Origin of the sequence: Streptomyces sp. NPDC048473 (genome assembly GCF_043200155.1) — a bacterium.
Classification (GTDB): Bacteria; Actinomycetota; Actinomycetes; order Streptomycetales; family Streptomycetaceae; genus Streptomyces.
The window spans coordinates 112546-167636 of the sequence record NZ_JBICXE010000001.1; the positions used below are offsets into that span (position 1 = coordinate 112546).

The 55091-nt window shown below is 70.2% G+C and carries 55 protein-coding genes, 1 tRNA gene and 1 pseudogene (2 of these 57 only partly in view); 22 read left to right on the forward strand and 35 right to left on the reverse strand.

From position 1 onward, the window contains the following. The 6 genes from ACGFU7_RS00550 to ACGFU7_RS00575 form a co-directional block, all read left to right on the forward strand. Positions 1–538: the 3' portion of an IclR family transcriptional regulator gene (locus tag ACGFU7_RS00550; protein ID WP_393690852.1), read on the forward strand. It extends 233 nt beyond the left edge of the window; the window shows 538 of its 771 coding nt (coding positions 234–771); its start codon lies off the left edge, out of view; its stop codon occupies positions 536–538. Between the two features lie 2 nt (positions 539–540). Continuing rightward, positions 541–1014 carry a GNAT family N-acetyltransferase gene (locus tag ACGFU7_RS00555; RefSeq protein ID WP_393690854.1) on the forward strand — a complete coding sequence of 158 codons (474 nt, stop codon included), beginning with the start codon at positions 541–543 and terminating at the stop codon, positions 1012–1014. A gap of 90 nt (positions 1015–1104) precedes the next feature. Next, positions 1105–2154: a hypothetical protein gene (locus ACGFU7_RS00560; RefSeq protein WP_393690856.1), complete on the forward strand. Its 1050-nt coding sequence runs from the start codon at positions 1105–1107 to the stop codon at positions 2152–2154. After that, positions 2151–3404, forward strand: coding sequence for a sensor histidine kinase (locus ACGFU7_RS00565; RefSeq protein WP_393690858.1), 1254 nt, complete (start codon positions 2151–2153; stop codon positions 3402–3404). Before ACGFU7_RS00560 ends, ACGFU7_RS00565 begins: the two co-directional genes overlap by 4 nt. Continuing rightward, positions 3401–4066, forward strand: coding sequence for a response regulator (locus ACGFU7_RS00570; protein WP_393690860.1), 666 nt, complete (start codon positions 3401–3403; stop codon positions 4064–4066). The genes ACGFU7_RS00565 and ACGFU7_RS00570 overlap by 4 nt, the downstream gene beginning before the upstream one ends. Before the next feature lie 63 nt (positions 4067–4129). Next, entirely contained in the window at positions 4130–5581 is a 1452-nt protein-coding gene (locus ACGFU7_RS00575; protein WP_393690862.1) for a peptidoglycan D,D-transpeptidase FtsI family protein, read from the forward strand. Between the two features lie 102 nt (positions 5582–5683). Here the strand turns inward: ACGFU7_RS00575 and ACGFU7_RS00580 are convergent. Further along, a pseudogene (locus ACGFU7_RS00580) lies at positions 5684–5941 on the reverse strand (NCS2 family permease); the annotation flags it as partial. Between the two features lie 131 nt (positions 5942–6072). On the opposite strand from ACGFU7_RS00580, the gene ACGFU7_RS00585 reads away from it, so the two are divergent. The 3 genes from ACGFU7_RS00585 (at position 6073) to ACGFU7_RS00595 (ending at position 7616) form a co-directional block, all read left to right on the forward strand. Continuing rightward, positions 6073–6645, forward strand: a complete 573-nt coding sequence (locus ACGFU7_RS00585; protein WP_393690864.1) for a SigE family RNA polymerase sigma factor — start codon at positions 6073–6075, stop codon at positions 6643–6645. Beyond that, the gene (locus tag ACGFU7_RS00590; protein ID WP_393690866.1) at positions 6645–7376 is read left to right on the forward strand and encodes a hypothetical protein; all 732 of its coding nucleotides are present in this window, start codon (positions 6645–6647) and stop codon (positions 7374–7376) included. The genes ACGFU7_RS00585 and ACGFU7_RS00590 overlap by 1 nt, the downstream gene beginning before the upstream one ends. 111 nt (positions 7377–7487) lie before the next feature. Next, positions 7488–7616, forward strand: coding sequence for a hypothetical protein (locus tag ACGFU7_RS00595; protein ID WP_393690868.1), 129 nt, complete (start codon positions 7488–7490; stop codon positions 7614–7616). Between the two features lie 16 nt (positions 7617–7632). Here ACGFU7_RS00595 and ACGFU7_RS00600 read toward each other — a convergent pair whose 3' ends face one another. The 9 genes from ACGFU7_RS00600 to ACGFU7_RS00640 all read right to left on the reverse strand — a co-directional run bounded on the left by ACGFU7_RS00600 (position 7633) and on the right by ACGFU7_RS00640 (position 17932). Continuing rightward, a complete protein-coding gene (locus ACGFU7_RS00600) occupies positions 7633–8967 on the reverse strand; it encodes an ABC transporter substrate-binding protein (protein WP_393690870.1) in 1335 nt (444 codons plus the stop codon). A gap of 88 nt (positions 8968–9055) precedes the next feature. Then, on the reverse strand, positions 9056–10591 hold the full coding sequence (locus tag ACGFU7_RS00605) for a glycoside hydrolase 43 family protein (protein ID WP_393690872.1): 1536 nt from the start codon (positions 10589–10591) through the stop codon (positions 9056–9058). Continuing rightward, positions 10588–11412: a PmoA family protein gene (locus tag ACGFU7_RS00610; RefSeq protein WP_393690874.1), complete on the reverse strand. Its 825-nt coding sequence runs from the start codon at positions 11410–11412 to the stop codon at positions 10588–10590. The genes ACGFU7_RS00605 and ACGFU7_RS00610 overlap by 4 nt, the downstream gene beginning before the upstream one ends. Beyond that, positions 11409–12584, reverse strand: a complete 1176-nt coding sequence (locus tag ACGFU7_RS00615; RefSeq protein WP_393690876.1) for a Gfo/Idh/MocA family protein — start codon at positions 12582–12584, stop codon at positions 11409–11411. The genes ACGFU7_RS00610 and ACGFU7_RS00615 overlap by 4 nt, the downstream gene beginning before the upstream one ends. A 58-nt stretch (positions 12585–12642) precedes the next feature. Next, positions 12643–13554: a carbohydrate ABC transporter permease gene (locus ACGFU7_RS00620; RefSeq protein ID WP_393690877.1), complete on the reverse strand. Its 912-nt coding sequence runs from the start codon at positions 13552–13554 to the stop codon at positions 12643–12645. After that, a complete protein-coding gene (locus ACGFU7_RS00625; RefSeq protein WP_393690879.1) occupies positions 13551–14480 on the reverse strand; it encodes a carbohydrate ABC transporter permease in 930 nt (309 codons plus the stop codon). The genes ACGFU7_RS00620 and ACGFU7_RS00625 overlap by 4 nt, the downstream gene beginning before the upstream one ends. 121 nt (positions 14481–14601) lie before the next feature. Further along, entirely contained in the window at positions 14602–16347 is a 1746-nt protein-coding gene (gene araD, locus ACGFU7_RS00630; protein WP_393690880.1) for an L-arabinonate dehydratase, read from the reverse strand. Next, complete coding sequence (locus ACGFU7_RS00635; protein WP_393691800.1) at positions 16335–17237, reverse strand: dihydrodipicolinate synthase family protein; 903 nt, start codon at positions 17235–17237, stop codon at positions 16335–16337. The genes araD and ACGFU7_RS00635 overlap by 13 nt, the downstream gene beginning before the upstream one ends. 32 nt (positions 17238–17269) lie before the next feature. Next, positions 17270–17932: a GntR family transcriptional regulator gene (locus ACGFU7_RS00640; RefSeq protein WP_393690882.1), complete on the reverse strand. Its 663-nt coding sequence runs from the start codon at positions 17930–17932 to the stop codon at positions 17270–17272. A 266-nt stretch (positions 17933–18198) separates the two neighbouring features. On the opposite strand from ACGFU7_RS00640, the gene ACGFU7_RS00645 reads away from it, so the two are divergent. Further along, positions 18199–19407, forward strand: a complete 1209-nt coding sequence (locus ACGFU7_RS00645; RefSeq protein ID WP_393691802.1) for an MFS transporter — start codon at positions 18199–18201, stop codon at positions 19405–19407. A 44-nt stretch (positions 19408–19451) separates the two neighbouring features. Here the strand turns inward: ACGFU7_RS00645 and ACGFU7_RS00650 are convergent, their stop codons facing one another. Both ACGFU7_RS00650 and ACGFU7_RS00655 read right to left on the reverse strand, forming a co-directional pair. After that, positions 19452–20630: a hypothetical protein gene (locus tag ACGFU7_RS00650; RefSeq protein WP_393690884.1), complete on the reverse strand. Its 1179-nt coding sequence runs from the start codon at positions 20628–20630 to the stop codon at positions 19452–19454. Continuing rightward, on the reverse strand, positions 20627–21586 hold the full coding sequence (locus ACGFU7_RS00655; RefSeq protein WP_393690886.1) for a 5-dehydro-4-deoxyglucarate dehydratase: 960 nt from the start codon (positions 21584–21586) through the stop codon (positions 20627–20629). Before ACGFU7_RS00655 ends, ACGFU7_RS00650 begins: the two co-directional genes overlap by 4 nt. Positions 21587–21927: 341 nt before the next feature. Between ACGFU7_RS00655 and ACGFU7_RS00660 the strand changes: the two genes are divergently transcribed. After that, entirely contained in the window at positions 21928–22737 is an 810-nt protein-coding gene (locus ACGFU7_RS00660; RefSeq protein WP_393690888.1) for an NAD-dependent epimerase/dehydratase family protein, read from the forward strand. 107 nt (positions 22738–22844) lie between these two features. Further along, complete coding sequence (locus ACGFU7_RS00665) at positions 22845–24065, forward strand: TerD family protein (protein ID WP_393690890.1); 1221 nt, start codon at positions 22845–22847, stop codon at positions 24063–24065. A 109-nt stretch (positions 24066–24174) separates the two neighbouring features. On the opposite strand, the gene ACGFU7_RS00670 is transcribed toward ACGFU7_RS00665, so the two are convergent. The 5 genes from ACGFU7_RS00670 to ACGFU7_RS00690 form a co-directional block, all read right to left on the reverse strand. Then, a complete protein-coding gene (locus ACGFU7_RS00670; RefSeq protein WP_327275883.1) occupies positions 24175–24399 on the reverse strand; it encodes a hypothetical protein in 225 nt (74 codons plus the stop codon). A gap of 79 nt (positions 24400–24478) precedes the next feature. Next, positions 24479–26059: a TROVE domain-containing protein gene (locus ACGFU7_RS00675; RefSeq protein WP_393690892.1), complete on the reverse strand. Its 1581-nt coding sequence runs from the start codon at positions 26057–26059 to the stop codon at positions 24479–24481. 364 nt (positions 26060–26423) lie between these two features. Continuing rightward, a tRNA-Lys gene (locus ACGFU7_RS00680) sits at positions 26424–26489 on the reverse strand. Positions 26490–26579: 90 nt separating this feature from the next. Then, positions 26580–28046 (reverse strand): alkaline phosphatase PhoX, encoded by a 1467-nt coding sequence (locus tag ACGFU7_RS00685; RefSeq protein WP_393690894.1) that lies wholly within the window; start codon positions 28044–28046, stop codon positions 26580–26582. A 214-nt stretch (positions 28047–28260) separates the two neighbouring features. Further along, positions 28261–29715: a hypothetical protein gene (locus tag ACGFU7_RS00690; protein WP_393690895.1), complete on the reverse strand. Its 1455-nt coding sequence runs from the start codon at positions 29713–29715 to the stop codon at positions 28261–28263. A gap of 196 nt (positions 29716–29911) precedes the next feature. Between ACGFU7_RS00690 and ACGFU7_RS00695 the strand changes: the two genes are divergently transcribed. Next, positions 29912–31765, forward strand: a complete 1854-nt coding sequence (locus ACGFU7_RS00695) for an endonuclease/exonuclease/phosphatase family protein (protein WP_393690897.1) — start codon at positions 29912–29914, stop codon at positions 31763–31765. 39 nt (positions 31766–31804) lie between these two features. Here ACGFU7_RS00695 and ACGFU7_RS00700 read toward each other — a convergent pair whose 3' ends face one another. Then, complete coding sequence (locus ACGFU7_RS00700; protein WP_393690899.1) at positions 31805–32518, reverse strand: antibiotic biosynthesis monooxygenase; 714 nt, start codon at positions 32516–32518, stop codon at positions 31805–31807. A 137-nt stretch (positions 32519–32655) separates the two neighbouring features. Here ACGFU7_RS00700 and ACGFU7_RS00705 point away from each other — a divergent pair, with 137 nt between their 5' ends. The 3 genes from ACGFU7_RS00705 to ACGFU7_RS00715 all read left to right on the forward strand — a co-directional run bounded on the left by ACGFU7_RS00705 (position 32656) and on the right by ACGFU7_RS00715 (position 35123). After that, positions 32656–33789 carry a lipid II:glycine glycyltransferase FemX gene (locus ACGFU7_RS00705; RefSeq protein WP_393690901.1) on the forward strand — a complete coding sequence of 378 codons (1134 nt, stop codon included), beginning with the start codon at positions 32656–32658 and terminating at the stop codon, positions 33787–33789. A gap of 118 nt (positions 33790–33907) precedes the next feature. Continuing rightward, positions 33908–34648, forward strand: a complete 741-nt coding sequence (locus tag ACGFU7_RS00710) for a metallophosphoesterase (protein ID WP_393691804.1) — start codon at positions 33908–33910, stop codon at positions 34646–34648. A 31-nt stretch (positions 34649–34679) separates the two neighbouring features. Next, complete coding sequence (locus tag ACGFU7_RS00715) at positions 34680–35123, forward strand: GNAT family N-acetyltransferase (RefSeq protein WP_393690903.1); 444 nt, start codon at positions 34680–34682, stop codon at positions 35121–35123. Positions 35124–35139: 16 nt separating this feature from the next. On the opposite strand, the gene ACGFU7_RS00720 is transcribed toward ACGFU7_RS00715, so the two are convergent. After that, the gene (locus tag ACGFU7_RS00720) at positions 35140–35778 is read right to left on the reverse strand and encodes a DUF4232 domain-containing protein (RefSeq protein ID WP_393691806.1); all 639 of its coding nucleotides are present in this window, start codon (positions 35776–35778) and stop codon (positions 35140–35142) included. A gap of 211 nt (positions 35779–35989) precedes the next feature. On the opposite strand from ACGFU7_RS00720, the gene dapA reads away from it, so the two are divergent. Beyond that, the gene (gene dapA / locus ACGFU7_RS00725) at positions 35990–36874 is read left to right on the forward strand and encodes a 4-hydroxy-tetrahydrodipicolinate synthase (RefSeq protein ID WP_393690905.1); all 885 of its coding nucleotides are present in this window, start codon (positions 35990–35992) and stop codon (positions 36872–36874) included. Here the strand turns inward: dapA and dapD are convergent. Together dapD and ACGFU7_RS00735 are read right to left on the reverse strand one after the other, a co-directional pair. Continuing rightward, positions 36871–37860, reverse strand: a complete 990-nt coding sequence (gene dapD / locus ACGFU7_RS00730; protein ID WP_393690907.1) for a 2,3,4,5-tetrahydropyridine-2,6-dicarboxylate N-succinyltransferase — start codon at positions 37858–37860, stop codon at positions 36871–36873. The genes dapA and dapD overlap by 4 nt on opposite strands. Before the next feature lie 88 nt (positions 37861–37948). Next, complete coding sequence (locus ACGFU7_RS00735) at positions 37949–39196, reverse strand: MFS transporter (protein ID WP_393690909.1); 1248 nt, start codon at positions 39194–39196, stop codon at positions 37949–37951. 108 nt (positions 39197–39304) lie between these two features. Between ACGFU7_RS00735 and ACGFU7_RS00740 the strand changes: the two genes are divergently transcribed. Beyond that, entirely contained in the window at positions 39305–40192 is an 888-nt protein-coding gene (locus tag ACGFU7_RS00740; protein WP_393690911.1) for a winged helix-turn-helix transcriptional regulator, read from the forward strand. Between the two features lie 129 nt (positions 40193–40321). Here the strand turns inward: ACGFU7_RS00740 and ACGFU7_RS00745 are convergent, their stop codons facing one another. Both ACGFU7_RS00745 and ACGFU7_RS00750 read right to left on the reverse strand, forming a co-directional pair. After that, positions 40322–40858 carry a TetR/AcrR family transcriptional regulator gene (locus tag ACGFU7_RS00745; protein ID WP_393690913.1) on the reverse strand — a complete coding sequence of 179 codons (537 nt, stop codon included), beginning with the start codon at positions 40856–40858 and terminating at the stop codon, positions 40322–40324. Further along, entirely contained in the window at positions 40858–41178 is a 321-nt protein-coding gene (locus tag ACGFU7_RS00750) for a DMT family transporter (RefSeq protein WP_393691807.1), read from the reverse strand. Before ACGFU7_RS00750 ends, ACGFU7_RS00745 begins: the two co-directional genes overlap by 1 nt. A 110-nt stretch (positions 41179–41288) precedes the next feature. On the opposite strand from ACGFU7_RS00750, the gene ACGFU7_RS00755 reads away from it, so the two are divergent. Then, positions 41289–42395 (forward strand): hypothetical protein, encoded by a 1107-nt coding sequence (locus tag ACGFU7_RS00755; protein WP_393690915.1) that lies wholly within the window; start codon positions 41289–41291, stop codon positions 42393–42395. A gap of 17 nt (positions 42396–42412) precedes the next feature. Here the strand turns inward: ACGFU7_RS00755 and ACGFU7_RS00760 are convergent, their stop codons facing one another. From ACGFU7_RS00760 to ACGFU7_RS00805, 10 genes are all read right to left on the reverse strand, one after another. After that, a complete protein-coding gene (locus ACGFU7_RS00760; RefSeq protein WP_393690917.1) occupies positions 42413–42778 on the reverse strand; it encodes a VOC family protein in 366 nt (121 codons plus the stop codon). 64 nt (positions 42779–42842) lie between these two features. Beyond that, the gene (locus tag ACGFU7_RS00765; protein ID WP_393690919.1) at positions 42843–44237 is read right to left on the reverse strand and encodes a DUF3616 domain-containing protein; all 1395 of its coding nucleotides are present in this window, start codon (positions 44235–44237) and stop codon (positions 42843–42845) included. A 141-nt stretch (positions 44238–44378) separates the two neighbouring features. Continuing rightward, positions 44379–44717, reverse strand: coding sequence for a metal-sulfur cluster assembly factor (locus ACGFU7_RS00770; protein ID WP_145802444.1), 339 nt, complete (start codon positions 44715–44717; stop codon positions 44379–44381). Continuing rightward, positions 44714–45169: a Fe-S cluster assembly sulfur transfer protein SufU gene (gene sufU / locus ACGFU7_RS00775; protein WP_389285356.1), complete on the reverse strand. Its 456-nt coding sequence runs from the start codon at positions 45167–45169 to the stop codon at positions 44714–44716. Before sufU ends, ACGFU7_RS00770 begins: the two co-directional genes overlap by 4 nt. Before the next feature lie 26 nt (positions 45170–45195). Then, positions 45196–46452 carry a cysteine desulfurase gene (locus ACGFU7_RS00780; RefSeq protein ID WP_393690921.1) on the reverse strand — a complete coding sequence of 419 codons (1257 nt, stop codon included), beginning with the start codon at positions 46450–46452 and terminating at the stop codon, positions 45196–45198. Then, entirely contained in the window at positions 46449–47213 is a 765-nt protein-coding gene (gene sufC / locus ACGFU7_RS00785) for a Fe-S cluster assembly ATPase SufC (RefSeq protein ID WP_393690923.1), read from the reverse strand. Before sufC ends, ACGFU7_RS00780 begins: the two co-directional genes overlap by 4 nt. 7 nt (positions 47214–47220) lie before the next feature. Further along, a complete protein-coding gene (locus tag ACGFU7_RS00790) occupies positions 47221–47538 on the reverse strand; it encodes a bifunctional 3-phenylpropionate/cinnamic acid dioxygenase ferredoxin subunit (protein ID WP_393690925.1) in 318 nt (105 codons plus the stop codon). After that, a complete protein-coding gene (gene sufD, locus ACGFU7_RS00795) occupies positions 47538–48719 on the reverse strand; it encodes a Fe-S cluster assembly protein SufD (RefSeq protein WP_393690927.1) in 1182 nt (393 codons plus the stop codon). Before sufD ends, ACGFU7_RS00790 begins: the two co-directional genes overlap by 1 nt. 59 nt (positions 48720–48778) lie before the next feature. Beyond that, positions 48779–50200 (reverse strand): Fe-S cluster assembly protein SufB, encoded by a 1422-nt coding sequence (gene sufB, locus ACGFU7_RS00800; RefSeq protein ID WP_393690929.1) that lies wholly within the window; start codon positions 50198–50200, stop codon positions 48779–48781. Continuing rightward, positions 50197–50937, reverse strand: coding sequence for a helix-turn-helix transcriptional regulator (locus ACGFU7_RS00805; protein WP_393690931.1), 741 nt, complete (start codon positions 50935–50937; stop codon positions 50197–50199). The genes sufB and ACGFU7_RS00805 overlap by 4 nt, the downstream gene beginning before the upstream one ends. Before the next feature lie 136 nt (positions 50938–51073). Here ACGFU7_RS00805 and ACGFU7_RS00810 point away from each other — a divergent pair, with 136 nt between their 5' ends. From ACGFU7_RS00810 to ACGFU7_RS00820, 3 genes are all read left to right on the forward strand, one after another. Then, on the forward strand, positions 51074–52000 hold the full coding sequence (locus ACGFU7_RS00810) for an ABC transporter ATP-binding protein (RefSeq protein WP_393690933.1): 927 nt from the start codon (positions 51074–51076) through the stop codon (positions 51998–52000). Beyond that, a complete protein-coding gene (locus ACGFU7_RS00815) occupies positions 51997–52764 on the forward strand; it encodes an ABC transporter permease (protein ID WP_393690935.1) in 768 nt (255 codons plus the stop codon). Before ACGFU7_RS00810 ends, ACGFU7_RS00815 begins: the two co-directional genes overlap by 4 nt. An 81-nt stretch (positions 52765–52845) precedes the next feature. Further along, positions 52846–53859, forward strand: coding sequence for a heme A synthase (locus ACGFU7_RS00820; protein WP_393690937.1), 1014 nt, complete (start codon positions 52846–52848; stop codon positions 53857–53859). 106 nt (positions 53860–53965) lie between these two features. Here the strand turns inward: ACGFU7_RS00820 and ACGFU7_RS00825 are convergent, their stop codons facing one another. Both ACGFU7_RS00825 and ACGFU7_RS00830 read right to left on the reverse strand, forming a co-directional pair. After that, on the reverse strand, positions 53966–54322 hold the full coding sequence (locus ACGFU7_RS00825) for a hypothetical protein (RefSeq protein ID WP_393690939.1): 357 nt from the start codon (positions 54320–54322) through the stop codon (positions 53966–53968). A 98-nt stretch (positions 54323–54420) separates the two neighbouring features. Next, positions 54421–55091 carry the 3' portion of a heme o synthase gene (locus ACGFU7_RS00830; protein WP_393690941.1) on the reverse strand. 283 nt of this gene lie beyond the right edge of the window, so 671 of the gene's 954 nt are visible here — the last part of the coding sequence; its start codon lies beyond the right edge, outside the window — the gene reads right to left on this strand; its stop codon occupies positions 54421–54423.

Sequence of the window (55091 nt, forward strand, 5' to 3'; positions counted from 1 at the left end):
CGGCACCTCGTACATCGACGGAGACGAGGTCGTCGCGGCCGCCCGCCCGACCCTGGACCGGCTCTCCGACGACACGACGGAGACCATTCACCTGGCCCGCCTCGACGGGACGAACGTGGTGTACCTCGCCACCCGGCAGTCCCAGCACTATCTGCGCCCCTTCACCCGCGTCGGCCGCCGGCTGCCCGCCCACTCCACCTCGCTCGGCAAGGCGCTGCTCTCCACGCACAGCGACGAGCAGGTCCGCAAGATGCTCCCGGAGACGCTGCCCGCACTGACCGAGCACACCATCACCGACCGCGAGAAGCTCATCGAGGAGCTGCACCTCATCCGCGAGCAGGGGTACGCGGTGGACCGCGAGGAGAACACCCTCGGGCTGCGCTGCTTCGGCGTAGCCATCCCGTACCGCACCCCCGCCCGCGACGCCATCAGCTGCTCGGTGCCGGTCGCCAGGCTCACGCCCGCGCACGAGCAGATGGTGAAGGACGCGTTGTTCGACGCACGGGACCGGCTGACGCTGGCCACCCGGAGGCTCTGATCATGCGGGTTGCCCTGCGCGAGGTGCGCGACAGCGATCTGTCCTTGTTCTTCGCGTTCATGTCCGACCCGGAGTCGGTCAGGACGGCCGCCTTCACCAGCGAGGACCCCACCGACCGGCACGCGTTCGACGCCCACTGGCGACGGATCCTGGCCGACGGCTCCATCGTGATGCGGACGGTGGTCGTGGACGGCACGGTGGTCGGCAACGCCGGGGCGTACGGGCCGCCGGACGACCGCCAGGTCACCTACTGGATCGACAGGGCGCACTGGGGCCGCGGGCTCGCGACGGCCGCGCTGCGCGCGCTGCTCGACGTCGTACCGGAGCGCCCGCTGCACGCACGGGCCGCGGCCGACAACAACGGTTCGCGCCGGGTGCTGGAGAAGTGCGGGTTCACCGTCACCGGCAAGGACCACGGGTTCTCGCACGCCCGCGACGAGGACACCGACGAGCTGCTGTTCACGCTGCCGGGATGACCGGACGGCGGTCCGTCTCCGCCGTGCGGCGGAGACGGATCGTCGCGGGGCAGGACGTGCCGACGCGGGCCGCACGGAAGTGTGGGGGTCATGACACAGACCCCGCTCGCTCCGTCCGCCGCCACACGGCGGCCGGACACCCGCATCGCGCTCCGTACCCTCGCGATCGCCTCCACACTGCCGTACATCGCGCTCAAGGCCGCCTGGATCTTCGGCAGTCGCATCGGCATCCCGGACGGCAGCCCGCTGCTCGACCACCGCACCACGATGATCGTCGCCAACGGCATCACGATCCTGATGGACAGCGCCGTCGTGGTCATCGCCCTGCTGCTCACCCAGGCATGGGGACGGCGGGTGCCCACCTGGCTGCTCGCCCTGCCCATGTGGGTGGCGTCCGGGCTGCTGCTGCCGATCATGACCGGGTACCCGTTGCAGCTGGTGGTCGGCCTGGCCCGCGGAGACGGCACCGGCACCGGGAGCGGCGAGCCCTCCTTCCTGGACGGGTGGGTCTTCGGCGTCGTCTACGGCGGTTTCATCCTCCAGGGCCTCGCCCTCGGCGCCCTCTTCGCGCTGTACACCCGGGACCGCTGGGGCCATCTGTGGAAGGGCGCGCTGAGGGATCTTCCGCCGAGCCCGACCGGGCCCGCCCTGCGGACCACCGCGGCCATCGCCTCGCTGCTCGCACTCGCACCGGCCGTCATGCATCTGGTGTGGGCCACCGGCTCGACCGCGGGGCTCGACGAGGGCAGGATCGCGGACCGGAACAACGTCTTCTACGTCATGGAAACGCTCAACACCCTCTTCGCCGTCGCCGCCGCCACCGGTGTGCTGCTGCTCGCCTTCCGCCGCCGCTCCGCGCTCCCCCTCGCCGTGCCGCTCGCCCTGGCCTGGGGCGGCTCCGCGGCCTCGGCCTGCTGGGGAGGGTGGATGAGCCTCGCCTCACTGACCGCGGCCGGGAACCTCTCCGAACAGGCCACGCCCGCAATGATGTTGACCTACGGTGTCCAGATGTTGCTCGGAGCGCTGGTGGTCACCCTCGGCGGGTACTTCTTCTCGGAACGCGCGGCCGTCGTGCCCGTCCGGCTGCCCGGCTCCCCCGGGACGGCGTCGGCCGCACGGCTCTCCGGCGCCCGCGCGTGACGCTGCTGTTCGGGCGGCGGGCCCGGCTGCGCTGGCTGCACCTGATCATCGGCGGCGCGCTGCTGATGCCGTACTTCCTCGCGGCACTGGTGATCGTCGGTTGGTTCCACCCGGGCACCGACCTCTTCTCGTCCCTCTCCCACCAGTTCACCGCGTTCGCCTATGCCCTGCCGATGGCCGCGGTCACCGCGCTCTTCTCACCGGCCCGGCAGCTCTCGGTGGCCGCGGCCCGTGCGCTGTGCGGCATCCCCGGCGACCGGCCGCTCGCCGACGGGCCCGCCAGGACTCGGCAGGCGCGAGCGCGCACGGCCGGCTGGTACACCCTGCATCTCGCGCTCGGCGGCATCATCAGCGGCTCGACGCTGATGATGCCGCCGCTCGCGGTGACCATCATGGTGCTGCCGTTCTCCGAGGCGATGCGCGACTCCCCGACCTTCGGTCTGCCCGAGGCGATGGACCGGCCCTGGATTCTCGCCCTGGTCCCCTTCGCCGGGCTCGCGATACTGGTGGCGATGGCCGGCTGCGCGGCACTGGCCGGGGCGCTGCTGGCCGGCCGGGCGCCGGCGCTGCTGGGCCCGACGCCGGAGGACCGGCTGGCCGCGGCCGAACGCCGGGCGGCCGATCTGGCGGTGCGCAACCGGCTCGCCCGGGAGCTGCACGACTCGGTCGGCCATGCGCTGAGCGCCGTCACCCTCCAGGCGGGCGCGGCCCGCAGAGTCCTGGACAGCGACCCGGAGTTCGTCCGCGAGGCACTGACCGCGATCGAGGAGACCACCCGGCGCACAGTCGGCGAACTCGACTCCGTACTCGGCCTGTTGCGCAGCGGCGAGGAGCACGGGGCGTCCGCGGCGACCGGCCCGGCGCTCGACGCCCTGGACGGACTGCTGGAGCGCTGCGGGGTGCCCGTCTCCTGTGCCGTGCAGGGCGACCCCGGCACGGTCCCGGCCGCCGTGTCGAGGGAGGCGTACCGGATCGTGCAGGAGGGCCTGAGCAACGCGCTGCGGCACGGCGGGCACGGTGCGCCGGTGGAGCTGCGGATCGCGGTGCACGGGGAGGAGCTGGAGATCGCCATGGACAATCCGCTGCCCGAGCGACCGCCGGTGGTACGGCCCGGCCGCGGCCTGCGCGGCATCGCCGAGCGGACCGTACTGCTGGGCGGCCGCACGGAAGCCGGACCGCACGACGAGGACGGCGTGTGGCGGCTGTCCGCCCGGCTCCCCCTGCGTACCCCCGGGCAGGAGAACCGATGAGCGCGACGGTCCGGGTGGTCCTCGCCGACGACGAGCGCATGGTGCGTACGGCGCTGCGCGTCATCCTGGACGCCGAACCCGATCTGGAGGTCGTCGGCGAGGCGGCGACCGGCGCCGAGGCCGTCTCCGTGGTGCGCGAGCTACGGCCCGATGTGGTGCTGATGGACGTACGGATGCCAGAGATCGACGGCATCCGCGCCATCGAGCGGATCCTCGGCACGCTCGGCGATCCGCCGCGGATCGTCGTCGTCACCACCTTCGAGAACGACTCCTATGTGTACGACGCGCTCGTCGCCGGAGCCGCGGGCTTTCTGCTGAAGCGCGCGGCGGCCGAGGACCTCGTACAGGCGGTGCGGCTGGTCGCGCGCAGCGACTCGCTGCTGTTCCCGTCGGCGGTACGGACACTCGCCGCCGAGTACGCGAGCCGGCAGGCGTCCGTCCCGCCGCCGTGGGTGGCCCGGCTCACCGACCGGGAGGCGGAGGTGCTGCGGCTGATGGCGGCGGGGCTGACCAATGCGGAGATCGCCGGGCGGTTGCGGGTGGGGGCGTCGACGGTGAAGACGCACGTGGCGGCGGTGCTCGCGAAGACCGGCGTGCGGGACCGCACCCAGGCGGTGATCGCGGCGTACGAGTCGGGGTTCATCGCCCCCGGCCGATCATGAGGAATCGGTGAGAAGCGGCACAACCGGGAACGCCGCGCGGCGCCCCGCTCGTCCCTCACTGGGATGAACAAAACGATCAGGCACGCCTCGGTCTTCTGCCTGCTGCTGGTCCTCGCCCTGCTGGTGCGGGCGACCTGGGTGCAGGCGTACCAGGCAAAGGCGCTCGCAGACAACGAACACAACCGGCGGAACACCATCGCGCAGTACGCGCAGCCGCTCGGCGACATCATCGTGGCCGGGAACCCGGTCACCGGATCGAAGAGGACGGAGGGCAGCGACCTCGCGTACAAGCGCACGTATACGCAGGGCGAGCTCTACTCGGCCGTCACCGGCTACAGCTCGCAGGCGTACGGCGCCACGCAGATCGAAGGGATCTACAGCCATGTGCTGGACGGCACCGACGACCGGCTGAAGAGCCCGATGGACGTGGTGACGGGCAAGCAGGCGTCCCCCGGCAACGTCCTGACGACGATCGACCCGGATGTGCAGAAGGCCGCGTACGAGGCGCTCGGCGACGACAAGGGTGCGGCGGTCGCGATCGACCCGAAGACCGGTCAGATCCTCGGCATGGTCTCCACCCCTTCGTACGACCCGTCGACGATCAGCGGGACGGCGGACGGCGAGGCCTGGAAGAAGCTGCTCGACGACGAGAACAAGCCGCTGGTCAACCGTGCGCTGCGGCAGCCGCTGGCGCCCGGTTCGACGTTCAAGCTGGTGGTGGCGTCAGCAGCGCTGGAGAACGGGCTGTACGGCTCCGTAGACGAGCGCACGGACAGCCCCAATCCGTACACCCTGCCGGGCACCAGCACCGTCCTGACCAACGAGAACCCCTCGGCCCCCTGCGAGAACGCCACGCTGCGCACCGCGCTCCAGTACTCCTGCAACAACGTCTTCGCGAAGGTCGCCGCCGACCTCGGCCAGGACAAGGTCAGGACAATGGCGGAGAAGTTCGGCTTCAACACCGAGAAGCTCGATGTGCCGGTACGGGCCGCCCCGAGCATCTACCCGTCCGGCATGGACAAGCCGCAGACGGCGCTGACGGGTATCGGCCAGTTCGAGGTCACCGCGACGCCGCTGCAGATAGCCATGGTCTCGGCCACCCTCGCCAACGGTGGCGAACTGGCCGCACCGCACATGGTGTCCGAGGTGACGGACTCCAAGGGCAACACGCTTGAGGACTTCGCGGACGGGGACACGAAGCGGGTCGTCTCGCAGTCCACCGCCGAGCAGCTGCGCAGCGCGATGGTGACCGTCGTCGAAGACGGCACCGGCACCAACGCCCGGATCGACGGGGCCGAGGTGGGCGGCAAGACGGGTACCGCGCAGAACGGCGTGGGCAACAGCAAAACCCCGTACGCCTGGTTCACCTCGTACGCGAAGGACAACTCCAGCGGCAAGGAGGTCGCGGTGGCGGTGATCGTCGAGGACTCGGGCGCGGCCCGCTCGGAGGTCAGCGGCAACGGTCTGGCGGCGCCGATCGCCCAGAAGATGATGAAGGCGGCGCTCAAGGGGTGAGGAGGGGGTGAGGAGGGCAGGCGCCGAGGTCAGGTCCGGCTGTCGGGATCCGGCCCATGACCTCCGCGTCGCCCGCCCCCGGCACGCTCGCCACCGCGGCTGCTTCACGCCGAGCAACTGCTCGATCGGATCGATCGCGAAGTACACGGCGAACAGCGCCGAGGCGCCCCGGAGCAGCCAGTGCACCTCGCGTGCCCTGCCGAGAACGGCCTTGATGACGACGTACGCGAGGAAGCCCGCCCCGATGCCGTTGGTGATGGAGTACGTGAACGGCATCACGGCGATCGTGAGGAACGCCGGGATGGCGATCTCGTAGCGCTCCCGGTCGATGTGCCGGACCTGCGCCATCAGCAGGAAGCCGCACCCGCGTCGAAGCGCTTCCGGGGTACGCCGGTACGCTCGTGCCCCGCCCGCGCCCCGCGGGTGGTGCCGGGGAACGTACACAACGCGACACCGCGCGTGCAGGGATTCGAGTGCAGAGAGAGGTCCCCGTGGGCACAGTCGTCGACGATGCCGCTGCCGCCGAGTTCCATGAGTTCTTCGAGGCCCATTACGCCGAGCTCGCCCGGCTCGCCCATCTGCTCACCGGTGAGGCCGACGCCGCGGACGATCTGGCGGCCGACGCGCTGCTGGCTCTCTGGCACCGCTGGGACCGGGTCAAGGAAGCCGACCATCCCGTCGCGTACGCGCGCGGCGTCGTCACCAACCTCGCCCGCAGCCGGATCCGCAGCGCGGTGCGCGAGCGGCGCAGGATCGCCCTGTTCTGGGCGCCGCGCGGGGCCGGGGACGGGTACGCGGTCGACGATCCCGATGTGCCGACGGTCGTCGACGTCCAGGGGGCGCTGCGCAGGCTGCCGTTCCGCAAGCGGGCGTGCGTGGTGCTGCGGCACGCCTTCGACCTGTCGGAGCGGGACACCTCGCTGGTGCTCGGGATCTCGGTGGGCACGGTGAAGAGCCAGACCTCACGCGCCGTCGCGGAGCTGCAGCGGCTGCTCGGCCCCGATACGCCCGCCGCGCAGGTACAGGTGGCCGTCGCGGCGCAGCGCAGCGGAGGAAGGCAGTGATGGACGACGAGTTGCGAGGACGGCTGCGCACGGCGGCCGGGGCGCACCGCCCCGACCGGGAACGGATGCTGTCCCGGATCGAGCGCGGGATGGCGGACCCGCCCTCCGCCCGTTCTCCGCGGCCTCCGCGCGGTGCGGCGTTGTGGCTGCGGGTCGCCGGGGCGACGGCGGCGGTCTGCGCGGTGCTGGCCGTGGGTGCGTACGCGGTCACCACGGCGGGCGGCGGGGGCGACGGCGGCAGGCAGGTGGCGGGCCCGCCCGCCTCCACCACTCCGGCGTCCGATCCGCCCACGTCGGTGCCGAAGCCGCCGGCCGAAGGAGTCGCGCTGCCCGCGCAGGACGGGCCGCTCCGGATCGACGGCGCCGTCGATCCGCACAGCAACGCGTACTGGGCACAGAGCAATGTGACGCTGAAGACGCGGCAGCCGCTCTCCGCCCTCACCGTCGAGCTGCGGATCGCGCTCACCGGCGGCGTGAACACCACTGGTTCGTGGCGCTCGTTGCCGGAAGAGGACTTCACCGCATCGGCGAAGGAGAAGGGCGGTTTCCTCGTCTACCGCTGGACGCTGAAGCCGGGGCGGACGGTGCCGGCCGGTACGCACACGTTCGCCGGCCAGTACAACCACGCGGAGGGCGACCGGGATGCGAGCGGTGACGACGTGACGGCGCGCGCGGTCCGTACGACGGGTCAACAGGCCGCCGTGGGCGACGACTTCGGCTCTTCGCACTAGCCGGAATCGCACCGGCCTGAAACTTTCCGCGGAACCCGGCAACCCTTCCTCGGGCGGTGGCGACCAGAGAGCGCGACACTCTCTCACCCCCTACTTGAACGGGACACCGAGATGAAGGAACGAGCCGCACTCCCGCATCACCACGGGCGCCGCCGCAGGTACGCCTCCCTGACCGCCGCGCTGGCGCTCACCGGCGCCGCCGCCGGCACCCCGGTCACCGGGGTGCCGGCCGTGACGTGACGGCCGGCCGGCCGGATCAGCTCTTGCTCTGCTGCTTCCACTCCGCCTGGGCCTTGTTCAGCTCGTCGGCCATCTTGTCCAGGAATGCCTTCGCGGTGGTCTTGCCGAGCAGCACCTTCTGGAACTCCGGCTCGTTGTCGGCCTTGCTGATGTTGTTCCAGTCGGGCAGGTAGTACGGCAGCTGCACGATCTTGGTGGATCCGTCGGTCAGGGACTTCGCGGCGAGCTCGGTCGGCGCGGCGGCGCTGATCCACGGGTCCTTGGCGGCGTCGGTGTTGGCGGGGATCGCGCCGGCCGACTCGTTCCACTTGCTGTTCGACTCGTGGGAGGCGGCGAACTCGATGAACTTCCAGGCCGCCGTCTTGTTCTTGCTGGACTTGAACAGCCCGAGCCCGTCGACGGGGTTGGAGACCTGGACGCGGGTGCCGCTGTCACCGATCGGGTTCGGGATACCGGCGAACTCGTCCTTGCCCAGCGCCTTCAGATGGTCCTGGTAGGAGCCGAGGTTGTGGCTGAGCATGCCGATGGTGCCGGAGTCCCACTGGGCGACCATCTTGGTGAAGTCGTTGTTGACGTCGGCGGCGGGCGTCGTCTTCTTGTAGAGGGCGGCGTACTTCTCCAGCGCGGCGACGTTCTTGGGATCGTTCAGCGTTGTCCTGTCGCCGTTCCAGAACCCCGTGATGCCGGACTGCCCGTATGCCGCGTCGATGGCCGGGGCGATGGAGCCGGCACCGCCGCGGATGGTGAAGCCGAACTTGTTGTTCTTGGTATCGGTGAGCTTGTCGGCCGCCTTGTAGAAGTCGGCCCAGGTGGTGGGGGCGTCGAGGCCCGCCGCCTTGAAGAGGTCGGTGCGGTACCAGAGCGCGCCGTTGTTCGCGGAGGTCGGCACGGTGTACATCTCGTCGCCCCGGCCGCCCGCGTCCTTGACGCTCGCGACCATGCCCTCGACGAGCTTGCCGTTCAGGGAGGAGTCCTTGATGCGGTCACCGACCGGTTCCAGGGCGTCCTGGGCGACGATGTTGGAGAGATAGGCGGTGCCGACGCCCCCGACGTCCGGCAGGCCGCCGCCCGCTATCGCGGTGTCGTACTTGGACTGGACGTCCGCGATCGGGATCGGGACGTACTTGACCTTGATGTCCGGGTTCTTCTTCTCGAAGTCCTTGATGATCTCGGTCCAGACGGCGGTGCGCGGACCGCCGTTGTTGTCCCAGAAGGTGATCTCGCCCTTTCCGCTGCCTTCGTCCCCGCTGCTGCTTCCGTCGTCACCGCAGGCGGTGGCGGTCAGGGCCAGCACCGCCGCGATGGACACGGCTGCTGCGGCACGTCTGCGCTGCGTCTTCGAGATGTTCATGGTCGGCTCGTCTCTCTCGGTGTCCGTGGGTTCTTCGGGTTCTCTTGGTTCTCTTGGTTCTCTTGGTTCTCTTGGTTCTCTGGTGCGGTCAGGCGGTGGCGCGGAAGCGGGTGAAGCCGGCCGTCCCTGCCGGTCCCGTACCGCTCGGCGCGGTGGCGAAAAGGCCGAGCAGGGCGCCCACCCAGCGCCAGGGCGTTGCGGCGAACGGCAGCCCGGAGGGCCGGAATCCGTCCCCGTCGCCGGTGTCGGCGGAGAAGCGGCAGCGGGCGCCCTGCGTGACCTCGATCCGGAGCCGGGCGCGTCCTTCGGGGGCGGGGCGGCTGTGTTCGGCGTCGCGTTCGTGTTCGGCGACCGCCTCCGCGTACCGGTGCACGAGTCGTACCCCGTCGTCCTCGTCCCGTTCGAGGCCGATCCAGCTGAACGCGTCCCCCAGCACGACGAGCCCCGCCTTCGCCCCCGGCTCCTCGCTGCCGAGCGCCACATCGACCTCGACGGTGAACGCCTCGGCGGGCAGCCGCTGTACGAGGACATTGGGCAGTGCCCGCAGATCGTGCGCGTACGCGGTCCGTACGCAGGCGAGCCGCAGCCCGTCCCCGGCGTGCTCGACCGTCCAGCCGGGCCGCGGGTTCGCCGTCCACTGCCACTGCCTGCCGTACCGCCCGCCGGGGAAAGCGTCACCGGCCGCCGGGGCTTCGACGGGCTGGGCGGGTGCGGCGGGCTTGGGGTGTACGGAAACGGGTTCGCCCTCGTCACCGAGGACCGGCCAGCCGTCCGCACCCCAGCGCATCGGCTGGAGGTGAACCACCCGCCCGTACGCCCCGCGTTCCTGGAAGTGCAGGAACCAGTCCTCGCCCGCCGGGGTGCGGACCCAGCCGCCCTGGTGCGGACCGTTGACGGTGGTGCTGCCCCGGGCGAGGACGACGCGTTCCTCGTACGGTCCGAAAAAGTCACGGGACCGGAAGGCGCCCTGCCAGCCGGTCTCCACTCCCCCGGCCGGGGCGAAGATCCAGAACTCGCCGTCGTGCCGGTGGAGCTTGGGGCCTTCGAGGGTGAACCAGCCGGGGATGCGGTCGGCGTCGATCAGGGTCGTGCCCTCGTCGAGCAGTTCCCGTCCGTCGGGGCTCATCCGGTGGCCGGTGATCCGGTTCTTGACGCCGGAGCGGGACTTCGCCCAGGCGTGTACGAGGTAGGCCTCGCCGGTCTCCTCGTCCCACAGCGGGCAGGGGTCGATCAGCCCCTTTCCCGCCTTGACCAGGTGCGGGGTGCTCCACGGGCCGCGGATCGACTCGGCGTGGATCTGCTGGATGCCGTGGTCGGGGTCGCCCCAGAAGATCCAGAACCGGCCGCCGCGGTACCGGATGGACGGCGCCCACACCCCGCAGTCGTGGCGCGGTACGGAGAAGTCGGCGGCCGGTTCCAGGCGGTCCAGGGCGTGGCCGATGAGGGTCCAGTTGACCAGGTCGCGGGAGTGCAGCAGCGGCAGTCCGGGGACCCGGCCGAAGCTGGACGCGGTGAGGTAGTAGTCGTCGCCGACCCGGACGACGTCGGGGTCGGACCAGTCGGCGTTCAGGACCGGATTGCGGTACGTGCCGTCGCCCGCGTCGGCGGTCCAGGGGCGGCTCATGCGGTCACCGCCCGGCGTACGTACGCGGCTGCCGTCGCCCGGTCGAGCCGGCCGTCCGCGACGACGGTGACGACCCGTCGTACGACGGTGGCACCTGCCGGGACCGGCAGCCGGTGCGCGGCGGCGAGCGAGGAGCCGACGCCCGGGTACTCGGCGGTCCGGACGAACCACGGGTCGCGCCGGGTCTCCTCGGTCGCCCCGGCGAAGACCAGGGTCCAGCCGTCGCCGGTCATGGCCACCCAGTCGGCGGCCCGGCCGTGCACGGCCTCCTCGCCGTCCTCGCACCCGCTGAACACGGCGGGCGCGGACAGTTCCTTCGGGGCGCGCCAGAAGAAGCCGCCGTATCCGGCGCCGGGGCGGCCGTTGGTGGCGGGGCTGCCGATCGAGAGACCGGCGGCGTTGGGGTTGGTGAGCGAGAAGGAGAGGTCCAACGCCCAGGCGGTGTCGGAGAGTTCGGTGGTGGCGACGGTGCGGTGCTCGCGCAGCAGCTCGGTGCCGTCCGCCTCCCAGCTCAGCTCCTCGACGAAGCCGTCGGGGTCGCGGAGCTTCCAGCCGAGGTGGCGCTGGGCCCCGTGGTTGTCGAGTGCGATGGGGCCCCGGTCGCGGACGAAGGTGCGGCCGCCCCAGAAGTTGTGCCCGGCGACGTCCGGGACGGCGACCGAGGCGCCGAGGTGGTGGAGGTGGTCGGCCGGGCGCTCCTCGGTGACCGGGACGCCTCCGAGTGTGGTGACCGGGTGGAGGTATGGGCGGCCCTCGGGCGCGGCCGGGCAGGTGTAGCGGGCCACGGGGCGCCCGGCGCAGCTGAGGAGTGCGGTGGTCACGGGGTACTCACCTCGCTGGGTTGCGCCCAGGGGACGCCGAGTTCGGAGAAGAGCGTGAGGGTGTCGGCGCCCGCGGCGACCGTGGCGTCGATGCCGCGAACCACCCGGCGGGCTCCGGCGGAAACCGTCGCGGGTTCGGTGTGCCAGGCGTCGGAGGGCAGGGCGACGGGCTCCGGGGCGGTCCGTACGGCTTCGACGACCCGCATGAACGCGCCGGTGCGGTGCGGCGGTACGAGGAGTTCGGCGCGCCCGGCAAGGTGTTCGACGAGGTTGTGCAGGAGGTCGGTGCGCCCGTGCACGGTCTCCTCCGGTCCGTGTCCGGCGCGCTGGACGAGCACCCGGTCCTGCTTGTACCAGAAGGTGATCCGGCCGCGGTCGCCGTGGACGATGACGTACGGCTCCCCGGCCTGTTCGGCGCAGAGGGTGACGGCGGCGGTGACGGGCAGCCCGTCCGTGGTGGTGATGCGGACGCACGAGGTGTCGTCGGCCTCGATGTCATGGACGCGAAACAGCTCGGTCTCGATGGACGCGACGTCCCCGGCCTCCCCGCGGTCGGCGAGTTCGAGTGCGGTGGCGACGGCGTGGGCGAGGGGGTTGGTGAGGACGCCGTCCACGACGTCGACGGTGCCGATCCTGCGCCGGCCGGCCCAGGGCGCACGCCGGTAGTACGCGTCGTCGCGGACCCAGGCGCCCGCGGCGCCGATGCCCCGGAGCGTGCCGATGGCTCCGGAGCGTACGAGTTCCCGGACGGCGGGCACGGCATGCGAGCCGAAGGACTGGAAGCCGATCTGGCAGGCGATACCGGCCGCCCGGACGCCGTCGCTCATGCGCGCGAAGTCGGCGTACGTCGCCGCCGGCGGTTTCTCCAGCAGGAGGTGGACGGAGCGGGCGGCGGCGGTCAGCGCCAGTTCGGTGTGGGTCTGGATGGGAGTGCAGACGACTGCGGCGCGGGCTCCGGTGGAGTCGAGGAGTGCCCCGAAGTCGGCTGACTGCTCGGGCGGTTCACCGGCGAAACCTTCGAGCTCGTCGTCGGTCAGCGGGGTCGGTTCGCAGATGCCGACGAGGCGGACGAGGCCCTGGCGCTGGAGGCGGCGGATATTGGCGAGGTGCCAGCGGCCGTGGCCGCGGGCGCCCGCGAGGACGATCGGGAGGGCGGTGGGTCGCGTGGTCATCGTGGGGTCCTTCTCGACCGGGCGTGCGGGGTGCGGACGGCGCGGCGCTCCACGGTCATCAGCCCTTCACCGCACCGGCGCCGAAGCCGGTGATCAGCCACTTCTGGATGAAGGCGAAGACGATCACCACGGGCACCGCGGCGATCACACCGCCCGCGGCGAGCGCCCCCAGGTCGACGCTGTCCGCGCCGATGAGGGTGTTCAGGCCGACCGGGATCGTCTGCTTGTCCTGCTCGCTGAGGAACATCAGGGCGAACAGGAAGTGGTTCCAGCTGTGCACGAAGGCGAAGGAGCCGACGGCGATCAGTCCGGGCCGCAGCAACGGCAGCACCACGGCGCAGAAGGCCCGGAAGCGCGAGCAGCCGTCCACCCAGGCGGCCTCCTCCAGGGAGGCGGGCACATTCTTGATGAAACCGCTGATCAGGATGATCGAGAGCGGCAGCTGGAAGACCGTCTCGGCGATGACGACGCTCCCCAGCGAGTTGATCATCTGGAGGTTCTTGAAGATCTCGAAGAGCGGTACGAGCATCAGCGCGCCGGGGATGAACTGCGAGCAGAGGAGCGCCAGCATGAAGGCGCCCTTGATCTTGAAGTCGAACCGGGCGAGGGCGTATCCGCCGGCCAGGGCGACGAGCGTCGTGGCGATCAGGGTGCAGACGCCCACGATCATGCTGTTCTGGAAGAAGACCGCGAAGCTGCGCTCGTTCCAGACCTTGGAGAAGTGCTCCCCGGTCATCGGCCACGGCACGAGCGAGGTGGAGCCCGCGGGCCGTACGGCGAAGAGCAGCATCCAGTAGAACGGGATCAGGGTGAAGAGGAGATAGATGCCCAGCGGTACGTAGATCTGCCGGCGCGGTACGTCGTCGAAGGCGCGCTCGCGTCCGCGGCGGCGGTGCACGGTGGGCGGCGGACTGTTGTGTACGGGTCCCTCGGCCGTGCCGGTGTGCTTCTCGGCGAGTGCGGCAGTCACTTGTGGTCGCCTCCGAACTTGCTCAGGCGCAGATAGACGATCGAGCAGAAGAGGAGGATCACGAAGGCGACGGTGGTGAGCGCGGAGGCGTAGCCGAAGTCGTGTCCCTCGATGCCGGTGTTGGCGACATAGAGCGGCAGCGTGGTGGTCTCGCCGGCCGGTCCGCCGCCGGTGAGGGTGTAGAGCAGGTCGACGTTGTTGAACTCCCAGACGCCGCGCAGCAGTGTGGCGAGGACGATCGCGTCCCGCAGGTGCGGAAGCGTGATGTGGAAGAACTGGCGCAGCCGCCCGGCGCCGTCGACCGCAGCCGCCTCGTACAGCTCCTTGGAGACCGACTGCAGGTCGGCGAGGATGAGGATGGCGAAGAAGGGGACGCCGCGCCAGAGTTCGGCGACGGTCGCGGCCCAGAAGACGGTGCCGGTGTCGGAAAGCACGGAGGTGCCGTAGTCGCCGATTCCGGCGTCCGCGAGGTAACGGCTGAAGCCGGTCGAGGAGTTGTAGAGCAGGATCCAGATGGTGCTGGTCAGCACACCGGAGACGGCCCACGGCGAGAAGACCAGGGCGCGGGAGATACCGCGGCCGATGAAGGTCTGGTTGACGATCAGGGCGAGCGCGAGGCCGAGGGTGAGCTGGAGGGCGACCTGGGTGACGACCCACTGGGCGCTGAAGCCGAGCGTCGTCCAGAACTGGTCGTCCTCGGTGAAGATCCGGGTGAAGTTGTCGAAGCCCGCGAAGCCGTTCCGCCACGGCTTGGTGACGTTGTAGTTCTGCAGGCTGTAGTAGAAGACGCTGATCACCGGGTAGGCGATGAAGCCCAGCATCAGCAGCCCCGCGGGGGCGATCAGCAGATACGGCAGCCGACGGGGGCTCGCGGAGCGGCGCCGGGGCACCTTGGGCGGTGTGGCCACAGCGGCGGCTTGGGCCATGACACGTCTCCGTTCTCTCTCAAGTGCTGGGGTGATGCGTGGAGCGCGCAAGCGCTTGCCGCACGATGTTCGATATCTCGCACAGACGGTGCGGAGGAAGTCCGGTCGGCGTACGGGGCGTTCAGCCGGCGTAGGGGTCGGGCACTTCTCCCTGCCGGGCCAGGAACGCGAAGTCGCAGCCGGTGTCCGCCTGGGTGATCTGGTCGTGGTACAGCGCCCCGTAACCGCGCCCGTACCGGGTGGGCGGCGGTGTCCACGCGGCCCTGCGCTGCGCCAACTCCTCGTCGGATACGTCGAGATGGAGCAGACGCGCCTCGACGTCCAGGGTGATCGGGTCACCGGTGCGGACGAGGGCGAGCGGCCCGCCGACGTACGACTCGGGCGCGATGTGCAGCACGCACGCCCCGTAACTGGTGCCGCTCATCCTGGCGTCGGAGATCCGCACCATGTCCCGTACGCCCTGCTTCAGCAGGTAGTCGGGGATCGGCAGCATGCCGTACTCGGGCATTCCGGGACCGCCCTTGGGGCCTGCGTTGCGGAGCACCAGCACATGGTCCGGGGTGAGGGCCAGGGCCGGGTCGTTGATGGTGCGCTGCATCTCCTTGTAGTCGTCGAAGACGACCGCGGGGCCGGTGTGGCGCAGCAGTCCGGGCTCGGCGGCGATGTGCTTGATGACCGCGCCGTCCGGGCAGAGGTTGCCGCGCAGCACCGCCACGCCGCCCTCGTCCGCCAGAGGGTTGTCGCGTTCCCGGATGACATCGCTGTTGTGGACGAGCGCCCCGTCGAGCTGTTCGCGCAGGGTGTCGTACGAGACGGTGGGCCGGTCCAGATGGAGTACGTCGGCCAGCCGGGCCAGGAACCCGGGCAGCCCGCCGGCGAAGTGGAAGTCCTCCATCAGGTACTGCCCGCCGGGGCGGAGATTGGCGAGGACCGGCACGGTACGGGCGATCCGGTCGAAGTCGTCGAGAGTGAGCTTGATTCCGGAGCGGCCCGCCATGGCGATCAGATGGATGACGGCATTGGTGGAGCCGCCGAGCGCGAGAACGGTGGCGACGGCGTCCTCGTACGCCTCCGCCGTGAGGATCTGCGACAACTTCCGCTGCTGCCACACCAGTTCGACGATTCGAAGTCCGGACTGGGCGGCCATCCGGTCGTGTCCGGAGTCGACGGCCGGGATGGACGAGGCGCCCGGCACGGTGACGCCGAGCGCTTCGGCGGCGGCCGTCAGGGTCGATGCGGTGCCCATCGTCATGCAGTGGCCGGGTGAGCGCGCCAGCCCGTTCTCCAGCTCGGCCATCTCGCAGTCGCCGATGAGTCCGGCGCGCTTGTCGTCCCAGTACTTCCACATGTCGGTGCCGGAGCCGAGGACTTCGTTGCGCCAGTGTCCCGGCAGCATCGGCCCGGCCGGTACGAAGACGGCCGGCAGATCGACGGAGGCCGCGCCCATCAGCAGCGCGGGCGTCGACTTGTCGCAGCCGCCCATCAGCACGGCCCCGTCGACCGGGTAGGAGCGCAGCAGCTCCTCCGTCTCCATCGCCAGCATGTTGCGGTAGAGCATCGGGGTCGGCTTCTGGAACGTCTCCGACAGCGTGGAGACCGGGAATTCGAGCGGGAAGCCGCCCGCCTGCCAGACGCCCCGCTTGACCGCCTGCGCACGGTCACGCAGATGGACGTGGCAGGGGTTGATGTCGGACCAGGTGTTGAGGATCGCGATGACGGGCTTGCCCAGGTGCTCCTCGGGGAGGTAGCCGAGCTGCCGCGTCCGGGCCCGGTGGCTGAAGGAGCGCAGCCCGTCCGTTCCGTACCACTGGTGGCTGCGCAGCTCCTCGGGGCCGATTCCGCCGTCCCAGCCCGTCATATCGACCATCCGGCGACCTCGTCGGCGACCTCGTCGCGCTGCGCCTCGGGCAGGACGCGGCTGGGCGGGCGGACATCGCGGCGGCAGAGTCCCAGCGAGGCGAGGGCCTCCTTGACGACCGTCACATTGTTGGCGGACTGCCCCTCGGCGCGCAGTTCCTCGAAGCGGCGGATCTGCTCCCAGACCTTCATCGCGGCCGGGTGGTCACCGGCCCGCAGCGCCTCCAGCATGGCGAGCGAGACGCCGGGGGCGACATCGACGAGCCCGGAGGTGAATCCGGTGGCACCGGCGGAGAAGTAGGAGGGGGCGTACAGCTCGGCGAGACCGGCGATCCAGACGAAGCGGTCCAGGCCGGCGTCGCGGGCGAACGCGGCGAACCGTGCGGCGTCCGGTACGGCGTACTTCACGCCGATGACATTGGGGCAGCTGTCGGCGAGCGAGACGAGGCGTTCGGCGCCGAGCCGCGGGTCGCGGACGTAGGGGACGACGCCGAGCCCGGGGACGGCCTCGGCGATGGCCCGGTGGTAGTCGACCCAGCCGTCCTGCGAGACATACGGGTGGATGGGCTGGTGCACCATCACCATCTCGGCACCGGCGTCGCGTGCGTGCTCGGCGGCGGCGACCGCGGTCGGCACGTCGTGCCCGACGCCGACCAGGACCGTGGCGCGGCCACCGGTCTCGTCAATGGTCAACTCGGTGACGGTGCGCCGCTCTTCGGGGGTGAGCGCGTAGAACTCCCCGGTGTTGCCGTTCGGGGTGAGGATGCGTACGCCACCGTCGAGGAGCCGCCGCAGCAGTCCGCGGTGCGCAGCCATGTCAATGGTGCCGTCCGCGGCGAACGGGGTCACCGGGATCGCCACGACATCTGCGAGGGCCGTCTTCAACGGTGCGAAGTCCATGGGGACAGGCCTTTCGTCGGTGTGCTGGTGGTTCATGCCCGGTCCCCCTCGGTCTCTGCTCCCTCGGGAAACGCACGGCTGACGAACGACGCGATGTGGTCGTGCAGGGCCCGGGCCGCGGCGTCCGCGTCGTCGGCGAGCGCGAGCCGCAGGATCTCGCGGTGCTCGGCCGCCTCCCGCTCCCAGGACGGAATGGTCGCCCAGGCCACGGTCGACACCAGTGCGGCCTGGTCGCGGACCTCGTCGAGCATCCGGGCCAGCAGCGGATTGCCGCAGGGCAGGTAGAGCGCCCGGTGGAAGTCCCGGTTGGCGAGCGACCTGTCCGCCGTGTCATCTGCCGAGTGAGCCCGTTCCAGGGCCTCCTGGGCGGCTTCGAGCGAGGCCCTGCGGGTGATGGAGCGCCGCAGCGCCTCCGGTTCCAGGAGCAGGCGTACGTCGTACACCTCCCGTGCCATGGCCGCGTCGACCAGGCGCACGGTGACGCCCTTGTACTGGCTCATGACGACGAGCCCGGTACCGGCAAGGGTCTTGAGCGCCTCGCGCACCGGTGTCTTGGAGACCCCGAACTGCGCGGCGAGCTCGGTCTCGACAAGCGCCTGCCCCGGTCTCAGCTGCGCGGTGAGGATCGCGTGCTTGATCGCCTCCAGCACGTACTGGGTACGGGACGGAATCGGGGTGGGCGTCGCAAAGGTCATGGGTGAAGGGCTCTCACATCTCGCATATCGCGTCTCATATATGACGTACGAAGTACGACGCGATGAAGCTAGAGCGGAGACGAATGTTTCGTCAACGCTTCTGACAAAAGAACTTCCCCGGATTACGACGTGTGCCCTACACCGATCGCGGGGCCCGGCCACCCCCGCCGCGCGGCCTACGGCATCTTCCCGATGCCCTGCAACAGCCTTACCGGCCAGCCTGACTGCGTAACGGAAGTGCAGGTCAGGGAGGTTCGGTGGGCGCGATGGCAGGGCCGGCGGCAGGGCGGGTACTACGGGACCGGACGGCGGGGCTGTTCCTGGCAGCGGTCGTCGTCTCCGGATTCGGCAGTTCCGCGATGTCGCTGGCGGCGGGGATCTGGGTCAAGTCGCTGACCGGGTCGGACAGTCTGGCGGCGCTCGCCCTCTTCGCCGTCTGGCTGCCGGTGCTCTTCGGGCCGGCCCTCGGGGCGGTGGCCGACCGATGGCCCAGGAAGCCGCTGCTGGTCTGGTCGAACGTCGTCATGGCCCTGCTGCTGACCACCTTGACCGCGGTGGATTCGGCGGGGCGGATCTGGATCCTTTTCGCGGTGCTCGTGCTGTACGGGACCAGCTTCGTGCTGATGGACTCGGCCGAGTCGGCCCTGGTCGCACAGGCCGTGGACGCCCGCCTGCTGGGCGATTTCAACGGCTTGCGGATGATGGCGAACGAGGGCATGAAGCTGCTGGCCCCGCTCACCGGTGCGGCGCTCTACGCCCGCTTCGGGGGCGCCTCGGTGGCCCTGCTGGACGCGGTCTCCTTCGCGCTGGCCGCCGGGCTCTACGGACTGCTGCGGGTACGGAAGCAGGACCCGGCGACGGTCGAGGACCGGGAGGGCGGATGGGCCGCCGGGATGCGGCAGGTCTGGGGGTCGCCGGTGCTGCGGCCGCTGGTGCTCGCCGGATCGGTCACGATGCTGTGCGCTGGGCTCAACGGGGCGACGCTGTACGCCGTCGTGGACGGGAGGCTCGGCCACTCCCCCTCGTACGCGGGTGTGCTCTCCGTGGCGCAGGGCGTCGGGTCCATCATGATCGGGCTACTGGCCGGGCCACTGCTGCGGCGGCTGCCGGAACGGGTGTTCACGGCGGCGGGGATCGCCGTGTTCGCGGTGGCGGTGGGCCTGCGGGCGCTGCCGTACGACGCGGTGGCGCTGGTGGCCTGCGGCCTGATCGGGGCCGGACTGCCGTGCGTGCTGATCGCCGCGATGACGGCGGTGCAGCGGGAGACGCCGGACGCGCTCCTGGGCCGGACGGCGGCGACCGCCGGCACGCTGATGTTTGCGCCCAACGCGGTGGCTCTGGGGCTCGGTGCGGGGCTGGTCGCGCTGGTGGACATGCGGGTGCTGCTGCCGCTGGTGGGCGCGGCGGCGTTGCTGACGGCGGTGCTGCTGGTCACGGACCGGCGGATGGGGTCTCCCCTGCTCGAACGAAGTTGAGAGCTTGGGGACGGCTGACGGGCGCCCCCACCGGTCCGCGTGCGTCATCGACCGAGGCGTGACAGCGCTTCGGCGACGGTCTCAAGGTCCGGGCCGGAGGCCAGCCCGGCGTGATACAGGCGCAGTTGGTTCGCGCCGAGCGAAGCCGCGTGCGTGGCGTCCCGCTCCAGTGTGGCGGGGCTGCCGCCCATCCCCGTGACCACGGTGAAGTTGGCCGCGAGCACGCCCTCGCGCCCGGCGAACGGGCCGAGTACGGCCTCGCGCGCCGCGTCGCCGCCGGTGCAGGGCAGCACTACACCGTCCGCCACGGACAGGATGTGCTCCGGGTCGGCACCGACGTTCGCACCACAGCGGTACGGCGCGGGGTCGGCGTGCAGCAGCACCTGGAAGCCCGGCTCCGCCGCCGCCCGTACGGCGGCGACCGCGGATTCCTGGAGCGTACGGGCGACCTGGCCGCGCCACTGAAGGGTGCCGGCGGCGAGGCCGGCGCCGAGGAGCTTCTCGATGCCGGCCCACCCGGCCTCCGGAGAGCCGGAACCGGACCAGGCCGGTTCCAGCGCCCGGCGTACGGCTGCGGCCAGCTCTTCGGCGTCCAGACCGTGTCCGGCGTATCCGGTCCGGCAGTCGGGGCAGAAGCAGAGCGACATCAGATACTGTGCCGCGTCCCCGAGACCGACGCCCGCGATCTTGTCGTGGGCGTGCAGATGCGCGAAGCCGTACCAGCCGCAGGACTCCAGCTCGGCGCCGCGCGCGCCGTCCCGTACCGCCGCCTCCGCCGCCAGAGCGACCAGATACTCGCGGACCGCGGGCTGCGCGATGCAGGGCGCCCAGGGGTAGCGGTCGCCGTACGCATTGACCACGGAGGTGTCCGGATGCTCGGCGCCCAGCCGGGAGTTGTGCGCGAGGACCACCCAGGTGTGCACCTGAAGACCGGCATCGGTGAGGGCCTGTGCGGCCTCGGCGTACGGATCGTCCGAGGCCACCCAGGACTGCTCGTACGGACGCAGTTCGCGCCCCGCCCACCGAGCGGCGTCCGGCGGGTAGAGCACCGCGGCATGCCCGGCGGTGACGATGCGGCGGTCGGGGTGGCGCGGGGTCAGCGCCCGGGTGGAGTGGTAGGCGGCGGCGAGCGTCACCTGCTGGACGCCCAGATCCGCGACGCGGGCGGCCGCGTCCGGGTCGCCGACGACGTCCCACGGGTAGAGGAAGGCGGAGGTCTTCACCCGCGCTGCTCCTGCCCGTACTTCTCCAGCAGGTCGCGGCCGCGCGCGATGATCTCGGTGAGCTCCTCGATGTGGGCGGCGGGCGGCTCGGTGAGCGGGGTGCGGACCTCGCCCACGTCCAGGCCGCCCAGCCGGACGGCTGCCTTGACGAGCGAGACGGCGTAGCCGCGGCCCTTGGCGCGCAGTTCGACCAGTGGCCGGTAGAAGTGGTCGAGGAGCGCGTTGGCCAGGTCGTCGTCGCCGGAGTCCAGCGCCCGGTGGAAGGCGAGCGCGATGTCGGGCGCGAAGGCGAAGACGGCGGAGGAGTAGAGCGTCACGCCGATGCCCCGGTAGGCGAGGCCGGTGAGTTCGGCGGTGGGCAGCCCGTTGAAGTACAGGAAGTCCTGGCCGGGCAGTTCGGTGCGGACGGCGCTGACGATGCGCTGCATCAGGTCGAGATCGCCGTAGCCGTCCTTGAGGCCGATGATGCCGGGCGTCACGGCCAGTGCGACGACGGTCTCCGGGGTGAAGACGGCATTGTCGCGCTGGTAGACGATCGTCTCCAGACCGGTGGCCGCGGCGAGCGCCGTGTAGTGGCTCAGCAGCCCCGCCTGGTCGGCGACCACGAGATACGGGGGCATGGCGAGGAGCCCGTCCGCGCCCGCTTCCTCGGCGAGCTTCGCGTACTGGATCGCGAGGGCCGTGCCGTATCCGGCTCCCGCGACGACGGGCACCTCTCCGGCGGTCTCCTCGACGGCCGCGGCGACGAGGAGGCGGAATTCCTCCGGCGTCAGGGCGTGGAACTCGCCGGTGCCGCAGCAGGCGAAGACGGCCGCCGCACCGGCGTCGATGCCGGTCCGTACATGCGCGCGGAAGGCGTCGATGTCGATCGCGCCGTCCGGTCCGTACGCGGTGACGGGGAAGAAGAGCGGCCCGGCGACACGGGTGAGTCGGGCGGCAAGAGGGGCTGAGGTCACGGGCGCTCCCTGAGCAGGTCCAGGCGTGCACAATTCTGATCGGTGTCCATATTTATGAACGCTCTCACGCTAAGGCAGCATCCCGGCACAGGTCAAGACGGGAACACGCAACCCGTCCGATCATGAAGACGGAGTTGTCGACTCCACGGAGACTCCGCGGGAGAGTGTGCGGGAGAGGCACCCGGCACTTGACGCAGTACGTCATGACTTCTTAGCTTGTCCATGCATGTGAATGCTGTCCATGGATTTGCCGTCCCGCGGGTACATGTCGCAGGTACCGCAGGGGCCGCGCCGCGCACGCAGATCGCGCGCGTGCACCTATGTACCGAGGAGATCCGCGTATGCCCGCTCCCCGCACCGTCCTGCTCACCGGCGCCGCCGGCGGCCTCGGCACCCTGATGCGCGGACTTCTGCCCGCGTACGGCTACGAGCTCCGCCTCTTCGACATCGCCCCCGTGGAGGGCGAGCCGGACGCGATCACGGCCGACCTCGGTGACAAGGAGGCGCTGCGCGAGGCCGTGCGGGGCGTCGACGCGATCATCCACCTCGCGGGCATCTCCCTGGAAGCCTCGTTCGACAAGATTCTGAAGGCGAACATCGAGGGGACGTACAACCTCTACGAGGCCGCGCGCGAAGAGGGCGTCCGGCGCATCGTCTTCGCCTCCTCCAACCATGTCGTCGGCTACACCCCCCGCCCGCTCCCCGGCGACCCGCTGATCCCCATCAACGCCCCGCGCCGCCCCGACACCTTCTACGGCCTGTCCAAGTCCTTCGGCGAGGACCTCGCCCAGCTGTACTGGGACCGGCACGGCATGGAGACCGTCTCCGTACGCATCGGCTCCTGCTTCCCGGAACCGACATCCGTACGGATGCTCTCGGTCTGGATGAGCCCCGAGGACGGCGCCCGGCTCTTCCACGCCGCACTCACCGCCGAGGACGTGCGGCACACCGTCGTCCACGGCTCATCCGACAACACCCGGCTGTGGTGGGACCTGACGACGGCCCGCTCGCTCGGATACGAGCCGAGGGACGACTCGGAGCCGTACGCGGCCGAGCTCATCGCCGAACAGGGTGAACTGGACCCGGACAACCCCGACCACGCCCACCTCGGCGGACACTTCTGCACCAACCCGCCGATCTGGCCGCACTAGCCGTGCCGGATGGCGCGGCCGCACCGGCCGACACGGCCGCGCCAACAGTGCGCCAAGACGGGTAAAGGTAAGGGAACGGCAAAGCCCGGTCGTTCGTTACCCCGTGCATGACCGCTATGACCCCCGGCTCGAACATCCCTCTCTCCGCCGCCCGCGTGGCAGTGGACGTCTCCGCACCGGTGCGGCTCGACGTTTCGGGCCTGCTGCTCACCGCCGACGGCAAAGTGCGCTCCGACGACGACTTCATCTTCTACAACCAGCCCGCCGGCCCCGGCGTGACCTACCGCTCCGGCGGCGGCACCGCACCGGACGCGATCGTGGTGGACACCACCGCGGTCCCGTCCGGCATCGAGAAGATCGTCGTCACGGCGAGCCCGGATGCGGCGGGCCAGACCTTCCAGGGCATCGAGCCCACCGCGACCGTGCGCAACGCCGACGACGGCAGTGTGCTCGCCACGTTCACGCCGCCCCAGCTGGGCGCCGAGACGGCGCTCGTGGTCATCGAGGTCTATCTCCGCAACGGCGCCTGGAAGGCCCGCGCGGTCGGCCAGGGCTATGCGAACGGGCTGGCCGGTATCGCCACGGACTTCGGTGTCTCGGTCGAGGAGGAGCCCGCCGCTGCTCCTGCCGCCGCGCCCGCGCCCGCGCCCGTCGTACCCCCGATGCCCGCCGCCGCCCCGGTGGACCCGCGGATCGCCGCACCTCCGGCCCCCGCGGCCCCGCCCGCCGCTCCCGCGCCCGCCTCCTCCGGCAAGATCAACCTCGACAAGGGCCGGGTCAGCCTCCAGAAGAACCAGACGGTCTCCCTGGTCAAGGGCGGCCGCCCGCTGCTCTCCCAGGTCAAGATGGGCCTCGGCTGGGAGCCCGCGTTCCGCGGCAAGGACATCGACCTCGACGCCTCCGTGATCGCCTACGGCCCCAACCGGAACCACCTGGACAGCTGCTACTTCGGCAAGCTCTCCATCCTGAACGGCGCGGTCAAGCACTCCGGCGACAACCTCACAGGCGAGGGTGCGGGTGACGACGAGGTGATCGTCGTCGACCTGGGCCGGATCCCGGCGGAGGCGACCGGTCTGGTCTTCACGGTCAACTCGTTCACCGGCCAGAAGTTCACCGAGGTCGCCAAGGCCTACTGCCGGCTGATCGACGCGGCCACCGGTGAGGAGCTGGTCCGCTTCGACCTGACCGGCGCGGAGCCGCAGACCGGCGTGATGATGGCCAAGCTGATCAAGCAGTTCTCCGGCGAGTGGGAGATGACGGCGATGGGCGACTTCGTGAAGTCGCGCACCGTCCGCGGCATGGTGAAGCCCGCCGCCCAGGCGCTGTAACGCTGCAAAGGCTTCCCACACGGTTTCAGGGGCACCTGCGAATGCCAGGTGCCCCTGAGGCCGGAGAGTGTGACGGGGACGCGGTCGCTGCGCGTGCTCGCCACCTCTCTCAGAGCTTGGTCAGCTTGGAGTACGGGCTCAGGATCCTCCCCTGTCGCCCCGAGAAGTCGATGAGCACTGCGTCGTTGTCGCCCTCGACAGCGAGGACTCGACCGAGTCCGAACTGGTCGTGCGACACCCGGTCGCCCACATCGAACAATTCGACCGGTGGGGCCGCCTGGGCCGGGCGGTTGAAGGGACTGGAAGGCAGGTATCGCCGGGCTGACTGTTTCATTACCTTGAGTATGCGCCCTGGGAAGGCCCGACGCCATGCCCGTCCACTCCTGGGGGCACAACTGATGCCGGATTCGTAATCAGCGATTCCAGGGCCAGTCCGCGTCCCGGCCCGCTTCCAGCAGCGGCACCATGCGGAACGCCGCGTCCGAAAGACCCCCGAAGGTGTGGCGGTTCCCACCTCCCGACGGGGCGTGCCCGACCCGGTATCCGGCCAGGTTCCAGGTGTAGACGGGCACGTCGGCCGGCACGGCCGCGGTGGCATCCGCGGCGTACGAGAACGACGCCTGCTCGTCGGTGACGATCAGTACCCGGTCATGGGCCCGGTAGTGCCGGCGCACCGCCTCCGCGGTGTTGGTGCCGCCGAGGTCACCGAAGCGCTCCAGGACCTTCAGCACGGACTCGCCGCGGCGATATGTCACCGGTGAGCTGTTCGTACCGAACTGCACCAGATCGGCATCGGCTGCCCGCAGTGCCAGCGCCGTACCGAAGATCGCGGCGGCGTCGGCCCGGTTGAGCTGCGAGCGGTCCGAGAGCGGCGACCACATCGAGCCCGAGCGGTCGACCAGGATCAGCGTCCGCCCCGGCAGCGCGGGCACCTGGCCCAGGGAGTGACCGAGGGCCTTCTCCAGCGGGTGGGCCCAGCGCAGCGAGGGCGCGTGCTGATAGGCGGCGAGGTAGCGGAACGGGAACTGCCGCGATGCGGCGACCACGGCCGGGTCGCAGATCTTCGCAGCCACCTGTGCGGCGACCTCGTCCGAGACGCCCGCCTCGTCGAAGTTGCGCAGATTGCGGACGAGCGCCATCGCACCCATCGACGGAATCACCGCTTCCCAGGCCGCGGCGTCCATCGGTCCCTGCAGCCAGCCCGCCAGGGCCTCCCAGGTCACGCCCGCCGCAGCCAGCCGGTCCGCACCGTCCGCACCGTCGACCACGGCCCGCCGCTCCTCGACCGGCAGCTCCATCAGCGCACGGTGCGCGGTGAGGGTGCGGTTGGAGACCGGCACCACGGCCGCCTCCGGGTGGTGGCGGCGGTCGAGGGCGTACCGGAACAGCTCGCCCTGCCACGTCTTCTCCGGGTCCGGCGCGGCGTGCACCAGGTTCAGGATGTCGCCGAAGCGGTAGCCCTTGGACGCGGTGTCGTACTTCAGCAGCGACTTGCCGTTGTAGAGGCGGCGTACGGCATCGGCGATGCCGCGCTTGACGGGCTTGGGCACGGCGCGGCCGTAGCGCGAGGTCCAGTACCCGAGGAGTTCACCGGGCTCGTCGGCGCGCAGCAGGACGGAGTCGACGACCTGCCGGTTGGACGGCCCGTCCTCGGCACCCGCGTCGAGCCGTGCCTTCACATACTCGGCGGCGCCGACGATCGAAGCGGTACGCATCTGGCCCTCGCGGCGCAGCCAGTGGAGCAGACCGGCGGTCCACTCGGGGTCACCGACGGCGAGTATCCGCACCAGTTCGGCGAATCGGTTGTCGCGCTGCTCGCCGTCCTCGTAAAAGGTCTGCTGCGAAACGAAATTGGCGACCGCGAGCAGAAAGAGCTCGGAGCGATTGTCGCGGAGATGTCCTCGGCCGCCCTGATGGGTCGGCGCGGTGCGCCCGGTCGACTTCACGGGCGAGGTGGCGCGGGGCCCGGTGGTGCGGGTGTTGAAGCGTGCCATGTGAATTCCCCCGAATTCATTGGGAGAAGGCACAGCGGGAAAAGGGTGCCCGAGATCAGGAGTCGGCGACGGGCTTGCCTGATGCTCTACCGCATTGAGCTACCGGCCGTGGCCGGGCGGGACTTGAACCCGCAACCGTCAGATCCGAGAAGTATCCGTCACCTGCGCACCGGGCACCCCCCGATGTCTGTGCCTCCCGAGATCAGAGTCGGCGGCGGCAGTTTCTTGACAGGAAGTAGCCGCAGCCTGCGCACCGGGAGGTGCATGCAGTCATTGCTGATGAAGTTGTGGTGTCCAGAGATCGGAGTCGGCGGAACCGACGAAGGTACTCTGCCAACTGAGCTACACCGGAACGAGATCCGGTGGCGGGACTCGAACCCGCGACATCCCCATTAAGAGTGGAAGTAGGTCCTGCCTGCGCACCTGGACACAGGCAGGACTCTAGAGGGGGAACTCCACGGAGCGCGAGGGAATTACGCGCGCGGGCATTTCATGTGGATGACTCCGGCGGTCCCGGCCGTCAGTGGCGGTTCGGCTGGCGCTTCCACGGACCGGTGATGGCGAGCATGATGCCCGGCGTCTGGATGTTGGCGTACAGCGTCCTGCCGTCGGGCGAGAACGTGACACCGGTGAACTCGCTGTACTCCGGCTCCTGTTCGCTGCCGATGTTCAGCTCGTTGCGGGCGATCGGGTACGTGCGGCCGCTGTCGGTCGCACCGAAGAGGTGCTGGATGCCGTTGCCGTCCTCGGCGATGACCAGACCACCGTACGGCGAGACGGTGATGTTGTCCGGGCCGTCGAAGGCACCGTCCTTGGACGGGTCGGCGTTCACACCGAGGAGCACCTTCAGCGTCAGCGTGCGGCGCTTCGGGTCGTAGAACCAGACCTGGCCGTCATGCTGGACGGGGCTCTCCTCGCGGGCAAAGGAGGAGACGATGTACACGCCGCCGTCGCCCCACCACATGCCTTCGAGCTTGCGGGCGCGGGTGACCTCGCTGTCCGTGAACTGCTTGCGCACCGAGACGGTCTTCGCGTCACGGTCGGGCACGTCGACCCAGTCCACGCCGTATACCGTGCCGATCTTGGTGGCGCGGGACAGGTCGTCGACGAACTTCCCGTTGCTGTCGAAGGCCTTGGTGGCCTGGAGGACACCGGCGTCGTCGGCGAGGGTGCGCAGCTTGCCGCGGCCGTGCCGGAAGCCGTGCGGCGGAACCCAGCGGTAGAGCAGCCCGTTGGGGCCCGCGGCGTCCTCGGTCAGATAGGCGTGGCCGCGCTTGGGGTCGATGACGACAGCCTCGTGGGCATACCGGCCGAGCGCCTTGACGGGGCGCGGGTCTCGGTTGGCGCGCTTGTCGTACGGGTCGACCTCGAAGACGTAGCCGTGGTCCTTGAGGAGGCCGTTCTTGCCGGCCTTGTCCTCGGTCTCCTCGCAGGTGAGCCAGGTGCCCCACGGGGACGCGCCACCGGCGCAGTTGGTGGACGTACCGGCGATGCCGACCCACTCGGCGGTACGGCCGTCGCGGCGGGTCTCCACGACGGTGCAGCCGCCGGCCGCGACCGGGTCGTAGACGAGGCCCTCGGCGAGCGGCACCGGGTGCTCCCAGCCGGCCCGGGTGCCGCTCAGCTCGTGGTTGTTGACGAGCAGGGTGACGCCGCGCGGGCCCTCGAAGGTGGCCGTGCCGTCGTGGTTGGAGGGGGTGTACTCGCCGGACTCCAGCTTGGTGACACCGCTGTGGGTGATGACCTTGTACGAGAAGCCGGCGGGCAGCGCGAGGAGGCCCTCGGGGTCGGCGATCAGCGGCCCGTAGCCGGGCTGGTGGCTGTGGCCGTGCCCGTGGTCGTGACCGTGGCCGTCGTGGCCGTGCTGCGAGTCCTCGGCGGCCAGTGCACCCGGCGCGGTGGCCAGCGCGGCGACGGTACCGGTCAGGGCGATGCCGGCACCGGTGAGGGCGGACTGTCTGGTGAATTCCCTGCGCGTGAAGGGCATCACGTACTCCTGGGGCAACTGAGCGGGTTGTTGGAGCGCCCACAGTCGCGCCCCTGCGCCAACACCAGTTGAACTGCGGGCGACGTCGGGGGGCATCCTTCCTGTGCAGTTGGCCGGAATGGATGCCGCGCCCGGTCCATGCGGTCCGCCGACCGCCCCGCTCACGCCGCGAGCGCGAGCGTGAGCGTCAGCGGGCAGCCCAGCCGCCCGGGGCTCAGGCCCCCGTCCGCGACCGCGCCTTGAACGCCGCCTTGCGGGCTTCCTTGGCCTTCTTCTTGTCGCTGTGCAGCCGCCCCATCGCTTCGAGGACGTCCGCCGTCGCCGGGTGCTCCACCCGCCACGCCTCGTCGAAGAAGCCGCCGTGCTGGCCCGCCAGGCCCTCGACCAGGCCCTGGAGCTCGTCCAGATCACCCTCGGCCTCCAGCTGGGCCGCGATCGTGTCGATGGCGAGCCAGAAGATCATCGACTCCGGCGGCGCGGGTACGTCCGCCGCGCCCAGCTCCGCGAGCCAGACCCGTGCGAGACCGCCCAGCTCGGGATCGTCCAGCACCGCGCGCACTGCGGGCTCCGCCTCCGCGCCGACCAGGGCGAGCGCCTGCTGGCAGTGGAGCCGGCGCAGCGGCGCCTGCTGGTCCGCGCCGCGTGCCGCCGCGAGGAGTTCGGCCGCGGCCCCGTCCGCGCCGCGCCGGGTGAGCCACAGCTCGACCTCGCTGCGGGCCGCCGTCTCGGGGTAGTACGCGATGCCGCCGAGGAGCGCGTCGGCGCCCTTGTCCGCGAGGTCGCCGATCGCCGGGGCGTCCACCCCGGCCTCCAGCATCCGGGCCCGGATGCCGTACAGGCCGAGGGGGGTCAGCTTCACCATTCCGTACCGGGTGACGTCCTCGTCGTCGGCCGGCGGGGCGGCGTCCTCGCCCTCCTCGGCCAGCAACGCCTCGTCCACCGGGCGGTATTCGACGATCCCGATGGGTTCGAGCACCCGGAACTGGTCGTCGAGGCGCATCATCGCGTCGGACACCTGCTCAAGGATGTCGTCGGTGGGCTCGCCCATGTCGTCGGGCACGATCATCGACGCGGCGAGCGCGGGCAGCGGTACGGGCGCCGCGTCCGTGCCGGCGTCACCGGCGGTGAGCAGGTACAGATTGCCGAGGACCCCGTCGAGGAATTCCGCCTCGACCTCCGGGTCCCAGTCCAGGGATTCGAAGTCGATCGAGCCGTCCTCGCCGACGAGATCGGCGAAGTCCTCGAAGACGGGCGCGGTGGCGTCGGCGTGGACGGCCTCCAGGCCGTCGAGCCAGATCGAGAGGACGTCCTGCGGTGAACCACCGGTGATCAGCGCCAGGTTCTCACCGGCGGCGGCGGTCCCCTCCGCGTCCTCCCCCGCGGCCTCCTGCGGGTCCTCGACGTCGACGAGCCCCGCGTCGACCGCGAGCCGCCACGCCTCGCTCGCCTCCGCCGCGCCGTCCTCGTCCGCCGTGAGGCCGAGGTGTTCGGCCGCCGCCGGCAGCTGTTCCTCGACGAGCTCGCCACCGGCGCCGACCCGGGTCCCGGGGCCTGCCCAGCGGGCGAGCCGGACAGCGCGGGCGAGCAGCGGCGCGGCGAGCGCGTCCCGTGCCAGCTCGGCCTCGGTGTGCAGCCGTACGGGCGGCAGGGTGGGGCGCTCTGCGGACATCAGGTGGTTCTCCTCGGGACGTACGGGGCGTACGGGTTCAGGCGGCCCAAGCGTAGACGCATTTCGCCCCATGCCACCCGGTTCACGCAACGGACAGTGGCAGTCCACCCGGGAGACCTTGACAACTGCCTTGCCCACACAAGAGATTGACGCGCGTAGACCTCCACTCCGACCCTCGATACCCCCGGAGCCCTTGATGCCCGCCGCATCGTCCAGAACGACCGCCGTCTCCGCCGTAGTCACCGCCGCGCTCGCCGCGGGCCTGCTCACCGGCGCAGCCACCACTTCCGCGTCCGCCTCCCCGTCCTCGTCCGCCGACGGCCAGGTCCGGATCCACGACATCCAGGGCACCACCCGGATATCCCCGCTCACCGGCCGGCAGGTCAGCGGTGTCGCGGGCATCGTCACGGGTGTGCGGACGTACGGCTCGAAGGGCTTCTGGTTCCAGGACCCGGACCCCGATGCCGACCCCGCCACCAGTGAGGGCATCTTCGTCTACACCGGCTCCGCGCCGGCCGTCGCAGTGGGTGACGCGGTCACGGTCTCCGGCACGGTCACCGAGTACGTCCCGGGCGGCCTTTCCTCCGGCAACCAGTCGCTCACCCAGATCAGCAAGCCCACCGTCGCGGTGGTGTCCTCCGGCAATGCCGTGCCCGCGCCGGTGACGGTCTCGGAGCACTCGGTGCCCTCCCGGTACACCCCGGAGGGAGACCCCGCGGCGGGCGGCTCCATCGACGCGCTTCCCCTCGCCCCGTCCCGCTACGCCCTGGACTACTACGAGTCCCTGGAGGGCATGAACATCCGCATCGGCACCTCGCGGGTGGTCGGCGCCACCGACCCGTACGCCGAGCTGTGGGTGACGGTGAAGCCGCACGAGAACGCGAGCCGCCGCGGCGGTACGGTCTACGGCTCGTACACCGCGCAGAACACCGGCCGGCTCCAGATCCAGTCGCTGGTGCCGCTCGCCGAGCAGCCCTTCCCGACCGCCGATGTCGGCGATGTGCTGTCCGGCACGACCGAGGGTCCGCTCGACTTCAACCAGTACGGCGGCTACACACTGACCGCCCGTACCCTGGGCACGGTCACCGGCAAGGGCCTGCGCCGTGAGACGACCCGCAAGCAGCGCGGCGGCGAGCTGGCGGTGGCGACGTACAACGTCGAGAACCTCGACCCGGGCGACCCGCAGGAGAAGTTCGACGCGCTCGCCGCGGCTGTGGTCGACAACCTCGCCTCGCCCGACATCGTGGCGCTGGAGGAGATCCAGGACAACAACGGCGCGACGGACGACGGTACGGTCGCCGCCGATCAGACGGTCAAGAAGTTCACCGACGCGATCGTGGCGGCGGGCGGTCCGGCGTACGAGTGGCGTTCCATCGCCCCGGAGGACAAGAAGGACGGCGGCGAGCCCGGCGGCAACATCCGCCAGGTGTTCCTCTTCAACCCGGAGCGGGTGTCGTTCACCGACCGCGCGGGCGGCGACGCGACGACGGCGACCGATGTCGTACGGGAGCGGGGCCGGGCGGCCCTGACCCTCTCCCCCGGCCGGATCGACCCGGCGAACGCGGCCTGGCAGGACAGCCGCAAGCCGCTCGCCGGAGAGTTCAGCTTCCGCGGCCGTACGGTCTTCGTCGTCGCCAACCACTTCGCGTCCAAGGGCGGCGACGAGTCCATCGTCTCGCAGCACCAGCCGCCGGCCCGCTCGTCGGAGGTCCAGCGGCATGCGCAGGCCGAGGCGGTCAACACCTTCGTCAAGAAGCTGCTGAGCGTCCAGAAGAACGCGGACGTCCTGGTCGCCGGCGACATCAACGACTTCGAGTTCTCCGGCACGGCCAAGGCGCTGACGGCCGGTGGCGTGCTGTACCCGGCGGTCAAGTCCCTGCCCCGCCCGGAGCGTTACTCGTACGTCTACCAGGGCAACACCCAAGTCCTCGACCAGATCCTGACCAGCCCGTCGATCGACGACTTCCACTACGACAGCGTGCACATCAACGCCGAGTTCGCCGCGCAGAACAGCGACCACGACCCGCAGGTGCTCCGCTTCCGCCCGTAGTCCATATACACCCGTAGTCCATATACATACGCAGCGCCGCTACGCGTCCGCCCTCGGCCTCATGCTGAGCGCGGGCGTGTAGCGGTGCACGCCCCCGCCGACCACTCCCGGGTACGACTGCACCCGCTCCCACTGCGGCGTCCTCGAACCGATCCCGTCGCCGGGCCCGGCCAGTGCGTCGACATGGGCCTGCGCGCTCTCCCATTCGGCGTAATTGAGCACGCGCGTTCCGTCGGTGCTCACATGGAAGTGTCCGGAGATGCCCCCGGGGGCGGGCGCCGGATCGGTCCCCAACGCCTCGAACACGGTGTCCACCCAGTCCCGCTGCCGCGCCTTGTCCGCCCCGTCGAACTCGACATCGACGATCACGACGCACCCCGGCTCCCGTCCGTCCCCCTCCCGCAGCGGCACGGAGCGGTATGGCTCAAGGGTGTGCAGCCCGAGCCGCCGGATGCCCGGCACGGCGGCGTCGATGTCCGCGTTGCGCTCGTCCCGGCCGTGCCGGAAGAAGTCCTGATACGCCTGCTCCCCACTCCACTGGGTGTAGTGGAACAGTGTCTTCCCGTCCTCACCGACATGGACGGTGTACGAGAGCAGCCCCGGATGCGGCCACTCCCGGCTGTCCCACGCCCTGCGAATGGCCTCGACCGTCTGCCGCTGCCGCTCGGGGGTGCCGACATCCCAGGTGCTCGCTTTGACGATTCCGGCGTCGTTATGGGCAAGATCGGGACGGGATGCGAATCGCACGCTCATGACGGGTCCTCCTGACCGGTGCACCCGCGTGGCGCGCCGCTGCCGCCCACCCTGGTACGTCAAGTGCGCTTGAGGTCAACAACACTCCCCCGTTGAGACCGTCAGGCCCAACGACAGGACAACGAACGGAGTACCGCATGAAGCTGCACCTCAAGGCGATCACCCGCGAGGAACACCTGGAGTTCATCGCGAGCCGGCCCGCCGTGAGCCATATGCAGGTTCCGTCGTGGGGCGATGTGAAGCCCGACTGGCGCGCGGAGAGCATCGGCTGGTTCGACCGGGAGGGCACCGGCCGGGGACGGATCGTCGGAGCCGGGCTCGTCCTCTACCGGCCGATCCCCCGGGTGAAACGCTATCTGGCCTATCTGCCGGAGGGCCCCGTCATCGACTGGCACGACGCCGGTCTGAAGCAGTGGCTGGATCCGATGCTGGCGCATCTGAAGGCACAGCGCGCGTTCTCGGTGCGCATGGGCCCGCCGGTGGTCGCCCGGCGCTGGGACGCCAGGACCGTCAAGGACGCCATCGCCGACCCGGCCGCCGGACGGCTGCGCGACGTGGAGGCGGATGTGAACGAGCCGCAGGCCGCCGCGCTCGTGGAGCAGCTGCGCCGGCTGGGCTGGCAGCAGGGCGAGGAGGGCGGCGAGGACGGTTTCAGTGCCGGACAGCCCCGGTACGTCTTCCAGGTGCCGTTCGCCGGGCAGCCGCTGGAGCAGATCCTGGGCAACCTGAACCAGCAGTGGCGGCGCAACATCAAGAAGGCGGAGAAGGCGGGCGTCAAGGTCGTCGAGGGCGGCTACGAGGATCTCCCGGCCTTCTACGAGCTGTACCGCGAGACGGCCGAACGCGACCGCTTCATCCCTCGCCCGCTCGTCTACTTCCAGCGCATGTGGACCGTACTGCGGGCCGAGGACCCCGACCGGATGCGGCTCTACCTCGCCCACCACGACGGCGAGACGCTCTCCGCGGCGACGATGCTGACCGTCGGCAACCACGTCTGGTACTCCTACGGCGCCTCGACCGGCCGCAAGCGCGAGGTCCAGCCCAACAACGCCATCCAGTGGCGCATGATGAGCGACGCGCACGAGAGGGGCGCGGCCGTCTACGACCTGCGCGGCATCACCGACACCCTGGACGAGAGCAACCATCTTCTGGGCCTGCTGCGCTTCAAGGTCGGCACCGGCGGCCGGGCCGCCGAGTACATCGGCGAGTGGGACTACCCGATCAACAAGGTGCTCCACAAGGCCTTCGCCCTCTACATGGCGCGCCGCTGACCCCGCCGGCTCCGAAGAGCGCCGCCATTCGCCCTCGGCATGATCGCTTGCCGCGTCCGGGCGGCAGCGGGAACGGTGGGGAGATGCTCTCCGTGATCCGCATCTCACCACCGGCGCCCTGGCCGGTGAACCGGCGGCCGGGCTGAACCTGGCCCTGAGCCGGGTGCTCGCCCTCGATCCACGGCCGGACGCGGTGGTGATCACGGGTGATCCGGCCAAGCGGGGACGGCCGGACGAGTACGAGGTGCTGCGCGAGGTGATCGAGCGGTTCCCCCTGCCGTTGCACCTGGTGACGGGCAATCACGACGAACCGGCGGCGCTGCTCGACGCGTTCGGCGGGACCGGGTTCCTGGGCGGCGCCCGGCAGGCGTACTACGTCGTGGACCACCCCGGGCCGGCCGTGGTCGCCCTGGACTCGAAGGTGGACGGCTCCGGCGGCGGGCGGCTCGGGACGGAGCAGCTCGGCTGGCTCGACGAGGTCCTCGCCGGCAGGCCGGGCGTACCGGCGTTCGTCTGTCTGCACCATCCGCCGGTCCCGGTCGGCATCCCGTTCCTGGACGGGATGCGGCTGGCGGACGGCGATGCGCCGGCGGAGGTGGTCGCCGCCCATCCGGATGTCGTCCGGGTGCCGGCCGGTCATGTCCACCGACCCGTCACGGCCGCCTTCGCGGGCAGCACCCTGGCGCTCGCCCCCAGCACGTATCTGCAGAGCGGGCTCGCCCTGCGCGACGGGTCGCCCGGCTGTCTCCACGAGCCCACCTCGTTCCTGCTCCATCTTCGGGGCGATGCGGCGCGGGCCCCCTGGGTCACGCACACCGTGCCGGTCAGCCACGCGGCCGCACCGGTGCCCGGGTACTGAGCGCTCCGGCGCCCGTGCCAGACTCCGGAACGTGATCCTTCGTACCGCCACCCGCGCCGACCTGCCCGCTGTCCTCGCCCTCCTCGCAGATGAGGAGCGGGTCGTCGATCCGGCCTCGGTGGTGGTCGACGGCACGTACGAGAAGGCCTTCGCCGCCATCGAGAGCGACCCGCGCAACGAGATGCTCGTGCTGGTGGACGGCGACACCGTGCTGGGCTGCCTGCAGGCGACCTACATACCGGGGCTCGGCAAGCACGGCGAGGAGCGGGCGCTCATCGAGGCGGTACGGGTCAGGGCCGACCGGCGGGGCGGCGGACTGGGCCGGGAGCTGATGAAGCAGGCCGTCGACCGGGCCCGGCTGCGGGGGTGCGGGCTGATGCAGCTGACCAGCAACAAGCGGCGTGCGGACGCGCGCCGGTTCTACGAGTCGCTGGGCTTCGCCCGCAGCCACGAAGGCTTCAAGCTCGCCCTCTGACTCCCCTTTCGCCGGGCTACCGGGACGGCTCGGTCCGCCAGGCGGTCATGTTCAGCTCGTCGAGCAGCCGTACGTCGCTGCCCTCCAGCGGGAAGGTGCGCGGCTCCAGACCGGGGGCCGGTGCGATCTCCAGCGCGTCGCCCTCGATGAGGTCACCGCCGGTCGGGGTGGAGACCCAGGCGAGGAGCGACCGCATCGTCTCCCCCGGCTTCAGCATGACCTCTTCCGGGCCCGGGTCGCTCCCCATGTACGAGGAGCCCGGATTCACCGGGACCGGCAGCGGATCGCCTGCGTCGTCCAGGGCCCGGACGGACGGATAGCCATCAACGCGGTACGGCTTCTTGCCGCAGTTGGTGAGGGTGAGGCCGACGGCCCGGTGGCCCAGTGCGGCCTCGACCTCACCCATGTCGACGACGACGCCGGAGGACGGGCAGCCGGCTCTCCCGACACCCGCGGTGGGCCTGGGGCTGGGAGTCGGCGCCGGTGGTGGCCGCTCGGGCAGCGCGGCGGATACGGTCGGGAACGGTGACGGCAGCTTGTCGGCGTGCACCTTGTACGACACGCTCGGTGTCGGCTCCGGCTCGCCCTCGCCCGCCGGCACGAAAAACCCGGCGCATCCCGAGAGCGACAGACCCAGCGCCCCGGCCATGAGCACGGCCGCCACCGGCCTCCGTCTCCCGGCCCCGGTCCCCGTCCGTGTCAGTCCCTGCATGCTCATGCACCCGCCCCCGTGTCGGCCTGCCGCATAGGCGTTCGATCATGCCAGAGCGCGGAGCGACGCTCCTACAACTGTTGAGCATTTCTTCCCTTTCACCCCAAGAAGAACTAAGTGGACCTTCACGGTCCGGCCGACCGACACTTCAGGGATGACAGCACCCGTAGCCCCCTTCGGCCGCGCGCTCTGCGCGATGATCACGCCGTTCACCGCTTCCGGCGCGCTGGACCCGGACGCCGCCCAGAAGCATGCCGCCTCTCTGGTCGCCGACGGCTGCGACGGTCTGGTGCTCAGCGGCACCACCGGCGAGTCCCCGACCACCACCGACGCCGAGAAGACCGCACTGCTGCGGGCGGTCAGGGCGGCGGTCGGCGGCGGTGTGCCGATCGTCGCCGGGGTCGGCAGCTCGGACACCCGGCATACCGTGGCCCTCGCCCAGCAGGCCGAACAGGCGGGCGCGGACGGCCTGTTGGTGGTGACGCCGTACTACAGCAGACCGCCGCAGGCCGCCGTCGAGGCGCACTTCCGTCGCGTCGCCGACGCGACCGGCCTTCCGCTGATGCTGTACGACATCCCCGGCCGCACCGGTACGCGCATCGAGCCGGAGACCCTGCTGCGGCTCGCGGAACACCCGCGCATCGTGGCCGTGAAGGACTGCGCGTACGACCTGCTCGGCTCCACGAAGGTGATCGGCGCGACCTCGCTGGCGTACTACTCGGGCTGCGAGGAGCTGAATCTGCCGTTGTACGCGGTGGGCGCGGCGGGCTATGTCAGCACGGTCGCCAATGTCGCGCCCCGGCAGCTGAGGGCGGTCCTGGACGCCTTCGACGCCGGGGACACCGCCGGGGCCGCCCGGCTCAACCGGCTGACCGTCCCCCTCGCCGAGGCGATGATGGCGTCCGGACTGCCCGGCACGGTCACCGCGAAGGCACTGCTCGACGCCGGACCGGTCCGGGAACCGCTGCAGCCCGCCGGGCGCGAGGCGACCGACGGGCTGCGGAGGGCATACGAGGAACTCCTCGCCGCTACAAGCTAGTTGTGGCTGTGCAGGACGTCGTTGAGGCCGTCCCAGACCGCGTTGTTCGGGCGGGCCTCGACGGCGCCGGTGACCGAGTTGCGGCGGAAGAGGATGTTCGAGGCGCCGGAGAGCTCACGGGCCTTGACGATCTGACCGTCCGGCAGCGTGATACGGCTGCCGGCCGTGATGTAGAGCCCGGCCTCGACGACGCACTCGTCGCCGAGCGCGATCCCGACACCGGCCTCGGCGCCGATCAGGCAGCGCTCGCCGATGACGATGCGCTCCTTGCCGCCGCCGGAGAGGGTGCCCATGGTGGAGGCGCCGCCGCCGATGTCCGAGCCGTTGCCGACGACGACACCGGCGGAGATCCGGCCCTCGACCATCGACGTGCCGAGGGTGCCCGCGTTGAAGTTGACGAAGCCCTCGTGCATGACGGTGGTACCGGAGGCGAGGTGCGCGCCGAGCCTGACCCGGTCGGCATCGGCGATCCGGACGCCCTTCGGCGCGACATAGTCCGTCATCCGGGGGAACTTGTCGACCGAGGTGACCTGGAGGTGCAGGCCCTCGGCGCGGGCGTTCAGCCGCACCTTCTCCACGTCGTCGACGGCGACCGGGCCGAGCGAGGTCCAGGCGACGTTGGTGAGGAGACCGAAGAGGCCGTCCAGGTTCTGGCCGTGCGGCTGGACGAGGCGGTGCGAGAGGAGGTGCAGGCGCAGGTACGCGTCGTGCGCGTCGAGCGGCTTGTCGTCGAGCGAGGCGATGACCGTACGTACGGCAATGATCTCGACACCGCGGCGGGCGTCCACGCCGATGGCCTTGGCGGCGCCCTCGCCGAGGAGGTTGACGGCCTGGTCGGGGGTGAGCCGTTCGGTTCCGGCCGGGCCGGGCTCTGCGGTGAGCTCGGGGGCGGGGAACCAGGTGTCGAGAACGGAACCGTCGCCGGCGATGGTGGCGAGGCCGGCGGCGACGGCGCCGGTGGTGCGAGCAGGAGTCGTGTCGGTCATGACACGAACCTAACCGGCGAGGCACCGCCGGAGCCAACCGGTCTCGCCGGATGGTCGCGGCGCGGCCCCGGGAGCCCACGGCCACCGGTCAGCCGGGCTGCGCCTGCCGTTCTGGTGCCGGTGCGGGAGTCTCCTCGCGCACCGGCCCGCGCACCGCCCCCGGCCCGTGCAGTCGCCGCGCCACCAGCACTGCCGCCCCGGCGCCGCCCGCCAGCACCGCACAGGCCGGCCAGAGCAGTCCGGGCGCGGTGGCGTAGAGGGCGCCGCCGATCGGTGGTGCCAGCACCTGGCCGCTGATGGAGGCGCCCGCGTACAGGCTCTGGAAGCGGCCCTGGGCATGGGCGGGTGCCTGGTCGGCGACGTACGCCGTCGCGGTGGTCTTGTAGAGGATCTCCCCCGCGGTCAGCGACGCCATCATCGTGATGGCGAACAGCGCCCCGGCCCCCGGGATCAGCACCGCGTAGCCCAGCCCCACGAGCAGCAGCCCGGTGGAGACGATGCTCAGCGGCGCGCGTCGGCGCAGCGCGTGCGCCGCGGGGAGTTCCAGCAGAAGGATGAGGCCGCCGTTGATGGAGAGCAGCCAGCCGTAGAACTGGGCGCTGTGGCCGTGCTCGGACAGGAAGACCGGCAGGGTCGAGTACTGCTGACGGTAGACGAGGTCGACGCAGAGGATCGCGGCGAGCAGGACCAGCACCGCGGGCCTGGCCCGCAGCTCCCGCCAGAGCCCGGGCGCGCCGGGCTCGCGCGCCGGCCGGTCGTGCGCGGTGCCGTGCGCCGGGAGCACCGTCGCCGCGTATCCGGCGAAAAGCAGCGTGCCGAGGCCGTCGGCGACGAACAGCCAGTCGTACGAGAAGTGGGCGGCGATCAGCGCGCCGAGCGGTGGGCCGACGGCGAACGCCGCGTTGCTCCCGGCCCGCACGAGGGCGAAGCTCTGTCGCCGGCCGCCCTCGGGGACGCAGACGGCGACGAGTGCGGAGTTGGCTGCTCGTACGACGCCTGCCGCGTACTGCGCGAGCGGCAGCACCCCGTACATCGCCGCGACCGGCAGGACCGGCAGGGTGGCGAGCGCCGTTCCGCTGACCAGCGCACCGGTCAGGAGCATCCGGCGGTGGCCGTAGTGGTCGCCGAACCAGCCGCCGGTGAAATTCCCCGCGACCAGGCCGATGCCACCGACGCCCGCGATCACTCCGGCCTGCGGGACGGTCAGCCCGTGCGGGCCGGTCAGATAGACGAAGAGATAGACGAAGGTGAAGCTGACGACTCCGTTGAGAAAGGAACCGAAGGCCAGCAGCCGTACCGTGCGCGGTACATCCCGCACGATCCCGAAGAACCTCATTCGCAACACCCTCCCCAGTGAGTTTCCCTTGGGAACGGACTATGACATCATGCTTTCCTGCAGGTCAATCAGGTGAGAGACGGCCGCGGGAGACCGACGGAGGAGCCCATGCCCCAGCGCACCAGCCTGGCCGACGCCGACTGCGCGATCGCCCAGGCACTCGATGTCGTCGGCGACTGGTGGACCCTGCTGATCGTGCGGGACACGGCGCGCGGGGTGCACCGCTTCGACGCCCTCCAGGAAGAGCTGGGCGTGTCCCGCAAGGTGCTGACCGAGCGGCTGCGGCTGCTGGTCGACGCGGGAGTGCTGTCCCGGGAGCCGTACCAGGACCGGCCGCCCCGGTACGAGTACCGGCTCACCCGGCGTGGACGCGCACTACTGCCCGTACTGATCGCGCTCCAGGACTGGGGCGACACCTGGGTGATGGGAGAAGGCGAGATGATGGCAACGGCCACGGAGACGTCGAAGGAGGCGGCCCGGGTGCACGCCCTGGTGGGCACACGCCTGCCCGAGCTTCAACTGCTGGACTACGACGGCATGTTGCGCGACCCGGTCGCCGACACCCCGTACACCGTCCTGTACTGCTTCCCCAGCGCCTACGCCCGCCGGGACGCCTATCCGCCGGGCTGGGCCCAGATCCCGGGCGCGAGCGGCTGCACCCTGGAGTCCTGCACGTACCGCGACCAGTTGGCCGAGTTCACGGCGGCGGGCGCGACCGTGCACGGGGTGTCCACCCAACGCCCCGACGAACAGCGGGCGTTCGCGGACGCGGAGCGGCTGCGCTTCCCGCTGCTGTCCGACGCGGAGCTGGAGCTGACGGCGGCGCTGCGACTGCCGACGTTCCGCGCGGCGGGGACCAGCCGGCTGAAGCGGCTGACGCTGGTGGTGGACCGGGACCGGACGATCCGCGAGGCGCTGTACCCGATCACGGACATCGAGGCGAGCGTGCAGGCGGCGCTGACGGCGATCCGAGGGGCGAACCCGTCCGGCGAGTGAGGGGCACGTGAGAACGGCCCGGAACCCGAGCCGGTCCGACGACCGGAGCCGGAGCGAAACCGAGCCGGTCCGGCGCTTGAGGACAGAGCGGCCCGGAAACCGCACCCGTCGGGCTTGAGCACGGAGCCGTCAGCCGGCGACGCGCCCCAGCATCTCCCGCGCGTACGCCTCGTCGTACTCCCCGCCGGTGAGCAGCACCTGCAGACAGATCCCGTCCATGAGCGCGATCAGCGCCCGCGCCGTGGCCGGATCGGTCCGCCGGGACAGCAGCTCGGCCGTGCCGTCGGTCCACTCGGCGGCGACGGGCCGCAGCGCGGGCCTGCGGAGCGCGGCGAGATACAGCTCGTACTCCAGCTCGGCCCGCCCGCGCCCGCCGGAGAAGTACTCCCCCAGCAGCCCGGCCAGTTCCTCGGCGAGGTCGGCGGCCGGGTCGGTCAGGGCCCCGCTCTCCCGCATGACCTCGGCGAAGTTCTCGTTCGACCGGCGCAGCGCGGCGATCAACAGCTCGTCCAGTGAGGCGAAGTGATACGTCGTCGAGCCGAGCGGCACATCGGCCTCGGCCGCGACGGAGCGGTGGCTGAGCCCCGCGATGCCCTCGGTGCCGACCACCCGGATCGCGGCGTCGATGATGCGGCCGCGCCGCTCGGGGTCGTAACGGCGTGCCATCAGTGGGCCCCTCCCAGATTCAGCACCACCACTCCGGCGATGACCAGCGCTATGCCCGCCAGTTTGACCAGGTTGCCGGACTCCCCCATGAAGAGGATGCCGATGGCGGCGACCGCGGCGGTGCCGGTCCCGGCCCAGATGGCATAGGCGGTGCCCATCGACAGCGTCTTCAGCGTCTGGGCGAGCAGCGTGAACGCTATGAGATAGCCCGCGACGGTGATGAGCGAGGGCCAGAGCCGGGTGAAGCCCTCGCTGTATTTCATGGCCGTCGTACCGGCCACCTCCGCCGCGATCGCCGCGGCGAGCAGTCCATATCCCATGTGTACGAGTGTACGCATCGCTGCTCGCACCTCAGTACGGCAGATTCGCGCCACCCGGGACGCTACGGTGTCCCGACCAGCACACAGGACGACTACACAACGGAGCAGCAGTGGCGCAGGACGCAGGGTGGGGCGGCGGTCCGCCGTACGGCGGAGCACCGTACGGAGGGCCACCGGGATGGGGCGGCTGGATGCCGCCGCCGAAGCCCGGAGTGATACCGCTGGCGCCCCTGAAGCTCGGGGACATACTCGGCGGCGCCTTCAGCACGATGGGGCGGTACTGGAAGCAGTTGTTCGGCGTCGGCGTGGCCGTGTACGGCGGGGCGCTGGTCGTCGTGGGGGCGGCGGCCCTGATCGCGTACTCGGCGGTCAGTGATCATCTGGACCGGGTCATCTCGCTCAGCGCCGACGAGGACCCGTCGTCGAAGGACCTCACACCGATGCTGATCGCCCTCGGCGCGGTCTGGCTGGTCGCCATGGCCGCCTTCATGATCGGTACGGCCATGATGTACGCGGCCGTTCCCGCGGTCCTGCAGGAGGCGGTACTGGGCAGGCCGACCACCTTCTCCGTCATCTGGCGCCGGGCCTGGGCCCGCGTGCCGGCGTTGATCGGAACGGTGATCCTCACGGCCCTGATCGCGATGATCCCGGTGGTGCTGGCGGTGATCGGCTTCTTCGCCTTCATGATCGGCGCGATCACACTGGCGCACGGGTCCGGCACCGCGCTGTGGACCTCGCTCGGCTTCCTGGGCGCCCTGGCCACCGCACCCCTGGCGGCCTGGCTCTGGGTGAAATTCAGCCTGGCCCCCTCGGCCGTGGTCTTCGAGGGCCAGCGCCCGGTGGCGGCACTGCGCCGCTCGTCGCAGCTGGTGCGCGGCGACTGGTGGCGGATCTTCGGGGTCAGCCTGCTGGCCTTCGCAATGGCGGCCGTGGCGAACTACATCATCCAGATCCCGTTCTCGTTCCTCGGCTTGTTCTCCGGCATCATCGGCGGCTCGACCCTGGACGACGACCCGAACCCCGCGGCGATCGTCTTCGCCATGAGCGGCTATGTGGTGATCCTCGTGCTGGGACAGCTGATCGGCCAGCTCGTCTCGGCGACGTTCCCGCAGCTGGTGACCGGACTCCTCTACGTCGACCGGCGCATGCGTACGGAGAACCTGGGCCCGGTCCTCGCCGAGGCGGCGGCCGTACCGCCGCCTCAGCACGGCCCGTAGGACCGCCTCCCCTGACCTCAGTCGATGAGCGAGTTCTTCGGAGTCAGCACACAGAACTCGTTCCCCTCGGGGTCCGCCAGTAGCACCCAGCTCACATCCGCCCGCTGCCCGATGTCGACCCGCCGCGCCCCGAGCCCGATGATGCGCTCGACTTCGACGGCCTGGTCATCGGGGGCGAGGTCGATGTGCAGCCGGTTCTTGACCGTCTTCTTCTCCGGAACGGGGACGAAGGTGATACCCGGAACCGCGGACTTGTCGGCGCCGATGACGATTTCGTCGTCGGCCTCGAAGAGCACCTTCCAGTCGAGCACGTGGCACCAGAAGCGGGCGAGCGACGGAAGATCGTGGGTGTCGACGACGATGCTGTAAAAGGAAACGGCCATGCCCGCCAGTCTGCCTGGCGGGCATGGCCGTTCACCACGTCAAATCGCGTAGCCGCCCGCTGCGTCAGCTGCCGACGGTGAACCAGGCGGCCCGGGACTTCTTCCATTCGGCGTGGTCGAGATCCTTCGCCTCTGTGCCGTCCCCGTACAGATCGGCCGATCCGGCGTCCGTGATCAGCTGCGCCCGGGCGCCCGGAACTGTCAGGTCCGGAACATCGACGACGGCCTCCCAGCCGCCCGGGTCGGCGGTCGGCAGGTCGGCCCGCTTGACCGGCGCGTGTGCGGCGACACCGTCCCATGTGTAGAGGGCGTACGGGTCGGAGTTGTCGTCGGCCGCCCAGGAACCGGCCACGATCAGATACTGGTCGGCGGCGTTCTTGCGGATGTCCCGGATGCTGAGCCCGCCGAGGTCCAGCTCGATCGGCGTACCGATGGCCGCCTTCGCCCCGCTGCCGGCCACCTTGTCGAAGTTGGTGACAGGCACGATCAGGGCCTTGCCCCCTTCCTTCGGCGGCACGAGAGGCGCCCGGAAGCCGAGGTACGCCGTGGTCGTCGAGCCGGGCGCGAACTCCAGGCCCTCGATGTTGAACCCGTCGATCTGCTTGGGCACTTCACCGTCCGCCGTCCCTGCGGCGAAGCCGTACCGGTTGCCGTTCGTCTTGTCCCAGGCGACGAGGTCGTCGCGGAGCTTCTTGTACGAGCCGCCCACCGTCAGCCGGGTGGCGGCGCCCGACCCGGTCACCGTCGTGGTGAAGACGGTGTTGCGGTCGGACTTGTACTCGCCGTCCTTGTTGTTGCCGAGTGAACCGGTCCAGTAGATGGTGTTCCCGACCCGGGCGGCGCCCTCGATGTCGATCTCCTTGTCCGCCCCGAGCGCCGAGCCGACGTCCCAGCTCTTCACGGGCGCACCTGATGCGGAACGGTTGTACAGGCGCAGCGTGTTGGACTCGTCGTCGGCCACGACCACGTACCCGTCGCCGGCATCGACGGCGGCCGAGGCATCCGAGGAGCCGGTGAGGTAGCGCGTGTCGGCGGTGTTCTGCACGGCGGCGGACGCCGCGTAGTGCAGCGTCTTGGTGGCGGTCTTGCCGCCGAGTCCGGTGACCTTGATCGTGAGGTCGGTGTAGCCCCGTGCGTGCGCGGCGACCGCGAGCTGCCGGGTGGCGCCGGTCCCGGTCACGGTCACATCACCGGTACCGGCGACGGACGACTTGGAGCTGGCGGAGGCCGCCACTGCGAGCGCTGCGGCATCGGCACCGCTCTGCGCCACGGTGACGGTCACCACGGGGTCACCGGTCGCGCCGACGGCACCGGACAGGTAGGAGACCGAGAGCCCGATCGTCGGAGTTCCGTAACTCGCGGCGTGAGCCGGGGTGTTGACCCCCAGGGCGGCCAGCACGAGAACGCCGCCCGCGGCGGCGGCCGCACGACGGTTCTTGAGCGAAAGCTGATGCAGCACAGCGTGCCTCTCGTCGGCGTGGTGTCGAGGAGTAGGTTCCGGTTCCCGCGCCAACGGCGGACGCACATCATGCGTACAGCAGACGAACAACGACGGACGGCCCCCGGCAGAAGCCGGGGGCCGTCCGTCGGTGCAGATGGCTCAGACGTTGAAGCCGAGCGCGCGCAGCTGCTCGCGCCCGTCGTCCGTGATCTTGTCCGGGCCCCACGGCGGCATCCAGACCCAGTTGATCCGCAGCTCGCTGACGATGCCGTCGGTCGCGGACTTCGCCTGGTCCTCGATGACATCGGTCAGCGGGCAGGCCGCGGACGTCAGGGTCATGTCGAGGGTGGCGATGTTGGCGTCATCGATGTGGATGCCGTAGATCAGGCCCAGGTTGACGACGTCGATGCCCAGCTCGGGGTCGACGACGTCGTACAGGGCCTCGCGGACCTCCTCCTCGGAGGCAGGCTTGGTGGTCAGAGTCTCGTTCTCGCTCATGCCGTCTTCCCTTCGGACAGCGCTTTCGCCGTCGCGTCCTTCCACGCCATCCAGCTCAGCAGCGCGCACTTGACCCGGGCCGGGTATTTCGAGACACCGGCGAACGCGACCGCGTCCTCCAGCACCTCCTCCATCGCGTCGTCCGGCTCCAGCTGGCCCTTCGACTGCATCAGCTCCAGGAAGGCCTCCTGGATCTTCTGTGCCTCGCCCAGCTCCTTGCCGACCAACAGATCGTTCAGCACGGAGGCGCTGGCCTGGCTGATGGAGCAGCCCTGACCCTCGTACGACACATCGGCGATGGTCTCGCCGTCGTACTTCACCCGGAGAGTGATCTCGTCGCCGCACGTCGGGTTGACGTGGTGCACCTCGGCGTCGCCGTCCCGCAGGCCGCGCCCGTGGGGGTGCTTGTAGTGGTCCAGGATCACTTCCTGGTACATGGAATCAAGCTTCACCAGTCAACCCTCAGCCGCTGTGCCTATTAACCGAAAAAGTTCCGTACGTGTTCCAGACCGTCCACCAGGGCGTCGACCTCGGCGGGCGTGGAGTACAGATAGAACGACGCTCGCGTCGTCGCAGGAATTCCGTACCGCAGGCAGACCGGCCGTGCGCAGTGGTGTCCGACCCGGACCGCGATGCCCTGCTCGTCGAGTACCTGGCCCACGTCGTGGGGGTGGATGTCGCCGAGTGTGAAGGAGATCGTGGCGCCGCGGTCCTCAGCCGTCGCAGGACCGATGATCCTGAGGTCCGGGACCTCCAGGAGCCGCTTCACCGCGTACTCGGTGATCGCGTGCTCGTGCTGGTAGATCTTCTCCATGCCGATCGCCGAGAGGTAGTCCACGGCCGCGCCGAGGCCGACGGCCTGGGCGATCGGGGGCGTACCGGCCTCGAACTTGTGCGGCGCGGGGGCGTACGTCGACGAGTGCATCGACACGGTCTCGATCATCTCGCCGCCACCGAGGAACGGCGGCAGGTCCTCCAGGAGCTCCTGCCGGCCCCAGAGCACGCCGATGCCGGTCGGGCCGACCATCTTGTGACCGGTGAAGGCCACGAAGTCGGCCTGCAGCGCCTGCACGTCGAGCACCATGTGCGGGGCGGCCTGCGAGGCGTCTATGCAGACCAGCGCGCCGACCTGCTGGGCACGGCGGATGATCTTCTCGACCGGGTTGATCGTGCCCATGATGTTGGAGACCAGTGTGAAGGAGACGATCTTCGTCTTCTCCGTGATGATCTCGTCGATGTTGGACAGGTCGAGGCGGCCGTCGTCGGTGATGCCGAACCACTTCAGCTTCGCGCCGGTGCGCTGCGAGAGCAGCTGCCACGGCACGATGTTGGAGTGGTGCTCCATCTCCGTGGTGACGATCTCGGTGTCGTGGTCCACCCGGTAGGGCTCATCGGCCCAGCCGAGCATGTTGGCCACGAGGTTGAGCGACTCCGAGGCGTTCTTGGTGAAGATCACCTCGTTGCGGCTGGGCGCGTTGATGAACGCGGCGATCTTGTCACGGGCGCCCTCGTACAGCGCCGTGGCCTCCTCCGCGATCGTGTACACACCGCGGTGCACATTGGCGTTGTGCCGCTCGTAGTACTCGTTGAGGGCATCGAGCACCTGGCGCGGCTTCTGCGAGGTCGCCGCACTGTCCAGGTAAACGATCTTCTTCCCGTCATGGACCGTACGATCCAGCAGGGGGAAGTCCTTGCGGATCGCCTCGGTGTCGAGGAGGCCCGGCAGCTGTGTCACGCGGAAGCGCCACCCTTCACATATGCCTCGTAGCCCTCGTTCTCCAGCTTGTCGGCGAGCTCGGCGCCGCCGGACTCGGCAATGCGGCCGTTGGCGAAGACGTGCACGAAGTCGGGCTTGATGTAGCGGAGGATCCGCGTGTAGTGCGTGATCAGCAGGGTGCCGACCTCGCCGGTCTCGCGGACCCGGTTGACGCCCTCGGAGACGATGCGCAGGGCGTCGACGTCCAGACCGGAGTCGGTCTCGTCGAGGATCGCGACCTTCGGCTTGAGGAGCTCCAGCTGAAGGATCTCGTGGCGCTTCTTCTCACCGCCGGAGAAGCCCTCGTTGACGTTGCGCTCGGCGAAGGCCGGGTCCATATGAAGCTGAGCCATCGTCTCCTTGACCTCCTTCACCCAGGTACGCAGCTTGGGCGCCTCGCCGCGGACAGCGGTGGCGGAGGTACGCAGGAAGTTGGAGACCGAGACACCGGGGATCTCGACCGGGTACTGCATCGCGAGGAACAGACCGGCGCGGGCGCGCTCGTCGACGGTCATCTCCAGGACGTCCTCGCCGTCCAGGGTCACCGAACCGCGGGTGATCGTGTACTTGGGGTGACCTGCGAGGGAGTACGCGAGGGTGGACTTGCCGGACCCGTTGGGGCCCATGATGGCGTGGGTCTCGCCCTGCTTCACGGTCAGGTCGACGCCCTTGAGGATCTCCTTCGTGGCGTTGTCGGCCTCGACGGTGACGTGCAGGTCGCGGATTTCAAGCGTTGCCATGGGTGACTCAGGACTCCTGGGTGACGGAGACGAGCACATCGTCCCCTTCGATCTTGACGGGGTATACGGGGACGGGGCGCGTCGCGGGAAGGCCGGACGGCTTGCCGGTGCGGAGGTCGAAGCTGGAGCCGTGCAGCCAGCACTCGATCATGCAGTCCTCGACCTCTCCCTCGGACAGTGAGACGTTCGCGTGCGAGCAGATGTCGTTGATCGCGAACACCTCGCCCTCGGTACGGACGACGGACACCGGGATGCCGTCGAGCTCCACCCGCTTCGGGGTGTCGTCCTCCAGCTCACTCAGCGCACAGGCTTTGAGGAAGGCCATCAGACGGAAGCCTTCAGCTCGGTCTCGATCTTGTCGAGCAGCCGCGCCTCGACGTCCGGCAGACCGATCTGCTGGACGAGCTCGGCGAAGAAGCCGCGCACGACGAGCCGGCGGGCCTCTTCGGCCGGGATGCCGCGGGACATCAGGTAGAAGAGCTGCTCGTCGTCGAAACGGCCGGTCGCGGAGGCGTGGCCGGCACCGACGATCTCGCCGGTCTCGATCTCCAGGTTCGGCACCGAGTCGACCCGCGCGCCGTCCGTGAGGACGAGGTTGCGGTTCATCTCGTAGGTGTCGGTGCCCTCGGCCGTGGCCTGGATGAGTACGTCACCGATCCACACCGCGTGTGCGCCGTCGCCCTGGAGTGCGCCCTTGTAGGCGACGTTGGACTTGCAGTGCGGGGTGTTGTGGTCGACCAGGAGACGGTGCTCCTGGTGCTGGCCCTTGTCGGTGAAGTACAGACCGAAGAGCTCGGCCTCGCCGCCGGTGCCCGCGTAGCTGACGCGCGGGTGGAGACGGACGAGGTCACCGCCGAAGGTGACGATGATCGACTTGAACGAGGCGTCCCGGCCGACCAGCGCATTGTGCTGACCGACGTGGACCGCGGTCTCGTCCCAGTCCTGCACGGAGACGACGGTGAGCTTCGCGCCGTCACCGAGGATGTAGTCCACATTGGCGGCGAGCACCGCGTCACCGGTGTGGTCGATCACGACAACGGCCTCGGCGAAGGCACCCAGCTCGACGACCTGGTGGCCGTAGGCCACGCCGCCCTCGCCGTGCACCGCGATGCGGATCGGCTCGGTGAGCACGGCCTCCTTGGCGACCGTGACGACCGAAGCCTGCTCGAAGGACGAGTACGCCTGGGCGGCGACGCGGTCCACCGGGATGCCGGCCTTGCCGAGCCGGGAGTCGTCGCGGCCGACGGTCTCGACCGTGACGCCCTCGGGGGCCTCGATCGCGACCTTCACACCGCCACCGGTGGCGACGGCCGTGCCGTCGTGCAGCCCGCGCAGCCGCTCCAGCGGCGTGAACCGCCACTCCTCCTCGCGGCCGTGCGGGACCGGGAAGTCCGCGGCGTCGAAGGACGGGGGCGCGCTCATGCGCGTGGCGACGGTCGACTCGGCGGCCACCGCGATGGACCCGGTGGTGGTGGACCCCGCCGGAATGTTCTGAGCCTCAGCCATGGCTGTCGTAGTGCTCGCTTTCTCTGTCAAAAGTCGGGGGATTCGGTCGTCTGGCTGTGCTAGCCGACCGAACCCTCCATCTGCAGCTCGATCAGCCGGTTGAGCTCAAGCGCGTATTCCATGGGCAGCTCGCGCGCGATCGGCTCGACGAAGCCGCGCACGATCATGGCCATGGCCTCGAACTCGGTCAGACCGCGGCTCATCAGGTAGAAGAGCTGGTCGTCGGAGACCTTGGAGACGGTGGCCTCGTGACCCATGGACACGTCGTCCTCGCGGACGTCCACGTACGGGTAGGTGTCCGAGCGGGAGATCGTGTCGACCAGGAGCGCGTCGCACAGCACGTTGGACTTGGAGCCCGCGGCGCCCTCGCCGATCTCGACCAGACCGCGGTAGGAGGTACGGCCGCCGCCTCGCGCCACCGACTTGGAGACGATGTTGGAGGAGGTGTTCGGTGCCATGTGGACCATCTTGGATCCGGCGTCCTGGTGCTGACCCTCGCCCGCGAAGGCGATCGACAGGGTCTCGCCCTTGGCGTGCTCGCCCATCAGGTAGACGGCCGGGTACTTCATGGTGACCTTGGAGCCGATGTTGCCGTCGACCCACTCCATGGTCGCGCCCTCGTAGGCCACGGCACGCTTGGTGACCAGGTTGTAGACGTTGTTCGACCAGTTCTGGATCGTCGTGTAGCGGCAGCGGCCGCCCTTCTTCACGATGATCTCGACGACCGCGGAGTGCAGCGAGTCGGAGGAGTAGATCGGCGCGGTGCAGCCCTCGACGTAGTGGACGTAGGCGTCCTCGTCGACGATGATCAGCGTCCGCTCGAACTGGCCCATGTTCTCCGTGTTGATACGGAAGTAGGCCTGCAGCGGGATGTCGACGCGGACACCCTTGGGCACGTAGATGAACGAGCCACCGGACCACACGGCCGAGTTCAGCGAGGCGAACTTGTTGTCGCCGACCGGGATGACGGTGCCGAAGTACTCCTTGAAGAGCTCCGGGTGCTCCTTCAGCGCGGTGTCGGTGTCGAGGAAGATGACGCCCTGCTCCTCCAGGTCCTCACGGATCTGGTGGTAGACGACCTCGGACTCGTACTGCGCGGCGACACCGGCGACCAGGCGCTGCTTCTCCGCCTCCGGGATGCCGAGCTTGTCGTAGGTGTTCTTGATGTCCTCGGGCAGGTCCTCCCAGGACTCCGCCTGCTTCTCCGTGGACCGCACGAAGTACTTGATGTTGTCGAAGTCGATGCCCGACAGGTCGGAGCCCCAGTTCGGCATGGGCTTCTTGTCGAAGAGCCTGAGGCCCTTGAGTCGCAGCTTCAGCATCCACTCGGGCTCGTTCTTCTTCCCCGAGATGTCGCGGACGACATCTTCGGAGAGCCCGCGCTTGGCTGCGGCGCCTGCCGCGTCGGAGTCGGCCCAGCCGAATTCGTACGTACCCAGACCCTCGAGCTCAGGGTGGGCAATCTCCGTAGGGAGCGTCATGCGGGGTTCCTCCCGGCCGTGCTTGCAGATGCTGAATTGGTCGTCTTTGGTGCTGAGTGGCCGCTGCGCGGAATGTACGTCGTGCACACACCGTCGCCGTGGGCGATGGTGGCCAGACGCTGCACATGCGTCCCGAGGAGGCTGGAGAAGAACTCCGTCTCCGCCTCGCACAGCTGCGGATACTGCTCGGCGACATGAGCGACCGGGCAGTGGTGCTGGCACAGCTGCTCGCCCTGCTGCGGGCCGGGCGCGCTACGCGCCGTAGCAGCGTACCCGTCGGCGGACAAGGCCTTGGCCAGCGCCTCGGTGCGCGCCTCGGGATCCGCGGCCTCGATCGCCGCGCGGTACGCCTCGGACTGGGCCGCGATCCTGGCCCGGGCGAAAGCGACGACCGCTTCGTCGCCCGAGGTCTCGGCGATCCAGCGCAGCGCGTCCGCGGCGAGCTTGTCGTAGGACTGGTCGAAGGCGTCCCGCCCGCAGTCGGTGAGGGCGAACACCTTGGCCGGGCGGCCACGGGTCCGCGCCCCGTACACCCGCTGTTCGCGGGCCTCGACGACGCCGTCGGAGACGAGGGCGTCGAGATGGCGGCGGACCGCGGCCTGGGTGAGGCCGAGGCGCTTCGCCAGCTCGGCGACGATGGACGGGCCGTGGTCCAGGATGGAGCGCGCGACCCGGTTGCGCGTCGAGCGCTCTCCGGTCGCGAGTTCCTCCTGCGGAGCCTCGCCAACGTATTTCACAACGCCATTGTTGCGTAATTCATCGCGCCCTGACAACCACGGTCCGAAACGATCTACGGTGCCGTTCATCACTTAGGGTTACCTAATTCGGCCCCGGGACACGGGCCTCCCCCGCCCCTGCCTAGACTTACCCGCCATGAAGAGCGAGTCCGTCGTACAGGTCCGCGGCCTGGTGAAGCGGTACGGCCCCAAGACCGCTGTGGACGGCCTCGACCTGTGTGTACGCACCGGCGCGGTCACCGCCGTCCTCGGTCCCAACGGTGCCGGCAAGACCACCACCATAGAAACGTGCGAGGGCTACCGCCGTCCGGATGACGGGACGGTACGGGTCCTCGGCCTCGACCCGGTCGCCGACGCCGCGAAGCTCCGCCCCCGGATCGGCGTGATGCTCCAGTCGGGCGGCGTCTACTCCGGGGCACGCGCCGACGAGATGCTCCGCCACATGGCGAAACTCCACGCCGATCCGCTGGACGTCGACGCCCTGATCGAGCGCCTCGGCCTCGGCAGCTGCGGCCGTACGGCCTATCGCCGACTCTCCGGCGGCCAGCAGCAGCGGCTCGCCCTGGCGATGGCCGTCGTCGGCCGCCCCGAACTGGTCTTCCTGGACGAGCCGACCGCCGGCCTCGACCCGCAGGCCCGCCGCTCCACCTGGGATCTCGTACGGGAGCTGCGCGCCGACGGCGTGTCGGTGGTCCTCACCACGCACTTCATGGACGAGGCCGAGGAGCTCGCCGACGACGTCGCCGTCATCGACGCGGGCAAGGTCATCGCCCAGGGCAGCCCCGAGGCGCTCTGCCGCGGCGGCGCCGAGAACACCCTGCGCTTCACCGGCCGCCCCGGTCTCGACCTCGGCTCCCTCCTGAAGGCGCTGCCCGACGGCACGGAAGCGGCCGAGCTCACTTCCGGCACGTACCGCATCACCGGCGAAGTCGACCCGCAGCTGCTGGCCACCGTCACCTCCTGGTGCGCGCAGCACGGAGTGATGCCGTCCGGCATCTCCGTGGAGCGTCACACCCTGGAGGACGTCTTCCTGGAACTGACCGGCAAGGAGCTGCGCGCATGAGCGCCGGTACGTACACCCCGCAGGCGGGCGCCGCCCCGCTGTCCCGCATGATCACCGCGCAGACCGCGCTGGAGACGCGGATGCTGCTGCGCAACGGCGAGCAGCTGCTGCTGACCGTGATCATCCCGACGCTGCTGCTGGTGCTGTTCAGCGCGGTCGACATCGTGGACACCGGCGCGGGCAAGTCCGTCGACTTCCTGACCCCCGGCATTCTCGCGCTCGCCGTGATGTCGACGGCCTTCACGGGCCAGGCCATCGCCACCGGTTTCGAGCGGCGGTACGGGGTGCTCAAGCGGCTCGGTGCCTCGCCACTGCCCCGCTGGGCGCTGATGACCGCCAAGACGCTCGCAGTGCTGGTCACCGAGGTGCTGCAGGTGATGCTGCTCACCGTGATCGCGTTCGCGCTGGGCTGGTCGCCGCACGGCAACCCCTTCGCCGTCCTGATGCTGCTCGTGCTCGGCACCGCGGCCTTCTCCGGGCTCGGGCTGCTGATGGCCGGGACGCTGAAGGCGGAGGCGACGCTCGCCGCGGCCAATCTGGTCTTTCTGCTGCTGCTGGTCGGCGGCGGGGTCATCGTGCCGCTGGACAAGTTCCCGGACGCGGTGCAGTCGGTGCTGGGCCTGCTGCCGATCGCGGCGCTGTCGGACGGACTGCGGGATGTGCTCCAGCACGGCGCGTCGATGCCGTGGGGCGACCTCGGCATCCTCGTGGTGTGGGCGGTGCTCGGGCTGGGCGCGGCGGCGAAGTTCTTCCGCTGGGAGTGAGAGGGCGCGGCGGACGCTCTCCGTCGACGTTTCGGGGTAACTCGTCCCCCTCGTGAAAGCTTGCACAAGCCGCCGCCTACGATGGTGCGCGTGCCCAAGCTGACCCGAGCCGAAGTCGCTCAAGCCGCGTGGAACCCGCTCCGCTACATCGCCGAGCGATGGACTCCGTCCCCCCGCACGGTTCGCCGTGCGGCCATGTCGGCCGTCGTCATGGCCGTGCTCATCGTCGTGACCGGCGGCGCGGTACGGCTGACCGGCTCCGGCCTCGGCTGCCCGACGTGGCCCAAGTGCACCGACGAGAGCCTGACGGCGACCGGCGCGATGGGCTTCCACGGCGCCATCGAGTTCGGCAACCGGATGCTGACGTACGTCCTGTGCGCGGCGGTCGGGTGGGCGATCATCGCCGCCCGGTCCGCGAAGCCCTGGCGGCGCAGCCTCACCCGGCTCGGCTGGGCGCAGTTCTGGGTGGTCATGGGCAACGCGGTGCTCGGCGGCATCGTGGTGCTGGTCGGCCTCAACCCGTACACCGTCGCGGCGCACTTCCTGCTCTCCACGGCGCTGCTCACCGTCGCGATGGTGACCTGGCAGCGGGTCGGTGAGGGCGACGCGGCGCCCCGCCCGCTGGTGGGCAAGGCGGTGTCCCAGCTGACCTGGCTGCTCGTGGTCGTGGCAGGGCTGCTGATCGCGGTCGGCACGGTCGTCACGGGCGCCGGACGGCACGCGGGTGACTCCAGCGATGTCCACCGCATTCCGCTCGACTGGAAGATGATCACGCAGCTGCACGCCGATCTGGCCTGGGCCGTGGTGGCGCTGACGGTCGCTCTCTGGTTCGTGCTGAAGGCCGTGGACGCGCCGGCCGGCCCGCTCCACCGCGCCCGCGATCTCTTCCTGGTGCTGATGGGGCAGGGCGTGATCGGTTACGTCCAGTACTTCACGGACACCCCGGAGATCCTCGTCGGCCTGCACATGTTCGGCTCGTGCCTGGTGTGGATCGCGGTCGTGCGGGTGGTGCTGTCGCTGCGTGAGCGCCCGGTGGCCGTCGTCCCGGTGCCCGGCCCGGCTGCCGAGCAGCCGGAGCCCGCCGCGGCGGGCTGAGCGCGGGAGATCCCGGGCGCCCCATGGCCGCCCCCATACGTCAATTGCCGGACGGGCCTGCATGCACAGGCCCGTCCGGCAATTGACGTATGGGGGCGTTGTTCGGTCACGCCTTGTTGGAGGGGCCGCCCAGCTGAATGCCGGCCATCCGCGTCCACTCGTACGGGCCGGTGCGGACCTTCGCGGCGAACTCCCCGTCGAAGGACTCGTGCATCGTGATCCCGGCCTTCTGAGTGGCCCTCTCGGCGACCGCGTAGGACGGGGCGACCAGATCGCCCCAGCCGCCGTCCTCGCCCACGAGAACGATGCGGGTGCCCGTCTGCCCGATGTAGGCGAGCTGTCCCTCCGCACCACCGTGCGCCTTGGAGAAGGCGCCGATCTGCTTGGCGAGCTTCGCCGCCCTGCGCTCCGCGCGGGCCGCCTGCTTGCCGCTCTCAACCTGGGTCTCTGCCGTCTCTGCCATGCTCAGGATGCTACCGATGGGTAGATCGACTGGCGACGGGCGGGGCACGTGGCATGGGCCACGTACCCCGCCCGTCGGCAGGAGTCGATGCAGCGGGACTACCTCAGGAAGGGATCGACCGCCACGGCGACGAAGAGCAGCGAGACATAGGTGATCGACCAGTGGAACAGCCGCATCTCCTTGAGCTTCCCGCCGGTCACCCCGGCCTTGGCCCGGTTGAGCAGGGCGTGTGCCTCCCAGAGCCAGAACCCGCCGGTCAGCAGCGCCACCGCCGTGTAGAACCAGCCGGTGTAGCCGAGCGGGGTGAGCAGCAGCGAGACGGCGACCATCACCCAGCTGTAGATGACGATCTGGCGGGCCACCACCCGGTTGGACGCGATGACCGGGAGCATCGGGACGCCGACCCGGGCGTAGTCGTCCTTCACCTTCATCGACAGCGGCCAGTAGTGCGGCGGTGTCCAGAAGAAGATGACGGCGAAGAGGATGACAGCGGCCCAGGACATCGAGTTGGTCACGGCGGACCAGCCGATGAGGACCGGCATGCAGCCCGCGATGCCGCCCCAGACGATGTTCTGCGAGGTGCGGCGCTTCAACAGCATCGTGTAGACGACGACATAGAAGAGCAGCGCACCGAGCGACAGCGCCGCCGACAGCCAGTTGACCAGCAGTCCGAACCAGACCGTGGAGATCACCGCGAGGGAGATACCGAAGGCCAGGCACTCACGCGGGGTCACCATGCCAGTGACCAGCGGACGCTGCGACGTACGGT

What these genes read in the sequence shown, in the direction of transcription:
- ACGFU7_RS00555 (WP_393690854.1), top strand. Translation starts at nt 541, where the DNA reads ATGCGGGTTGCCCTGCGCGAGGTGCGCGACAGCGATCTGTCCTTGTTC.
- ACGFU7_RS00560 (WP_393690856.1), top strand. Translation starts at nt 1,105, where the DNA reads ATGACACAGACCCCGCTCGCTCCGTCCGCCGCCACACGGCGGCCGGAC.
- ACGFU7_RS00570 (WP_393690860.1), top strand. Translation starts at nt 3,401, where the DNA reads ATGAGCGCGACGGTCCGGGTGGTCCTCGCCGACGACGAGCGCATGGTG.
- ACGFU7_RS00575 (WP_393690862.1), top strand. Translation starts at nt 4,130, where the DNA reads ATGAACAAAACGATCAGGCACGCCTCGGTCTTCTGCCTGCTGCTGGTC.
- ACGFU7_RS00590 (WP_393690866.1), top strand. Translation starts at nt 6,645, where the DNA reads ATGGACGACGAGTTGCGAGGACGGCTGCGCACGGCGGCCGGGGCGCAC.
- ACGFU7_RS00595 (WP_393690868.1), top strand. Translation starts at nt 7,488, where the DNA reads ATGAAGGAACGAGCCGCACTCCCGCATCACCACGGGCGCCGCCGCAGG.
- ACGFU7_RS00600 (WP_393690870.1), bottom strand. Translation starts at nt 8,967, where the DNA reads ATGAACATCTCGAAGACGCAGCGCAGACGTGCCGCAGCAGCCGTGTCC.
- ACGFU7_RS00605 (WP_393690872.1), bottom strand. Translation starts at nt 10,591, where the DNA reads ATGAGCCGCCCCTGGACCGCCGACGCGGGCGACGGCACGTACCGCAAT.
- ACGFU7_RS00615 (WP_393690876.1), bottom strand. Translation starts at nt 12,584, where the DNA reads ATGACCACGCGACCCACCGCCCTCCCGATCGTCCTCGCGGGCGCCCGC.
- ACGFU7_RS00625 (WP_393690879.1), bottom strand. Translation starts at nt 14,480, where the DNA reads ATGGCCCAAGCCGCCGCTGTGGCCACACCGCCCAAGGTGCCCCGGCGC.
- araD (WP_393690880.1), bottom strand. Translation starts at nt 16,347, where the DNA reads ATGGTCGATATGACGGGCTGGGACGGCGGAATCGGCCCCGAGGAGCTG.
- ACGFU7_RS00635 (WP_393691800.1), bottom strand. Translation starts at nt 17,237, where the DNA reads ATGGACTTCGCACCGTTGAAGACGGCCCTCGCAGATGTCGTGGCGATC.
- ACGFU7_RS00640 (WP_393690882.1), bottom strand. Translation starts at nt 17,932, where the DNA reads ATGACCTTTGCGACGCCCACCCCGATTCCGTCCCGTACCCAGTACGTG.
- ACGFU7_RS00645 (WP_393691802.1), top strand. Translation starts at nt 18,199, where the DNA reads ATGGCAGGGCCGGCGGCAGGGCGGGTACTACGGGACCGGACGGCGGGG.
- ACGFU7_RS00660 (WP_393690888.1), top strand. Translation starts at nt 21,928, where the DNA reads ATGCCCGCTCCCCGCACCGTCCTGCTCACCGGCGCCGCCGGCGGCCTC.
- ACGFU7_RS00665 (WP_393690890.1), top strand. Translation starts at nt 22,845, where the DNA reads ATGACCGCTATGACCCCCGGCTCGAACATCCCTCTCTCCGCCGCCCGC.
- ACGFU7_RS00670 (WP_327275883.1), bottom strand. Translation starts at nt 24,399, where the DNA reads ATGAAACAGTCAGCCCGGCGATACCTGCCTTCCAGTCCCTTCAACCGC.
- ACGFU7_RS00675 (WP_393690892.1), bottom strand. Translation starts at nt 26,059, where the DNA reads ATGGCACGCTTCAACACCCGCACCACCGGGCCCCGCGCCACCTCGCCC.
- ACGFU7_RS00685 (WP_393690894.1), bottom strand. Translation starts at nt 28,046, where the DNA reads ATGCCCTTCACGCGCAGGGAATTCACCAGACAGTCCGCCCTCACCGGT.
- ACGFU7_RS00690 (WP_393690895.1), bottom strand. Translation starts at nt 29,715, where the DNA reads ATGTCCGCAGAGCGCCCCACCCTGCCGCCCGTACGGCTGCACACCGAG.
- ACGFU7_RS00695 (WP_393690897.1), top strand. Translation starts at nt 29,912, where the DNA reads ATGCCCGCCGCATCGTCCAGAACGACCGCCGTCTCCGCCGTAGTCACC.
- ACGFU7_RS00700 (WP_393690899.1), bottom strand. Translation starts at nt 32,518, where the DNA reads ATGAGCGTGCGATTCGCATCCCGTCCCGATCTTGCCCATAACGACGCC.
- ACGFU7_RS00705 (WP_393690901.1), top strand. Translation starts at nt 32,656, where the DNA reads ATGAAGCTGCACCTCAAGGCGATCACCCGCGAGGAACACCTGGAGTTC.
- dapA (WP_393690905.1), top strand. Translation starts at nt 35,990, where the DNA reads ATGACAGCACCCGTAGCCCCCTTCGGCCGCGCGCTCTGCGCGATGATC.
- dapD (WP_393690907.1), bottom strand. Translation starts at nt 37,860, where the DNA reads ATGACCGACACGACTCCTGCTCGCACCACCGGCGCCGTCGCCGCCGGC.
- ACGFU7_RS00735 (WP_393690909.1), bottom strand. Translation starts at nt 39,196, where the DNA reads ATGAGGTTCTTCGGGATCGTGCGGGATGTACCGCGCACGGTACGGCTG.
- ACGFU7_RS00740 (WP_393690911.1), top strand. Translation starts at nt 39,305, where the DNA reads ATGCCCCAGCGCACCAGCCTGGCCGACGCCGACTGCGCGATCGCCCAG.
- ACGFU7_RS00745 (WP_393690913.1), bottom strand. Translation starts at nt 40,858, where the DNA reads ATGGCACGCCGTTACGACCCCGAGCGGCGCGGCCGCATCATCGACGCC.
- ACGFU7_RS00750 (WP_393691807.1), bottom strand. Translation starts at nt 41,178, where the DNA reads ATGGGATATGGACTGCTCGCCGCGGCGATCGCGGCGGAGGTGGCCGGT.
- ACGFU7_RS00760 (WP_393690917.1), bottom strand. Translation starts at nt 42,778, where the DNA reads ATGGCCGTTTCCTTTTACAGCATCGTCGTCGACACCCACGATCTTCCG.
- ACGFU7_RS00770 (WP_145802444.1), bottom strand. Translation starts at nt 44,717, where the DNA reads ATGAGCGAGAACGAGACTCTGACCACCAAGCCTGCCTCCGAGGAGGAG.
- sufC (WP_393690923.1), bottom strand. Translation starts at nt 47,213, where the DNA reads ATGGCAACGCTTGAAATCCGCGACCTGCACGTCACCGTCGAGGCCGAC.
- ACGFU7_RS00790 (WP_393690925.1), bottom strand. Translation starts at nt 47,538, where the DNA reads ATGGCCTTCCTCAAAGCCTGTGCGCTGAGTGAGCTGGAGGACGACACC.
- sufD (WP_393690927.1), bottom strand. Translation starts at nt 48,719, where the DNA reads ATGGCTGAGGCTCAGAACATTCCGGCGGGGTCCACCACCACCGGGTCC.
- sufB (WP_393690929.1), bottom strand. Translation starts at nt 50,200, where the DNA reads ATGACGCTCCCTACGGAGATTGCCCACCCTGAGCTCGAGGGTCTGGGT.
- ACGFU7_RS00810 (WP_393690933.1), top strand. Translation starts at nt 51,074, where the DNA reads ATGAAGAGCGAGTCCGTCGTACAGGTCCGCGGCCTGGTGAAGCGGTAC.
- ACGFU7_RS00815 (WP_393690935.1), top strand. Translation starts at nt 51,997, where the DNA reads ATGAGCGCCGGTACGTACACCCCGCAGGCGGGCGCCGCCCCGCTGTCC.
- ACGFU7_RS00820 (WP_393690937.1), top strand. Translation starts at nt 52,846, where the DNA reads ATGGTGCGCGTGCCCAAGCTGACCCGAGCCGAAGTCGCTCAAGCCGCG.
- ACGFU7_RS00825 (WP_393690939.1), bottom strand. Translation starts at nt 54,322, where the DNA reads ATGGCAGAGACGGCAGAGACCCAGGTTGAGAGCGGCAAGCAGGCGGCC.